This window comes from Nocardia bovistercoris, assembly GCF_015674855.1.
In the GTDB taxonomy this organism is placed as follows: domain Bacteria; phylum Actinomycetota; class Actinomycetes; order Mycobacteriales; family Mycobacteriaceae; genus Nocardia; species Nocardia bovistercoris.
In genome coordinates, this window is the sequence record NZ_JADMLG010000011.1 from 1 (window position 1) to 55,720 (window position 55,720).

General features: G+C 68.5%; 61 protein-coding genes and 1 pseudogene (1 of these 62 cut by a window edge). 24 read left to right on the forward strand and 38 right to left on the reverse strand.

Annotated features, from left to right (window positions below):
• Positions 1–170: 170 nt before the first annotated feature.
• On the reverse strand, positions 171–1,187 hold the full coding sequence (locus tag IT779_RS24325) for an Lrp/AsnC family transcriptional regulator (RefSeq protein ID WP_196151728.1): 1,017 nt from the start codon (positions 1,185–1,187) through the stop codon (positions 171–173).
• A gap of 129 nt (positions 1,188–1,316) precedes the next feature.
• Here IT779_RS24325 and IT779_RS37990 point away from each other — a divergent pair, with 129 nt between their 5' ends.
• Positions 1,317–1,673, forward strand: a complete 357-nt coding sequence (locus IT779_RS37990) for an SDR family oxidoreductase (protein WP_232542061.1) — start codon at positions 1,317–1,319, stop codon at positions 1,671–1,673.
• A 51-nt stretch (positions 1,674–1,724) separates the two neighbouring features.
• On the forward strand, positions 1,725–2,165 hold the full coding sequence (locus tag IT779_RS37995) for a Rossmann-fold NAD(P)-binding domain-containing protein (RefSeq protein WP_232542062.1): 441 nt from the start codon (positions 1,725–1,727) through the stop codon (positions 2,163–2,165).
• A 129-nt stretch (positions 2,166–2,294) separates the two neighbouring features.
• Here IT779_RS37995 and erm read toward each other — a convergent pair whose 3' ends face one another.
• The 3 genes from erm to IT779_RS24345 all read right to left on the reverse strand — a co-directional run bounded on the left by erm (position 2,295) and on the right by IT779_RS24345 (position 5,822).
• Complete coding sequence (gene erm / locus IT779_RS24335) at positions 2,295–3,113, reverse strand: 23S ribosomal RNA methyltransferase Erm (protein ID WP_196151729.1); 819 nt, start codon at positions 3,111–3,113, stop codon at positions 2,295–2,297.
• A 438-nt stretch (positions 3,114–3,551) separates the two neighbouring features.
• Positions 3,552–4,787 (reverse strand): tetratricopeptide repeat protein, encoded by a 1,236-nt coding sequence (locus tag IT779_RS24340; RefSeq protein WP_196151730.1) that lies wholly within the window; start codon positions 4,785–4,787, stop codon positions 3,552–3,554.
• Between the two features lie 477 nt (positions 4,788–5,264).
• Entirely contained in the window at positions 5,265–5,822 is a 558-nt protein-coding gene (locus IT779_RS24345) for a carboxymuconolactone decarboxylase family protein (protein ID WP_196151731.1), read from the reverse strand.
• 430 nt (positions 5,823–6,252) lie between these two features.
• On the opposite strand from IT779_RS24345, the gene IT779_RS24350 reads away from it, so the two are divergent.
• Positions 6,253–6,441 (forward strand): hypothetical protein, encoded by a 189-nt coding sequence (locus IT779_RS24350; protein ID WP_196151732.1) that lies wholly within the window; start codon positions 6,253–6,255, stop codon positions 6,439–6,441.
• On the opposite strand, the gene IT779_RS24355 is transcribed toward IT779_RS24350, so the two are convergent.
• Together IT779_RS24355 and IT779_RS24360 are read right to left on the reverse strand one after the other, a co-directional pair.
• Positions 6,431–7,372 (reverse strand): response regulator transcription factor, encoded by a 942-nt coding sequence (locus IT779_RS24355; RefSeq protein WP_198428894.1) that lies wholly within the window; start codon positions 7,370–7,372, stop codon positions 6,431–6,433. The genes IT779_RS24350 and IT779_RS24355 overlap by 11 nt on opposite strands.
• A gap of 705 nt (positions 7,373–8,077) precedes the next feature.
• Positions 8,078–9,112, reverse strand: coding sequence for a hypothetical protein (locus tag IT779_RS24360; protein ID WP_196151733.1), 1,035 nt, complete (start codon positions 9,110–9,112; stop codon positions 8,078–8,080).
• A 200-nt stretch (positions 9,113–9,312) separates the two neighbouring features.
• Between IT779_RS24360 and IT779_RS24365 the strand changes: the two genes are divergently transcribed.
• The gene (locus IT779_RS24365; protein WP_196151734.1) at positions 9,313–9,705 is read left to right on the forward strand and encodes a MerR family transcriptional regulator; all 393 of its coding nucleotides are present in this window, start codon (positions 9,313–9,315) and stop codon (positions 9,703–9,705) included.
• A 139-nt stretch (positions 9,706–9,844) separates the two neighbouring features.
• Here IT779_RS24365 and IT779_RS24370 read toward each other — a convergent pair whose 3' ends face one another.
• On the reverse strand, positions 9,845–10,270 hold the full coding sequence (locus IT779_RS24370) for a winged helix-turn-helix transcriptional regulator (protein ID WP_196151735.1): 426 nt from the start codon (positions 10,268–10,270) through the stop codon (positions 9,845–9,847).
• 121 nt (positions 10,271–10,391) lie between these two features.
• Between IT779_RS24370 and IT779_RS24375 the strand changes: the two genes are divergently transcribed.
• On the forward strand, positions 10,392–10,775 hold the full coding sequence (locus IT779_RS24375) for a YybH family protein (RefSeq protein WP_196151736.1): 384 nt from the start codon (positions 10,392–10,394) through the stop codon (positions 10,773–10,775).
• A 198-nt stretch (positions 10,776–10,973) separates the two neighbouring features.
• On the opposite strand, the gene IT779_RS24380 is transcribed toward IT779_RS24375, so the two are convergent.
• From IT779_RS24380 to IT779_RS24415, 8 genes are read right to left on the reverse strand one after another with little or no spacing between them, the layout of a single operon-like run.
• Positions 10,974–12,641 (reverse strand): AMP-binding protein, encoded by a 1,668-nt coding sequence (locus IT779_RS24380; RefSeq protein ID WP_196151737.1) that lies wholly within the window; start codon positions 12,639–12,641, stop codon positions 10,974–10,976.
• Positions 12,638–13,747, reverse strand: a complete 1,110-nt coding sequence (locus IT779_RS24385) for a Glu/Leu/Phe/Val dehydrogenase (RefSeq protein WP_196151738.1) — start codon at positions 13,745–13,747, stop codon at positions 12,638–12,640. Before IT779_RS24385 ends, IT779_RS24380 begins: the two co-directional genes overlap by 4 nt.
• A gap of 52 nt (positions 13,748–13,799) precedes the next feature.
• On the reverse strand, positions 13,800–14,363 hold the full coding sequence (locus tag IT779_RS24390; RefSeq protein WP_196151739.1) for a type 1 glutamine amidotransferase: 564 nt from the start codon (positions 14,361–14,363) through the stop codon (positions 13,800–13,802).
• A gap of 13 nt (positions 14,364–14,376) precedes the next feature.
• A complete protein-coding gene (locus IT779_RS24395; protein WP_196151740.1) occupies positions 14,377–15,168 on the reverse strand; it encodes an amino acid kinase family protein in 792 nt (263 codons plus the stop codon).
• Positions 15,165–16,226: an N-acetyl-gamma-glutamyl-phosphate reductase gene (gene argC, locus IT779_RS24400; RefSeq protein WP_196151741.1), complete on the reverse strand. Its 1,062-nt coding sequence runs from the start codon at positions 16,224–16,226 to the stop codon at positions 15,165–15,167. Before argC ends, IT779_RS24395 begins: the two co-directional genes overlap by 4 nt.
• Positions 16,223–17,053, reverse strand: a complete 831-nt coding sequence (locus tag IT779_RS24405; protein ID WP_332838946.1) for an ATP-grasp domain-containing protein — start codon at positions 17,051–17,053, stop codon at positions 16,223–16,225. The genes argC and IT779_RS24405 overlap by 4 nt, the downstream gene beginning before the upstream one ends.
• A 22-nt stretch (positions 17,054–17,075) precedes the next feature.
• On the reverse strand, positions 17,076–17,261 hold the full coding sequence (locus IT779_RS24410) for a lysine biosynthesis protein LysW (RefSeq protein ID WP_196151743.1): 186 nt from the start codon (positions 17,259–17,261) through the stop codon (positions 17,076–17,078).
• Positions 17,258–18,481: an isopropylmalate synthase gene (locus tag IT779_RS24415; protein WP_196151744.1), complete on the reverse strand. Its 1,224-nt coding sequence runs from the start codon at positions 18,479–18,481 to the stop codon at positions 17,258–17,260. Before IT779_RS24415 ends, IT779_RS24410 begins: the two co-directional genes overlap by 4 nt.
• A 326-nt stretch (positions 18,482–18,807) precedes the next feature.
• Here IT779_RS24415 and IT779_RS38570 point away from each other — a divergent pair.
• A pseudogene (locus IT779_RS38570) lies at positions 18,808–19,065 on the forward strand (MarR family winged helix-turn-helix transcriptional regulator); the annotation flags it as partial.
• Positions 19,066–19,323: 258 nt separating this feature from the next.
• Positions 19,324–19,749, forward strand: a complete 426-nt coding sequence (locus tag IT779_RS37245) for a nitroreductase family deazaflavin-dependent oxidoreductase (protein ID WP_232542075.1) — start codon at positions 19,324–19,326, stop codon at positions 19,747–19,749.
• Positions 19,750–19,942: 193 nt separating this feature from the next.
• On the opposite strand, the gene IT779_RS24425 is transcribed toward IT779_RS37245, so the two are convergent.
• Entirely contained in the window at positions 19,943–21,484 is a 1,542-nt protein-coding gene (locus tag IT779_RS24425; protein WP_196151746.1) for a class I adenylate-forming enzyme family protein, read from the reverse strand.
• A 51-nt stretch (positions 21,485–21,535) separates the two neighbouring features.
• On the reverse strand, positions 21,536–22,177 hold the full coding sequence (locus IT779_RS24430) for a nitroreductase family protein (RefSeq protein ID WP_196151747.1): 642 nt from the start codon (positions 22,175–22,177) through the stop codon (positions 21,536–21,538).
• 172 nt (positions 22,178–22,349) lie between these two features.
• Between IT779_RS24430 and IT779_RS24435 the strand changes: the two genes are divergently transcribed.
• The 4 genes from IT779_RS24435 to IT779_RS24450 all read left to right on the forward strand — a co-directional run bounded on the left by IT779_RS24435 (position 22,350) and on the right by IT779_RS24450 (position 24,469).
• On the forward strand, positions 22,350–23,081 hold the full coding sequence (locus tag IT779_RS24435; RefSeq protein WP_196151748.1) for a TetR/AcrR family transcriptional regulator: 732 nt from the start codon (positions 22,350–22,352) through the stop codon (positions 23,079–23,081).
• A gap of 4 nt (positions 23,082–23,085) precedes the next feature.
• Positions 23,086–23,799 (forward strand): TetR/AcrR family transcriptional regulator C-terminal domain-containing protein, encoded by a 714-nt coding sequence (locus IT779_RS24440; protein ID WP_196151749.1) that lies wholly within the window; start codon positions 23,086–23,088, stop codon positions 23,797–23,799.
• A 148-nt stretch (positions 23,800–23,947) separates the two neighbouring features.
• A complete protein-coding gene (locus tag IT779_RS24445; RefSeq protein ID WP_196151750.1) occupies positions 23,948–24,226 on the forward strand; it encodes a hypothetical protein in 279 nt (92 codons plus the stop codon).
• A 36-nt stretch (positions 24,227–24,262) separates the two neighbouring features.
• Entirely contained in the window at positions 24,263–24,469 is a 207-nt protein-coding gene (locus IT779_RS24450) for a hypothetical protein (protein WP_196151751.1), read from the forward strand.
• 190 nt (positions 24,470–24,659) lie between these two features.
• Here the strand turns inward: IT779_RS24450 and IT779_RS24455 are convergent, their stop codons facing one another.
• Complete coding sequence (locus tag IT779_RS24455) at positions 24,660–24,920, reverse strand: hypothetical protein (RefSeq protein ID WP_196151752.1); 261 nt, start codon at positions 24,918–24,920, stop codon at positions 24,660–24,662.
• A 591-nt stretch (positions 24,921–25,511) separates the two neighbouring features.
• On the opposite strand from IT779_RS24455, the gene IT779_RS24460 reads away from it, so the two are divergent.
• Positions 25,512–25,724 (forward strand): hypothetical protein, encoded by a 213-nt coding sequence (locus IT779_RS24460; RefSeq protein WP_196151753.1) that lies wholly within the window; start codon positions 25,512–25,514, stop codon positions 25,722–25,724.
• A 297-nt stretch (positions 25,725–26,021) separates the two neighbouring features.
• On the opposite strand, the gene IT779_RS24465 is transcribed toward IT779_RS24460, so the two are convergent.
• From IT779_RS24465 to IT779_RS24485, 5 genes are all read right to left on the reverse strand, one after another.
• Positions 26,022–26,501, reverse strand: coding sequence for a hypothetical protein (locus IT779_RS24465; RefSeq protein ID WP_196151754.1), 480 nt, complete (start codon positions 26,499–26,501; stop codon positions 26,022–26,024).
• Between the two features lie 53 nt (positions 26,502–26,554).
• A complete protein-coding gene (locus IT779_RS24470; protein WP_196151755.1) occupies positions 26,555–27,355 on the reverse strand; it encodes a hypothetical protein in 801 nt (266 codons plus the stop codon).
• Positions 27,352–27,675, reverse strand: coding sequence for a hypothetical protein (locus IT779_RS24475; protein ID WP_196151756.1), 324 nt, complete (start codon positions 27,673–27,675; stop codon positions 27,352–27,354). Before IT779_RS24475 ends, IT779_RS24470 begins: the two co-directional genes overlap by 4 nt.
• Complete coding sequence (locus IT779_RS24480; protein WP_196151757.1) at positions 27,672–28,310, reverse strand: hypothetical protein; 639 nt, start codon at positions 28,308–28,310, stop codon at positions 27,672–27,674. The genes IT779_RS24475 and IT779_RS24480 overlap by 4 nt, the downstream gene beginning before the upstream one ends.
• A gap of 127 nt (positions 28,311–28,437) precedes the next feature.
• Complete coding sequence (locus IT779_RS24485; RefSeq protein ID WP_196151758.1) at positions 28,438–29,454, reverse strand: LysR family transcriptional regulator; 1,017 nt, start codon at positions 29,452–29,454, stop codon at positions 28,438–28,440.
• 253 nt (positions 29,455–29,707) lie between these two features.
• On the opposite strand from IT779_RS24485, the gene IT779_RS24490 reads away from it, so the two are divergent.
• Entirely contained in the window at positions 29,708–30,964 is a 1,257-nt protein-coding gene (locus IT779_RS24490) for an MFS transporter (protein ID WP_196151759.1), read from the forward strand.
• Positions 30,965–30,968: 4 nt separating this feature from the next.
• Here IT779_RS24490 and IT779_RS24495 read toward each other — a convergent pair whose 3' ends face one another.
• The 8 genes from IT779_RS24495 to IT779_RS38870 form a co-directional block, all read right to left on the reverse strand.
• A complete protein-coding gene (locus IT779_RS24495; protein WP_196151760.1) occupies positions 30,969–31,631 on the reverse strand; it encodes a hypothetical protein in 663 nt (220 codons plus the stop codon).
• 133 nt (positions 31,632–31,764) lie between these two features.
• Positions 31,765–32,787 (reverse strand): fused (3R)-hydroxyacyl-ACP dehydratase subunits HadA/HadB, encoded by a 1,023-nt coding sequence (locus IT779_RS24500; RefSeq protein WP_408637791.1) that lies wholly within the window; start codon positions 32,785–32,787, stop codon positions 31,765–31,767.
• Positions 32,788–32,934: 147 nt separating this feature from the next.
• Positions 32,935–34,158 (reverse strand): cytochrome P450 family protein, encoded by a 1,224-nt coding sequence (locus IT779_RS24505; RefSeq protein WP_332838947.1) that lies wholly within the window; start codon positions 34,156–34,158, stop codon positions 32,935–32,937.
• Positions 34,155–35,426, reverse strand: coding sequence for a cytochrome P450 family protein (locus IT779_RS24510; protein WP_332838948.1), 1,272 nt, complete (start codon positions 35,424–35,426; stop codon positions 34,155–34,157). Before IT779_RS24510 ends, IT779_RS24505 begins: the two co-directional genes overlap by 4 nt.
• On the reverse strand, positions 35,423–36,055 hold the full coding sequence (locus IT779_RS24515; protein WP_232542064.1) for an ATP/GTP-binding protein: 633 nt from the start codon (positions 36,053–36,055) through the stop codon (positions 35,423–35,425). The genes IT779_RS24510 and IT779_RS24515 overlap by 4 nt, the downstream gene beginning before the upstream one ends.
• The gene (locus IT779_RS24520) at positions 36,036–36,410 is read right to left on the reverse strand and encodes a DUF742 domain-containing protein (RefSeq protein ID WP_196151762.1); all 375 of its coding nucleotides are present in this window, start codon (positions 36,408–36,410) and stop codon (positions 36,036–36,038) included. Before IT779_RS24520 ends, IT779_RS24515 begins: the two co-directional genes overlap by 20 nt.
• On the reverse strand, positions 36,407–36,823 hold the full coding sequence (locus tag IT779_RS24525) for a roadblock/LC7 domain-containing protein (RefSeq protein WP_196151763.1): 417 nt from the start codon (positions 36,821–36,823) through the stop codon (positions 36,407–36,409). The genes IT779_RS24520 and IT779_RS24525 overlap by 4 nt, the downstream gene beginning before the upstream one ends.
• Complete coding sequence (locus IT779_RS38870) at positions 36,820–38,094, reverse strand: sensor histidine kinase (RefSeq protein ID WP_332838949.1); 1,275 nt, start codon at positions 38,092–38,094, stop codon at positions 36,820–36,822. Before IT779_RS38870 ends, IT779_RS24525 begins: the two co-directional genes overlap by 4 nt.
• 518 nt (positions 38,095–38,612) lie before the next feature.
• On the opposite strand from IT779_RS38870, the gene IT779_RS24535 reads away from it, so the two are divergent.
• Both IT779_RS24535 and IT779_RS24540 read left to right on the forward strand, forming a co-directional pair.
• Positions 38,613–39,329 (forward strand): metal-dependent hydrolase, encoded by a 717-nt coding sequence (locus IT779_RS24535; protein ID WP_196151764.1) that lies wholly within the window; start codon positions 38,613–38,615, stop codon positions 39,327–39,329.
• Between the two features lie 210 nt (positions 39,330–39,539).
• A complete protein-coding gene (locus IT779_RS24540; protein ID WP_232542065.1) occupies positions 39,540–40,544 on the forward strand; it encodes an SMP-30/gluconolactonase/LRE family protein in 1,005 nt (334 codons plus the stop codon).
• 51 nt (positions 40,545–40,595) lie between these two features.
• Here IT779_RS24540 and IT779_RS24545 read toward each other — a convergent pair whose 3' ends face one another.
• On the reverse strand, positions 40,596–41,501 hold the full coding sequence (locus tag IT779_RS24545; RefSeq protein ID WP_196151765.1) for a cutinase family protein: 906 nt from the start codon (positions 41,499–41,501) through the stop codon (positions 40,596–40,598).
• A gap of 538 nt (positions 41,502–42,039) precedes the next feature.
• Here IT779_RS24545 and IT779_RS24550 point away from each other — a divergent pair.
• Positions 42,040–42,837 (forward strand): HugZ family pyridoxamine 5'-phosphate oxidase, encoded by a 798-nt coding sequence (locus IT779_RS24550; protein WP_196151766.1) that lies wholly within the window; start codon positions 42,040–42,042, stop codon positions 42,835–42,837.
• Positions 42,838–42,940: 103 nt separating this feature from the next.
• On the opposite strand, the gene IT779_RS24555 is transcribed toward IT779_RS24550, so the two are convergent.
• Together IT779_RS24555 and IT779_RS24560 are read right to left on the reverse strand one after the other, a co-directional pair.
• Positions 42,941–43,477, reverse strand: a complete 537-nt coding sequence (locus IT779_RS24555) for a hypothetical protein (RefSeq protein ID WP_196151767.1) — start codon at positions 43,475–43,477, stop codon at positions 42,941–42,943.
• 6 nt (positions 43,478–43,483) lie between these two features.
• The gene (locus tag IT779_RS24560; RefSeq protein ID WP_196151768.1) at positions 43,484–44,821 is read right to left on the reverse strand and encodes a hypothetical protein; all 1,338 of its coding nucleotides are present in this window, start codon (positions 44,819–44,821) and stop codon (positions 43,484–43,486) included.
• 264 nt (positions 44,822–45,085) lie between these two features.
• Between IT779_RS24560 and IT779_RS24565 the strand changes: the two genes are divergently transcribed.
• The 3 genes from IT779_RS24565 to IT779_RS24575 are packed head-to-tail and all read left to right on the forward strand — an operon-like array spanning position 45,086 to position 46,426.
• Positions 45,086–45,538 carry a DUF6325 family protein gene (locus tag IT779_RS24565; protein ID WP_196151769.1) on the forward strand — a complete coding sequence of 151 codons (453 nt, stop codon included), beginning with the start codon at positions 45,086–45,088 and terminating at the stop codon, positions 45,536–45,538.
• A gap of 18 nt (positions 45,539–45,556) precedes the next feature.
• A complete protein-coding gene (locus tag IT779_RS24570) occupies positions 45,557–45,829 on the forward strand; it encodes an SHOCT domain-containing protein (protein WP_196151770.1) in 273 nt (90 codons plus the stop codon).
• A 51-nt stretch (positions 45,830–45,880) separates the two neighbouring features.
• Positions 45,881–46,426: an OmpA family protein gene (locus IT779_RS24575; RefSeq protein ID WP_196151771.1), complete on the forward strand. Its 546-nt coding sequence runs from the start codon at positions 45,881–45,883 to the stop codon at positions 46,424–46,426.
• Positions 46,427–46,483: 57 nt separating this feature from the next.
• On the opposite strand, the gene IT779_RS24580 is transcribed toward IT779_RS24575, so the two are convergent.
• Positions 46,484–46,681, reverse strand: coding sequence for a hypothetical protein (locus IT779_RS24580; RefSeq protein WP_196151772.1), 198 nt, complete (start codon positions 46,679–46,681; stop codon positions 46,484–46,486).
• A 357-nt stretch (positions 46,682–47,038) separates the two neighbouring features.
• Here IT779_RS24580 and IT779_RS24585 point away from each other — a divergent pair, with 357 nt between their 5' ends.
• From IT779_RS24585 to IT779_RS24595, 3 genes are all read left to right on the forward strand, one after another.
• Positions 47,039–47,914 (forward strand): TIGR03619 family F420-dependent LLM class oxidoreductase, encoded by an 876-nt coding sequence (locus IT779_RS24585; RefSeq protein WP_196151773.1) that lies wholly within the window; start codon positions 47,039–47,041, stop codon positions 47,912–47,914.
• Between the two features lie 155 nt (positions 47,915–48,069).
• Positions 48,070–48,918, forward strand: coding sequence for a fructosamine kinase family protein (locus tag IT779_RS24590; protein WP_196151774.1), 849 nt, complete (start codon positions 48,070–48,072; stop codon positions 48,916–48,918).
• Positions 48,919–49,116: 198 nt separating this feature from the next.
• The gene (locus IT779_RS24595; RefSeq protein WP_196151775.1) at positions 49,117–49,917 is read left to right on the forward strand and encodes a thioesterase family protein; all 801 of its coding nucleotides are present in this window, start codon (positions 49,117–49,119) and stop codon (positions 49,915–49,917) included.
• Between the two features lie 207 nt (positions 49,918–50,124).
• Here the strand turns inward: IT779_RS24595 and IT779_RS24600 are convergent, their stop codons facing one another.
• Together IT779_RS24600 and IT779_RS38875 are read right to left on the reverse strand one after the other, a co-directional pair.
• A complete protein-coding gene (locus IT779_RS24600; RefSeq protein WP_196151776.1) occupies positions 50,125–50,922 on the reverse strand; it encodes an alpha/beta fold hydrolase in 798 nt (265 codons plus the stop codon).
• 139 nt (positions 50,923–51,061) lie between these two features.
• On the reverse strand, positions 51,062–52,657 hold the full coding sequence (locus tag IT779_RS38875; protein WP_196151777.1) for an alpha/beta fold hydrolase: 1,596 nt from the start codon (positions 52,655–52,657) through the stop codon (positions 51,062–51,064).
• Positions 52,658–52,766: 109 nt separating this feature from the next.
• Here IT779_RS38875 and IT779_RS24610 point away from each other — a divergent pair, with 109 nt between their 5' ends.
• A complete protein-coding gene (locus IT779_RS24610; RefSeq protein ID WP_196151778.1) occupies positions 52,767–53,360 on the forward strand; it encodes a TetR/AcrR family transcriptional regulator in 594 nt (197 codons plus the stop codon).
• On the opposite strand, the gene IT779_RS24615 is transcribed toward IT779_RS24610, so the two are convergent.
• Positions 53,357–55,306 (reverse strand): S9 family peptidase, encoded by a 1,950-nt coding sequence (locus IT779_RS24615; RefSeq protein WP_196151779.1) that lies wholly within the window; start codon positions 55,304–55,306, stop codon positions 53,357–53,359. The genes IT779_RS24610 and IT779_RS24615 overlap by 4 nt on opposite strands.
• Positions 55,307–55,468: 162 nt before the next feature.
• On the opposite strand from IT779_RS24615, the gene IT779_RS24620 reads away from it, so the two are divergent.
• A protein-coding gene (locus IT779_RS24620; protein WP_196151780.1) for a hypothetical protein crosses the window boundary here: on the forward strand, positions 55,469–55,720 show its start. Its footprint extends 639 nt past the window's final position; only the first 252 of its 891 coding nucleotides appear in the window; its start codon is at positions 55,469–55,471; the stop codon falls past the right edge of the window.

Consider the following 55,720-nt stretch of genomic DNA (forward strand, 5'->3'; position numbering starts at 1 on the left):
GGCGGCCCCCCCCCCCCCCCCCCACGACGCGTTCGCGCGCTCGGACCTCCGTGCGGCGGGCGTATCGCCCGCACCGGCGCGTCGGGATGCCCGGTCGTTCCACTTCCTCGGGTGTGGAACGGATGACAAGCGGGTTCCGCCGTCGGTCGGGTGCCTTCCGAGGGGACGGGCTATCGCGGTTCGACGCGTCGGTGATGTGTGGCGCGAGGAGGTTCGGGAAGTTCGGCGGTGATGCGGCCTGCGGCTTTGATCGTGGCCAGCACGGGTGTGACTTCTGGTGTGCGGATGGCGGCGATGCCGCCGAGGCGGCGGGTCAGGTAGTGGTGCAAGGCGCCGGGGTCCGGGCACATGACCTGCGCCACGAGGTTGTTCGGGCCGGTGGTGGCCAGCACGAAGGCGAGTTCGGGATGTTCGGCCAGTTCCGCGCCGGCCCGGTCGAGTTGGGATGAGGGCACCGACATCCACAGCAGCGCCCGAGTGGTGATTCCGAAGTGGGTGTCGTCGAGTTGGACGTCGAAGAAGATTTCCTCGCGTGCCCGCAGGTCGGCGAGTCGGCGGGCGACCGTCGCCGACGACCAGCCGGTTGCCGTGGCCAGTTCGGTCAATCCGGCCCGTCCGTCGGCCTGAAGTGCCGTCACCAGGGCATTGTCGGCGTTCGACAGCGCGCGACCGGACACGGGTCCGTCGCGGCGTGGTTCGAGCTGTCGTGTCTGGTGCTCGGTCAGTATCGCGACCTGGCCGTGCCACGGGGTCGGGCCGCCGAGATAGGTGTGCAGCACGTAGTGGGCCGACACACTCGTGACGGCGGCGGTGCGCGGGATCTCGTGCAGTAGCAGCGAGTCGGCGGCATCGGCGTGTCGTGGAGTGCGCACGATGAGAAGGATTTCCGTGCCGCCGGACAGCAGTTTGATCCACGAGGTGTCCGGTCGGCGGGCCAGCGACTGGGCCAGCGTGCGAGCCGCTGCCGGGGTGGCGCCGAGACGAACCAGCCTGCGCGTGTGCCCGTCGCGATCGAGGTGACCGGCGCCGATCACCCGCAGGCCCGCCTGCGTGCGCATCCGCCGGTAGCGACGGGCAACTGTCTGTGTGGACACGCCGAGCACCGTGCCGATGCGACTGAACGGCGCCCGGCCGTCGATGTGCAAGGCGTGGACTATGCCCCGATCCAGCTCGTCGATGACGGTCATTTCCCTCAGTATCGCGGCCTGGATGGAAATTATCGACCGATGCGATCCGCCCCATGGAGTCGAAAGCAGTCCGGACCGAATGCTGATCGAGTCGCGGGCCCCGCCCCGACACCACGGAAAGGGACCGTCATGATTCTTGTCACCGGAGCCACCGGCACCGTCGGCCGCTCGCTCGTCGACCAGCTCGCCGTCTCGGGAGCGCCTGTTCGCGCATTGACGCGCCGACCCGCCGACGCCGGCCTTCCCGATGCCGTCGAGGTCGTCGCGGGCGACCTGGGCGATCGCGCGTGCATCGCGGCCGCGATGCACGGCGTGGAACGCGTCTTCCTGCTGTCCACCGGCCCCGACATTCCGGTGCACGACGCCAACGTGCTCCACGACGCCGCGCGCGCCGGAGTCGGGCACGTCGTCAAGTTGTCCTCGGGCCGCACCGGCGACGACACCGCCACCGACCCCATTCCGAGCTGGCACCGCCTCGGCGAATAAGCGCTGCGCGACAGCGGCATCGCGTGGACCGTCCTCGGTCCGCTCGGCTTCATGGCCAATGCGCTGCACTGGGCAGGCTCGATCCGTCACCGGGACAGCGTCTTCGCCGCCTACGGCCACGGCCGTATCGCGGTCATCGATGAACACGACATCGCGGCCGTCGCCGCCGCCGTGCTCACCAGCGAGGGTCACGACGGGCGAACCTACCGGCTCAGCGGGCCGGAGGCCTTGACTCCCGGTGAGATGACCGCCGTTCTCGCCGATGTTCTCGGCAGGCCGCTGCGGTTCGTCGAAGTCGAGCCCGCCGTGGCGGGTCGGGCGATCGTGGACCACGGAGTGTCGCAGGTCATGGCCGACGCGATCATGGCGCTGCGCGCCACCGCACTGGAATCGTTCACCTCCATCGTGCACCCGACCGTGCAGGAGATCACAGGCGCCGCCCCGAACCGGTTCCGCGACTGGGCCGCCAGGCACGCGGCCGACTTCGCGTGACACACGATCCGGTCCAGAACACGGACAAGGACGGTTTCGGACCGATCAGCCGCCGGTCGGGTCGAACCCCGAGCAGCCTCCCATCACGGATGCTGGTCCGCGGCCGGTGAAACGTTTCTCACCGGCGCCCTACCCGCGAGAGTCGCGCGTCGGGCGCAGCGCCGAGAACACCGCTATCCACCCGTCCGGGCCGACCACGCCCACCGGTGCGTGCGGGTCGATGCCCGCGCGCTCGCAGGCCGCTCGCACGCGCGCCGCGCGGTGCGCGCGACTCAGCGACGCCGCGAAGGAGCCGCCCACTCCGGAGAACCCCAGTTCCACCATGTCCCGGTAGGCGCGCTCGTGCCCCGGCGCGATGAGCGGCCGCGCGCGGGCGCGTAAGCGTAGTACCGCGGCGTCGACCTTCGGCACCGGGCGGAATCGGTCGCGATGCACGCTTATGCCGAGTTCGAAGGTGTGGGAGGGCCAGTGGGTGACGGTCAGTTTGGTCCAGCGGCCGTAGTCGCCGCTGTGTTTGCGGGCGAATTCGCGCTGGGTCAGCAGGGTCGCCGAGGTCAGTCGCGGCGCGGTCGCGCACCAGCGCACGATGTCGGTGCTGCCGGTGAACGGGATGTTGGCGACCACCGCGAACGGCTCGTCCGGTGTCGTGACGTCGCGGAAATCGGCTCGGTGGCAATGGAATCGGGGTTCGTCGCGGTAGCGGCGGCGCAGGCGCGCAACATAGCGCGGGTCGATCTCGTAGGCGTGTACGCGCCCGGCGACGGCGAGCAGCCGGTCGGTGAGCATGCCGTCGCCGGGCCCGATCTCCACGACGAGATCTCGTGCTCCGACACCGGAGCCGCGAACCAGCGCCGCCGCGGTGGCGGGGTCGGCGAGGAAGTTCTGCGACAGCCGCCTGCGGTCGCTGACGGGGGAGCCCGCGCGGGCGCGCGAGGGGGTGCGGGACATGGGTGTCCTCCGGGAGTGGTCGAATCAGGACTCTGATTCGCCCGGACCCGGGTCGGGGCACGACCGTCCGCCGCGACAGCGAACGAGGATTCAGCCGATCGGGGCACACGCCGGACAGACTCCGCGCGTACGGGAGCCGGAGGCCCGACGCCGTGGCGTCGAAGCTCAGCCCGTCGAGGCTCGGCCGCGTGGAGACTCAGCGACGGTCGAGGCTCAGCCGAAGCTCAGCGACGTGGAGACGCTATCGACGCTCGGCGATGTCGGGGTTCAGCGGTGCCGTGGGATCGGTCGCGCCGACCGGATCCGGGCCGCCGCGCGCGGACGAACGTAATACGCGTGGACCGCGCACGCTCCCACGAGATTCGGACTACCACCCATGCCCGCGACCGTAGCCCATCGGTCCCCGGTCGGGAAAGCGTTTTTCCGACCGGCGCTTTCTCAGCTCGATCCCGCCGATCGGCCCGCTTCGCGCGCGGCGCGGGTGCGCCACATCTGGGCCTCGGCGTGGTTGCCCTGGCGGTCGAGCAGTTCGGACAGTCCGGCCATGGCACGTGTCTCGCTCAGATCGGCCGCGGTGCGCCACCAGTGCTCGGCTCCGGCCTGATCGCCGCGCCGGTAGCGCACGACGCCCAGATCGTAGGCGGCGGTGGGGTGTCCGGCGGTGGCCGCCTGCTCCCACAGCGTGCACGCCTGTTCCTCGTCGCCGCGCGCGTACATCGCGACGCCCAGATCGTAGAGCGCGCTGCGGAATCCGGGGTCGGCCCCGCCCGCGGTAGGGTGTGCGGCCTCCGACTCCGGACCGGGCGGCCCGGATGCGCGGCGGTCGCGCTCGGACTGCCCCCGTGGCTCGTGCTCGACCTCGCGGCGTGTCTCGCGCTCGATTTCGCGATGTGTCTCGCGGTCCGATGCCGCGCGTGGCTCGTGATCGGGTCCGCGGTGTGTCTCGTGCTCGAGCCGATCACCGAAGTGGTGGGGTCGGGTGATCTCGGTGTCCTCGATCGCGGCCGCGGGCTCCCACACGGCGGGCTCCGGTTCCGGTGGCGGGGGTTCGTCTCGAACCTGTTGTGGTTCATCCGGTTGCGCGACGGGGGTGCGCGGCCGGGCCAGCGGCACTCGGACCGGCAGCGGCGCGGGTTCGGCGGGCTCGCCGTCGACGGGTCGGGCCGGTGCGGGGGTGGTGAGCAGCGCGACCACCAGGTTGGCGAAGTTCGGGGGGCCTTCGCCGATGCTGCACCACAACGCGATTCGCCCGTCGGGGATGTCCTCGACGAGGATCCCGTAGTTGCCCATCCACGATTTCTGGACGCCGAGCGCGTCCACCCAAACCGGTGTCAGGGTGAACAGCGCGCCGGGCCCGGTGGGGGTGAGTTCGAAGGTGACGCCGCTGTAGAGGGCGTCGCTCCAGACGTCGACGCCGCCCAGGTGGCGCCCGTCGAGGTCGATGTAGCCGTCGACCATGGACAGTCCGATGCCGTGTCCGCGCAGTCCAGCGGGCGGGGCCGCCGAGAGCAGGGCCATGGTCAGCAGCTTGGGTGCGGGACCGAGCGGTTCGGTGTACATCGGGTAGATCATGCTGCCGTTCCAGCGGATCGGATCGGCGGAGGTGTAACGGTCGGCGAGGATGGGATTGTCGGCCGAATTCCGGGCATATCTGCGCGAATACGGCTCGTTCATCGGTCGCGTCCCACCTTTCCGCGCTGTTGTCGCCACTGTCGTGCCCTGCTCGGCGGGTTCAACCTACTCGCCGTCGGTGTTCGGGGCGTACCAATGCGGCGCCTAGGCCCAGGGACGGCCAGGACTGTTATGAAAGTGAGTCGTTCGCGGGTTCGGTTCATATCCCGGACGCCGAATCAAGCGCTTGTTACGCTCAACGATCCCGCCCCTCGGTCGGAGCGCGGGCAACATGGGCAGGCCGCGCTGTCGAACGCCCGCTCGGCAGCGGAGCCGAGCGCGGTAGCGGTGCGTGATCGCGCCTACGCCGGCCCAGCCGTCCTGGACCGCGATCCGGGCGTCACCGTGAGCGGCGATATCGCCGCCGAGTCGGGCCGAACGCTACGGGGGCAACCCATCGGTTCGTGTCCGCAGACTCGACCACGTCCTCGGCCCGCACTCGGTGAGCGTACTTCCCGGCCACCGACCGCGCACATCATGTCACTGTGACGATTCGCCGCCGCCGAGTTCGGGCAGCGCGCACACCATGCCCTCCGACATTCCGGTCGGGCGCACGCCGAGTCCCTGGTTGAGTCGCGCCCGCTGGTTCTCCCAGGCGACGGCGGCGGCGAGTTCGGCGAGCTGGGTCTTGCTCAGCCGTTTCGACAGCCGCTCGCGGACCTCGTCGAGGTCGACCGCGGGGGTGCGGGTCATGGCCTCGGCGAAGGCGAGCACATCCTTCTCGAGGTCGTCGTAGGCGTCGCTGGTCCGGTAGCGGGGTAGGTCGAGCAGTTGCCGCTCGGTGAGTCCGCTCGAATGCGCCAGCGCCGAGCCGATGTCGAGGCAGAATTCGCAGTTGACGAGTCCGGCGGTCTTCAGTTCGGCCAGTTCCTTCAGTCGCGGGTCCAGACTGTTGGACAGCAGCAGCATCGTCTCGTACACGCCGGTGCCGACCAGGACCTGCGGTCGCCGCACGAGCCATCGCCCCAGATCCGACCGGTGCCGCTTGGCTTGTCCCATGGCCGACACGTAGTGCCGGATCCGCTCGATCACGCGCATATCCGCTCCCCACCGCCCGGATCGGACGCCCGAGCCGACGCAGCGAATACTACGCCTAGTAGTATTCTGTGCATACCCTTTGCCTCGATGGGGTGCGTGCGATTCGCCACTTCACCCACCGCATGCAAGCAACATCACGGTTAACTATCTCGGAATCGGCTTCACAGATATCCGGACCGGTGATACAACTATCAAGTAGGTGTTGCACGCCAGTCATCGAGATGTTCGTCCGGCGTGACAGCGCCGATACGGAAAGGCGACATCGCTCCCCACCGATCAGGACGATTATCCAACCCGGATGTGATGCCGCACCGCAATCCCACCGCAACCTCGGTGGCGCGAGCAGTCGCCGCACGAGGCGCCGGTGTGGACCGTCGCGGTCGCCCCGCTGTCACCGGCGTGGGGCCGCCCTTGCCGCCGGGAGATTGCCATGGCTGCGAACAACACCCCGTCCCCGCGACCCCGCACGCTCGATTCCGGATCGGCCTGGCTGTCCGGGCTGATCGTCACCGCGCTGACCGGCGGCGTCGCCGTCCTGTCGGCCTCGATCCTCGCGGCGATCGCGGTCGCCGTAGGTATCAGCGCCGCGCTGGCTCTGACCATCGGCCTCATGCACTGAACCGTCCGGGGGCTCGAACCGCCGACCATGGCCGGTCGACCACGTCGTCGGGTGAGGTCCAGGTCGACATGATCGCCTCCACCGTCGTCGACCCCGACAGCTCGGCGCGCGGACGCAGGCGTGCGGCGCCGGGGCCGTGCCCCATGCGGTAGCCGATGCCGCGCACCGTGATGATCCAGGAGTTCGAGCCGAGTTTGGCGCGCACGGCCCGCACGTGGGTGTCGATGGTGCGCGTGGACGCCGACCAGGTCGTGTCCCACACTCGCACCATGAGTTCCTTGCGGGAGATCACCGTGTCTGGGCTCTCGGCCAGGGTGTGCAGCAGTTCGAACTCCTTGGTGGTGAGTTTCACCGCGACGCCGTCGAGGCGGACCTCGTGGCGGCCGCCGTCGATCTCGAGCGCGCCGACGGCCAGGTTGCGCGCGGGTTCGGCGGCCGGGTAGGCGCGCCGCAGCAGCGCCTCGATGCGGGCGAGCATCTCGCGTTCCCCGCAGGAGGACACCACGCAGTCGTCGGCGCCCGCTTGCAGGGCGAGTACCCGGTCCAGTTCGGTGTCCCGCGCGGCGACGGAGATGATCGGCGTGTCGCTGACCTCCCGGATGGACCGGCACACCTCGAGCCCGTCGATATCGGGCAGGTCGAGGTCGAGCACGACCAGGTCCGCGCGCGGGTGGGACTCGATGGCCGCCGCGCCGGTGCCGACGCCGCGCGCGGTGTAGCCGCGGCGTTGCAGTTCGCGCAGCCGCGCCGCGATGGCCTCGGTGTCGTCGGCGACCACGAGTACCCGGACTGCCATCTGCGCGTCACCACCGTCTCCGACGAGGAGTTCGACGGCGGTGTTCGCGCCGAACGCGATCGAGCCCGCGTTCGGGTGAATTCTCGGTCCGCGCCCGGCCCGCCGCCCGATATCCCTTCTCGTCGATATATCCACGGGCCGTACGCCTCCGCCGCTGTTTCGCAGTCGCATGAAACCCCCTTTCCGCTTTCTGCCGAGTGGAAGCGTAACTGCGCGGCCGTCGCGGACGCACCCCGAAAATCGCATCGAGTCGAGGGGTTCACAAGTCACTCCGAATGCACTATCAAGGTGATCGCGATGCTCGAAATTAGCGAGCGCTTCCGTACCGATCGACCCGGCGGAACGCGGTGGGAAGCCCCGTACCCGGACCCCGACTATGCTGCCTGAACTGCGACTACGCACCGCGCTACCTGTGCGGGAGGGCTCTGATGACCGGTTGCCCAGCGCTCTTCGGCCGATAGGGAACTTATTGTCCGCCAGCGTGCGGAGAATGCCTGGATTTCGTCGCCTATTTCTCCACCGCCCGGCCGCGCGGAAATATTCTTCTCTCGATACACCCGATATCGGAAAGACATTCGGATGTCGACCGCGGCGCACGGCATTCATTTGATACATAAGCTACGGCACTGTCCGATCCTCGCCGATCACAATGTATCGCGCGCGATTCTTCTACTTTTCGGAAAGTGATTCAGGGCGATTCATTTCGCGCGGGCACGGTGTTCGCGCGGGTTGCCCACATGTCACCGGCCGCGGGCCGCGCCGGTAGCGCCAGGGACGCGACCGGTGCGATTCATGAGGCGGGCATGTCCGTCGAGGCTTCGGCGCCCGCAGAGGACGCGCTCAGGTGCGCGGTTGCCGTCGCACACCCAGACGCCCCGGCGCCCGCACCGTGTTCGCGCCGCGTCGGGGCGCTCGTCGGCGGGTGAGTCCGGACTCGCCGAGACCGGTTCGCCTCGGCGTGCGGGCGATGTCGGCGGGTTCCCGCGCGCCGGGCGTCTCGCCGTGGTCGAGTGCCGCGCCGGGCCCGCCGTGGCGGGAGGCGGCCCAGCGCGTGGTCTCGGCGGCGAGATGGTGGGCTTCGGCGACCAGCCAGCGCGCGATGGCCGTGGCGCCCTCGATCGCGGCGGCGGTGTCGCGTTCGGCGATTCTCGCGTTCTCGGCGGCGCGGTCGCGTTCGACGGCGGCGAGGTCGGCGGCGTGGGCGTTCTGTTCGGCGGCGGCGTCGGCTTCCTCGAGGCGCACGGTGAGCAGCCGGGCGGCTTCGCGCAGTTCGCGGGCGTCGCGTTCGGCGTCGAGTCGCGCGGCCTCGGCTTCGTTGACACGCCGGTGGGCTTCGACGCGGACCGATTCGATCTCGGCTTCGCGGGTCTCGTTGTCGCCGAGACTGCGGTAGGTCGATTCGAGTGCCGCGACCTCGGCGCTCAGCGCGCCGAACGCTCTGAGCAACTCCTCGATCCGGATCGACACTGTTGCCTTCGCGACTGTGTACGGGCGGTCTTCGCCGCGGGCGGCGTGCGGACCGGCGGGGGCGGAAGGATGCGGGGCGGTGCGGCGTCTGCGGCGGTGCGCGGTGGCGGCGGTGTGCGGCCTGCCTTGTTCGTCGACGCCGTCGGCGCAGTACGCGGGGGGTTTGCCGCCGCCGACGGCGGTGCGGCGTGGTCGGAAGCAGCGGGGGTAGCGGCAGAAGGCGGTGTCCAGGCAGGGGTGGGAGCGGACCAGGTCGTCGAGATCGTCGAGTGTGGCGACCTCGGTGACGCGGCGGCGGATCTCCCCGTGCTCGCGTTCGCCGAGCGAGCCGCGTTCGTGGGCGCGGTCCAGCGATGTCGCGACGGCTCGGATCGGTGCTTCGAGCTCGCCGGACGCAGCAATGGACACATTCGAATCATATCATTTCAAACCATTCGGAATGTATTCGGATGGAGACGGATTCGCGGCGACGGTTTCCGAAGCCGGTGCGGCGCAGTATCGTCGGTGGTGCGCGTGCGGCGCGCGGCCCGTCCCGGAAATCGACATACTGTATCCTTCAACCTTGACATAGGTGTGAAGGTCAAGTCGGCGGGAATGAGGTGGGTCACATGCGGATCGGTGAACTGTCCGAGCGCACCGGAACACCAAGGCGGCTGCTGCGCTACTACGAGGAGCAGGGCCTGCTGGTCGCCGACCGCGCGCCCAACGGCTACCGCGACTATCCCGACGCCTGCGTGCACCGAGTCCTGCAGATCCGCGGCCTGCTGGACTCCGGGCTGCCCACTCGCATCATCAAACAGATCCTGCCGTGCCTGAACAATCCGCGCGGCATCCAGATCGACAACGCCACCCCCGAGACGATCGCCCTGCTGGAATCCGAACGCGAACGCATGACCGACCGCATCGAATGCCTGGTCCGCTCCCGCGACGCCATCGCGGGTTACCTGAAAGCGGTGTGCGACAACGTAACCCCCGACCCCGCCGCGCAGGCCACCGCCTGAGGCGAACGCGCCGCGGCCGGGCCGCCGAACAGCCACAGTCGCACCGCTCACGCGAGACCGCGGCGTAGCCGAGGACGCAGCCGGCCCTGCCATCGCGGTGAGCGCGGGTCGAGCCGGGGCTGGTGTCGGGCCGACCGGGTCACGGTCGTGCGAGGGCGGTCTCGCGTTCGAGTTCGGCGCGGATCTCGGCGATGTAGTCGAGGGGGTCTTCTCGGATGCGGGTGATCACCCGTTGCAGTGGCGCGGCCGCCGGTTCGTGGTCCATGCTCCACAAGGCCATCTCGAACAGCACCGGCAGCGTGTCCACGGCCTTGCCGGTCGGGACGTAGTGGACCTGGTTACGCTCCCCGCTTCCCACACGGCGCACCATCTCGGCGGCCTCGAGCCGTCTGAGCCGATCGGCCAACACGCTGGTCGAGATCGCCTCGGCGGAGTCGAGGAATTCGGCGGGGCGTCGTTTGCCGACCAGCAGCATGTCCCGCAGCACCAGCAGGGTCCACGGGTCGCCGAACAGTTCGAGGAACATGTTCATCGGACACGTCGATTTCCCTGCTGGACGCTTCATAACCCCAGCTTATCTCTAACATTTGCATTACACAATTATTAGGGTTAGATTCTGTCGGCACTCCGGAGCACATCCCTCGGCGAACCCCTTGCGGCGAGCCCGAACCAGACGAGGAATCCTGATGGAACAGAACGTGATCGACACCGTCTCGCGGATGACCGAGGCCCTGCAACGCGGCGATATCGACGCGGTGTTGTCCCACTACGTCGCCGACGCGGTCGTGGCGTTCGAGCCGGGCGCGTCGGTGCGCGGCGAGCAGCACCTGCGGGAGGGCTTCGCCGCGTTCGCCGCGCTGGACCCGCGATTCCGCTACGACCACGGCCACGAGGTCATGATCAGCGGTGACACCGCGGTGCACATCGCGCCGTGGACGATGACCGGCACCGCCCCCGACGGCACGCCGGTCGCTCAGAGCGGCTTGTCGGTGGCCACGCTGCGCCGACAGGCCGACGACAGCTGGAAGATCGCGCTGGACAACCCCTTCGGTGCCCGACTCATCCCCTGAGCAGACCCTCGGTTCCGGTGAGCGGACCCCCGACGAGGCTGCTCGGCGTCCTGCCACGATCAGAGGTCATGCCCACAATGCCCATTCGGTCGGCGCCACGGCCGTGTCGGGTGCAAGGGTCGGGGGTATGTCGAATTCTCTGCGGCAGTAGCCGTTCCGGACCTGTTCAAGGGTATCGCTCGGAGGTGATGATGAAGATCAGTGCGCGGGGGCGGCGACTTCGACGGTTGGAGCCGGTTCCCCGTAACGCTGCCGCAGTTCGACCTTGCGGACCTTGCCGGTGAGCGTCTTGGGCAGCGCCGTCACCGATGCCACCCGGTCGGGTAGGAACCGCGAATCCTGCTCCGCCGCCCGCAGCAGCGCACGCACCTCCTCGACCGCCACCGGCGCGGCGCCGTCGGTGACGACGACCGCGACGACCACTTCGCCGTCGCGCCCCGCGACCCCGACGAGCGCGGCCTCGGCGATCGCGGGATGCCGAGCGATCAACGCCTCGAGTTCGGCCACGGGCGCCACCTGCTCCGCGCGCACGATGGCGTCCTTGGCGCGCCCGAGGATCCGCACCCCGCCGCGCCCGTCCGCGCGCGCCAGGTCCCCGGTGTCGAACCAGCCGTCCGCGGTGGCGGCGGCCTCGAACTCCGCGTCGCGCCGCAGATATCCCAGCGCGCGCGAGGCGCCACGCACCCGCAACCGCCCGACCTCGGCGCGCGTGTCGGGGTCCGCGCGCGCGTCGATGCGCAGGTCGACGGCGTCGATGGCGCGTCCGTGGCTGCGCGCGGCCCATCCGGGGTCGTAGTCGAGTCGGCTGATGGTGATCGGCCCGAATTCCGAGAGCCCCCACAGCGAGTGGGTGCGCGCCCCGAACACGGCGTCCACGTCGCGGACCAGGTGGTCCAGCACCGGCGCGGTGCCGACCACGACCTGGCGCAGCGAGGACACCTCGCGCGGGTGTTCGCGTTGCGCGTCGAGGACCGCGGCGATCGTCGGGGGCGACCCGTAGAGCAGGGTGGCGCCGAATCGTTCGATGAGCGCGGGGAATCCGGCGAGGTCGCGGTGGTCCTGGAACACGATGGTCGCGCCGAGCAGCACCCCGGTGAGGATGCCCTGCCCGAATCCGGAGTAGTGCACCAGCGGCGAGGTCAGCGCCGCGACCAGGCTCGTGTCGAACCCGAGCGCGTCGGCGTATCCGCGCACCGCGGCGTAGATCGTGTTCTGGCTGTGCAGAACACCTTTGGAGGCTCCGGTGGTGCCGGAGGTGAACAGCACCACGAACGCCTCGTCCGGACCCAGCTCACGCCCGGACACCTGGTCGGGCGTGGGATCGGCGCGCGCCACGAACAGTTCGTGGAAGTCGGCGACCTCGGGCCGCGGCGCGCCGCCGCAGACCACGATGTGGCGCAGCGGCAGACCCGCCCGCACCGCCAGCGCCGCCTCTGCCGTTGCCCGGCCGTCCCATTCGTCCACCGTCACCAGCACCGCGGCTTCGGTGAGCGCGAGCCGGTGGCGCAGTTCCTCGGGCGGGGTGTCGGTGGCGATCGGGCAGATCACCGCGCCGACCCGCAGGCACGCGAAGATCAGCGGCGCCACCTCCCACCGGTCGGGCAGTTGGAAGGCGACCACTTCGCCCGCGCGCACGCCGAGTTCGAGCAGCGCCGCCGCGAACCGGTCGCTCGTGCGCGCGAGTTCGGCGAAGGTGAGCAGGTCGGTGCGCGCTTCCCGCACCCGCACCCCCGCGAGCGCGGTGTGGTGCGGGCGCAGCCGTGCCTGCCGGTGCAGGTCGTCGAGGAAGGTTTGCGACCGCCACCAGCCGCGCGCACGGTATTCCTCGGTGTCGCATTCGGCCGCGACCGGCGCCACCCCGGTCATCCGCGTTCCCGGCGACGCGCGTCCAGCAGCACCGTCAGCGGATCACCGGGTTCGGCGGCGGCGATCTCGAGCAGGTCGCGGGTGTTGCGGCGGACCCGGTCGGCGATCCAGTCGAACACCCACGCCTTGCGCGCCGCCGCTTCCAGGTCGAACGGCACCACCCTGGTCACCGCCAGCGCCGCCGACCCGGCGCCGCCGATATTGGCGATCACGCCCGGCACCAGCGTGACACCGGCGGCGCGCGCCTTGTCCCTGGCCTCGTCGCTGGACCCCAGGTTGCTGCCCTCGACGACCAGCCCGACCCGCAACCGGTGCACGTTGCTCGCGTTCAACGCGTATTTCTGCGCGGCCAGCACCAGGATGTCGGCGTCCACGTCCAGCCACGCGTCCGTTTCGGTTCCGGTGCGCACCTCGCCGGGGAGCCGAGTGCGGTCGATGGTGCCGAATTCGTCGGTCACCGCGATCAATTCGCGCACCGGCAACCGGTCGGCGCTGATCGTGCCCGCCACGTCGGCGACCCCGACGATCGTGTGGCCTCGGTCCTCGAGGAACCGCGCCACCGCGCGCCCGACCGCACCGAACCCCTGCACCACGACCCGCCCGGCCCCGGTGCGTCCGCCTGCTTCGAGCGCGGCGAGCGCCGCGACGCCGACGCCGTGTCCGGTGGCGTCGATCAACGGTTCGTAGTAGGTGCGCCAGTCGATCGGCATGTCCGCGACGCCGGGCCGATAGCGGGGGTCGTAGCCCGCTTCGGCGAAGAAGATCGCCCGATCGGCGGGGGTGACGCCCATGTCGATGCCGAGGTGGATACCGCCGTGCAGCAACGGTTTCACGGTGCGGCCGAAGGTGCGGAAGGTCTGTTCACGGTCGCCGCCCTCGGCGACGATGCCGCCTTTGGCGCCGCCGATCGGCAGGCCTGCCATGGTGAACTTGTCGGTCATGTCACGTGCCAGACCGGCGACCTCGGCTTCGGTGACCGTCGGGGTCATGCGCACCCCGCCCATGGCCAGGCCGTCGTAGAGCGAGTCGACCACCACCCAGCCCTTGATGGGTCCGCCGCTGCCGTTCAGATGCACGGCGAACGCGGGATCGTTCGGATTTACCATATCGATTCCTCACGCAGAGAACAGGTTTCGGACAGACGCCGCGCGCGCGGCATTATTTGTAGATGGCGGCGAATCCGCGCAGGATCTCGGTTCCGTCGCGCCGGAATTCCAGATGCGCCTGCGCGCCGAGGATCCGGCCGTCCTCGGAACGCAGGAACTCCACCGGCGCGTGCTCGGACCGCCCGATCGACCGGTAGCCCGGCGGCGCGGCCCGCACATACAGGGTGTGACGGTGGAACACCGTCACCGTCGGCTTCACGTAACCGAACAACGGTTCGGCGGTGTCGACGCTCACCTCGTACCCGCCGACCCGCTGCGGCCCGGCCGACAGCGTCGCCCCCGCCGCCACCGCGAGGATCTGCATGCCGCCGCAGATCCCGAACACCGGCACCGAGGCGCCGGACACCAATTCGACCAGCGGCCGGTAGTAGTCGCGGTCGTAGGCGCGAACCTTGGTCCCGCTCAACACGATCGCCTGGTAGCGGCCTTCGACCGAGGCCGGGACCGAGGCGGCGTCCACCACGTCGGTATCGGACCCCAACGCCTCGAACCGGGCACGCAACTGTTTGAGCGACAGTGTTCCGTTGTCGACCACGAGGACACGTGAGCGCGTCATGGCAACACACCTTTCAGCTTCGGGTGATGACAGTGCCGGTGCGCCCGGCCAGCAGATCCGACACCGGCGCGCTGCCGATGACCACGCGCCGCACACCGCGCTCGAGCGCTTCACCGGCGGCGCGCAACTTCTTGCGCATACCGCCGACCGCGCCCTTGTCACGGAACCGCGCGGCGGCCTCGGCGCTGATCTCACGCACCGGTTCGCCGTCGATGAGCAGATGTGCCACGTCGGTGACCAGCACCAGGTCGGTGGCCGCGAGCGCGCCGCCGATGGCCGCGGCGGCGCGGTCGGCGTCGGTGTTGACCTCGCGGCCCTCGGTGTCGCGGGCCAGCGGCGTGACCAGGCAGGCGTGCCCGGCCCGCAGATCGCGCAGCGGCGCCGGATCGACCCCTTCGATCGGGCCGACCAGATTCTCCAACTCCACCAGCTGTTTGTCGCGCCACCACCAGCGTTCACCGGTCCCGGCCCGGCACAGCCCGTCGCTGCCCAGCAGCCGCCGCGCGGCGATCCCGCGCGCCTCGAGACGCCCGAACACCTCGGCGGCGACCTCGGCGCTGACGACCTTGATGTCGTCGATGACCTCGGTGGTGGTCCAGCGGCTCTGGTTGCCGTAGCGGTCGCGCAGGATCGCCGACGGCTCGCCGTAGTGGGGGCGCAGTCTCCGCAACGGTTTGGACCAGCCGTGCACCAATACCAGCGGGTGGTCGCGGCCGTGGCGGGCCAGATCGTCCCACCACGACCCGGCCAGTTCGTCGAGGCAGCTGCCGCCCAGTTTCACCACCACCGGCACCGACCCGCTCATGCAGGCATCACCGGCTGCATCGTCAGCCCCGTCTCCTCGGGCAGCCCGTAGCGGCGGTTCAACACCTGGATCGCCTGTCCCGCGGCGCCTTTGACCAGATTGTCGAGGGCGGCCAGCACCACGATCCGTGCCCCGTCGGCGTCGTCGAGCACCGTCACATCGCAGAAATTGGAGCCCAGCACCGCCTGCGGATCGGGCACCGGGATCAGGGTCTCGTCGTGGCGGCGCACCCGCACGAACCGTTTACCCTTGTAGAACCGCAGGTAGGCGCGCTGCAAGTCGCGCGCGTCCACCTTCTCGTCGGTGAACACGTACGCGCTGGCGAGCAGCCCACGCACGTGGGACACCCCGTAGGCCGACATCGTCAACGACCCGACACTGCCCGGTTTGCTGCGCTCCAGGAAGTCGCTGACCTCGGCGGCGTGCCGGTGCCCGGTCGGCGCGTACGGGGCGATGGCTCCGTTGCGGAACGGGTGCAGATCGGCCACCCGCAGCTGCAGGCCGCCGCCGCTGGACCCGCTCTTGCCGTCCACCACCACCGTCGACAGATGCAGCCCCAACCCCAGGGTCAACGGCGCCAACCCCAGGGTGATCGCGGTCGCGTAGCAGCCGGGCAGCGAGATCAGCGCCGCGCCGAGGAGTTCGTCGCCCAACAGCTCGGGGACCCCGTAGACGAAACGATCCGCCAGTTCGGCCCCGCGCTCCACCTTCGGATACCACTGCCCGTGCAGACGCTGGTCACGAATGCGGAACGCACCACTCAGGTCGATCACGCAGCCCACCCGGTCGGCGAGCAGCGCGGCCAGCCCGGCCGATACCGGTGCGGGCGTGGCCAGCAGCACCACGTCGCAGCGCCCGGCGATCACCTCAGCGTCGACCGCCTCGATCGTCAATCCCAGATCCAGGCGCAGGCCGGGATGCAGTTGCGAAGGCCGCCGCCCGACGCTGGAATTGCCGCCCAGATAACTCAATTCGAGGTCGGGATGCTGACTCACCAACCGGATGAGCTCACCGCCGGAGATCCCCGACGCGCCGACCACACCGACCCTGATCGTCATGTCAGCGCCTCCCGCACATATCCGGCCACCGCCACCGAGATGTCGGCCTCGGTCGTGGCGGCGACACCGCGCCACGCGGGCGCGTGGTTGACCTCGTTGACCAGATATCCCGACGGCGTGTCGAACAGGTCGATCCCGTAGATGCCCGCGCCGAGCCGGTCCACGACCGCGTCAACGATCTTGTGCACTTCGGGACTGTGCGCGAGCGAACGACTCCGGTTGCCCAGCGCGGCATTGCTGCGCCAATCACCGCCCGCGCTCTCGAATTCCGCGGCCGCCACGATCCGCCGCCCCACCACAAGGCACCGGATCGACCGCCCGCCACCGAGATACGGTTCCACCAGGCACGCCTGCTCGAACGCGTGCCCCAGATCCTCGATGTGGTCGTACACCGAATTCGCCAGATCCAGATCCCGGATCAACGTGACCCGCTTACCCATCCCCCCGTACACCGGCTTGATGACCACGGGCACGCCGAGATCGCGCAACGCGATCTCGAAATCGCTGCGCGAGAGCACCAACCGGAAATCCGGCACCGGAACCCCCACCTCCCGCAGCACCGCCCGCAACACCAGCTTGTTCTCGCACGCGTTGATCGCCGACGCCGAATTCAATACCCGCACACCGGACGCCTCGGCCAGCGCGGCCAGCAGCCCGCCTCGGGTATAGCTACGGCTGCGGATCAGCAGCGCCGCGTAACCTTCGAGCGTCGCGACCTCGGCCGCGCCCAAGCACAGCGATTCGTCGTTGACCCAGTCGATGTCGAGGTCGAGCGCGCGGGCGCTGTCGATGAGTCTTCGCTCCTCCCACCCGATCCGGTCGGCCACGATCGCGACTCTGGCGCCCACGTCACTGGCCCCAATCCCGCAGCGCGACCTCGACCATCCGCAGGGTCAGCGTGCCGTCGGCGACGTCTTCCACCCGCAGGGTCAGGATGCATTCGGGGCAGGTCAGGGTTTCGCCCTTGACGATCGGGGGCACGGTCAGATCGGTTTCGCATTCGGGGCAGACACCGGCGAAGGTAGCGGTGGTCATTTGATCAACTCCAGATTCGTCGTAGGTGCGGTCGACTCGGCGGAACCGAGCTGTGCGGATTGGAAATCGATGGCCGCCTGAAAGTCGATGGCGGCCTTCTGGATGTCGTCGCGGTCGAGCAGCGGACCGCCCTCGCGCCGCTGCCGCGCCACCAGCCACGAAGTGAACGCCGCGGTGTCGACGCCGATCCCCGAGCCCGCCAACGCCCACTCCACCAGCGGGCGGCTGATCCTGGTCCGCACCCGCAACGCGCGCGCGTTGCCGACCACCTCAGCGGGCAGGGTCTCGTAGGCGTCGGGATGAGACAGCTGACCGGGCAGCTCGTAGGCGAAGGAATGCTCGGTGGTCGGACCCGACCCGAACGCCTCGCCCAGACCGGCGGCCGCCAACGTCACCCGCGACAACTCGGTCAGATGCCCCAGGTCGAACCGGGTGTCGCCGTGGATGACCCGCAGCGAGGTCAGCAGCTCGGCCAACGGAGCGTTGCCGCCGCGTTCACCGATGCCCCCGACCGTCGCCGAGATCCAGCGCGCCCCCGCCCGCACCGCGGCCAACGAGTTCGCCACCGCCATGCCGAGCATGTTGTGGGAGTGGATCTCGATCTCGGCGCCGTCGATCTCGACCAGATCCGCGATCTTGGCCTCCATCTGCCACGGCGACAGACTCGCGACGGTCTCGGCCAGGCGGAACCGGTCCGCGCCCGCCGCGAAACCCGCCGTCACATACGGCACCAACCGCTCCCGCGGCGTGCGCGCACCGTCCTCACCGCTGAAGGTGACATGGAAGCCCCGGTCCTTGGCCTGCGAGATCGCCGAGCGCGCCAACGCCTGCAAATACTGGGCGCTGGGGGAGCCCAACTTCAACCGGGCGTGCCATTCGGAGGTGGGTATCGAATACATGATGTGGCGCACCCCGAGCCGCCGCGCCTCGTCGAGCGCGGTCGCGACCTGGCGGCGGTCGCGCACCATCACCAACGTCATACTGCGTTCGGGCCCGATCGCCTCGTGCGCGGCCAGCACCAGCTCGGCGTCCTTGGAGTCGGGCCCCGACACCATCCCGACCTCCACCAGCTCGATCCCGGTCCGCACCAGCAGCGTCGCGATCACCGCGACATCCGCCGGTTTCAGTTCGACACCGGCCATATGCGCGGAATCACGCAGGGTCGCGTCGGACAGGTGAACCGCCCGGAACCGCCGCGCCACACTCTCTGTCTCTGCCATTGCCTTCCCTTCCTCGCCCAAGGGGGCCGGGATTCACCGCTCGGCGAACCGAGATGCTCTGTCTGGCAACAACTTTGCCGACCACGATGTGAGAAGACAATGTCCCGAATGTCAGAGAACGGTGAAAGACTCCGAACTACGGTGATGTCCACCGAACTTCGTCAAGAATTGTCAGACGACGATCGAGGCGAAGAACGCGTTGCCTGCCGCGCCGCTGATGATGTCGATGTGCCGCGTCGGCCCGTGGGCGTGACTCGACCCCGCGTTCCTTGCCCAGGATTAGTTATGCGGATAATATTATCCGCATAACTATCTCAGGAGAATGCATGGACTTCGACCAGGCCGACGCCCTCAATCAGGCCATCCGCCTGCTGAGCCTGCGCCATCGAGCCCGCGCCGCGGCGCTGTTGACCCCGCTCGGCCTGCACCCGGGTCAAGAAGCGCTACTGCTCGAACTCGCCCGCACCGGGCCGATGATCGGCGCCCAACTCAGCGAGGCCCTCGGCTGCGAACCGCCCAGTGTCACGGTCATGGCGCGCAAACTCGAGGCGACCGGCCACCTGCGCCGCGTTCGGGCGCCCACCGACAAGCGCGCGGGCATCCTCGAACTCACCGACAGCGGTAGAGCCCTCACCGACCGGATCAAACGCCTGTGGCGCGACCTCGCGGAGGAAACCGTGGCCGGACTGCCCGCCGACACCGTGGCGGAAATCCCCGAACTCCTGGCGGCCATGACCGCCAACGTCGACACCCGACGCCCCCGACGGCGCCACGATCCGGTCGCACCGTCGCCTCGATCCGTCGGCCCCGACCGGTCGGGCGACGAGTACGCGCCGAGCGCGCTGGACTGGGTGCGCGACCACGTCGAGCAGATCCTGCGCACCGGCACCACCGACGGCGTCACCATGAACGGCCACCCCACCGTGCTGATGAGCTACCGCGGGGTGAAGACCGGAAAAATACGGAAGACACCGGTCATGCGCGTCGAACACGAGGGTCGGTACGCTGCGGTCGCCTCCAACGGCGCCCAGCCGACCAACCCGCAGTGGTACGCGGCCCTGCGCGCCGAACCCGCCGTCGAACTACAGGACGGCCCGATGACCCGCCGCTACCGGGCACGGGAGGTGTTCGGAGCCGAGAAGTCGCGCTGGTGGCGCCGAGCGGTACACGCGTTCCCGGACTACGCCACCTACCAGCGCGACACCGACCGCCGAATCCCGGTCTTCGTACTCGAGCCGACCGACGAGAACGAACCCACCGCGAACTAGACGAGTAATACCTCCTACCACGCCCGCCGCGACGCCCTCGCCGCACGGTGCCTGGTGCCTGCCCCCGACTGCTGCCACTGGCCGGCCCGCGGGACCCCCCATTCGGAACAAGGTGTCCCGGACCCGCAGGGGCGGTAGCCGGTCGGGCCGAGCGGCGAATTCGGCGTCGATGTCGACTCGGCGGCAAAGCCTCTCAGGTGGTTCGCAGGACCCGCTTGAGGATCTTGCCCTGCGGGTCGACCGGGAGCTCGTCCACGATGTGCACCACCTTGGGCACCTTGTACCCCGCCAGACGCCCCTTGCAGTGCGCGAGCAGATCCTGCGCCGTCGTGGACTTCCCGTCCCGCAGGATCACGAACGCGGTGACGGCTTCGGACCAGTACGGGTCGGGCAGCCCGACCACCGCGGCCCGCGACACCGCGGGATGGTCGTGCACCACCCGCTCCACCTCCTGTGAGGACACGTTCATCCCCCCGGACTTGATCATGTCGCTGAGCCGGTCCTGGAAGAACAGATTGCCCGCACCGTCGACGCGCACGATGTCACCGGTGTGCACCCAACCGTCGCGGAACACGTGCGCGGTGCGTTCGGGATCGTCGAGGTAGCCCAGCATCACCGAGGGGGAGCGGCAGATCAGTTCACCGATCTCCGCGTCACGCCCCTCGGCGTCTACCACGCGAACCTCCAAGTGCGTCACGGGTTTACCGATCCAGGACGGATCACCGTCGGGGATATCGTCGAGGGTGCGGAAGAACCCGACGGTGCCGAGCTGGGCCAACTCCGACTGCCCCCAATAGGTGCCCCACCACACCTCCGGCGCCGCCGCCGCCCACGCTTCGATGACGTGACGCGAGATCTGCCCGCCGTAGGTCATGCACCGCCGCACCTGACCGACCGCAGCCGCACCGAACCCGTCCTGGCCGCACAGCGCGAGATAGAAGGTCGGAGTCTGGGCGATCACCGTGATCCGTTCGCGCCCGATGATCTCCAACGCACCCGAGGGCTCCACCGCGGCGAGCAGCACCAGAGTGGCGCCCATGATCGTGAGACTGGTCATCGAACCGATACCGGCGATCGTGTGGAACGGCATCGCGAACAGCCACGTGTCGTTCGGGCCGATGTCGAGTCCCCAACTCCACGCGGGCGCCGTGGAAGCCAGATAGTTGCGGTGCGGGATCAGCACCGCCTTCGGCGTCGCCTCCGTGCCGGAGGTGTAGACGAGCAGCGCGACATCGTTCTCGTCGAGCTCGGCCTCGGGTTCGGTATCGGGCACGGCGTCCAGCGCCGCGTCGAGCTCACGACCGTAGTCGAGACGCACGACCCCCTCGGGCAGCGCCGAGCCGAGCCGATCGTCGAATTCGGTGTCGGCGAACACGATCGCCGCGCCGCTGTGGGTGATCTGATGCGCGACCTCGGGGCCGCGATGGGCGGGGTTGATCCCCGTGAACGCCGCCCCCAGCTTGAGCGCCCCGTAATACGCGGCCACCACCTCGACGCTGTTACGAGCCAGCGATGCCACCCGCGCGCCGCGCTCGACGCCGTACGCGCGCAACAGATGGGCATACCGGTTGGCGCGGGCGTCGAGTTCGGCGTAGGTCGTCTCCCGGCGGGTCCCGTCGGCCGCGTACGAGATGATCGCGACCTTGCCGGGTCGGGTCCGCGCGTGCCGTCGCAGTTGATCCCCGATCGTGGCGCGTCCCAACACATTTCGATGCTGCGGGGCTAGTTCGGGCACCGGATGACCTCCAACATCTCTCGCGGTTCGGCCTCGCGTTCGTCCCTACGTTCAGGCCGGGAAATAGGGCGCGCCGAATGTGTCGGCCGAGACGATCTCGTGGACGGGGGAGCGGGTCAACTTGGTCGGGAACCCTTCGGCCGGATAGCCGATCACCACGTGCGCGGCGGTGAGAAAACCCTCCGGAATGCCGAGCAGCTCCTTCACTTCGAGTTCACGCGCGCACAGCAACGTCGTCAACGCCGACGCCACCCCCTCGGCGCGCAACGCCAAGCACAGGTTCTGCACGGTCGGATAGATCGACCCGCCGCCGACCACCGACAACCGCCCGAGTTCGTGATCGGTGGGATGCAGCCCGGCCACCTCGGCGCACACCACAACGATCGCGGGCGCCGCGGCCAGATTCTCGGCGAAATAGTCGGCCTCGCGCACCGTCTTCGGCAACGCGCCGACATCGATCGTGCCGCCGACGACACCGGAAAGGTACTCCTTCCACAGCGGCAGATACAGATCCTGCAACGCCTGCTTGCGCCCCGCGTCGCGCACCACGATCCAACGCACCGGCTGCCGGTTACCGCCCTGAGGCGCGAACCGGGCGGCGTCGAAAGCCCGGCGCAGCACATCGTCGGGAACCGGGTCGGGCCGGAAGCGCCGACATGTCCCGACGGTACGCATCGCCTCGGTGAGTTCCATCTCCAACCTCTCTTCGCCAACTACCCGACCACACGAGCGACCCGCCGAAACCGTCACCGCCCGCGATCATCGTGCCCATTATCGGCGCGAACACCTCGAGCGTGCCGGCAAGCGATCGAACTCCGCAGAGCCGGAAACGATTTCACACCCAAGGTTACCGACCCACCAAAGCATGACCGAACCGGCCGAGGTTGTCGCCCCGACGCGCGCCCACGACCCCGAACCGGGGAAACTGGGAACCGTGACCGCACACAACGAGGTGAAGCCGCTCGAGCGAGCGACACGAACACGACTGCGCCGCGCCGACATCGTCTCCGCGTCGGCGAAGATCTTCGCCGCCGACGGCTACGCGGGCGTCGGCATGCGCGACATCGCCGAAGCCGTCGGCATCCGCGGCGCCAGCCTCTACCACCACTTCCCCTCCAAAGAGGACATCCTCTACGAGATCTGCCTCGCCGTCACCCGCGAACCCGTCGAGGAGAACCTGCCACTGCTCGACGCCGCTGGCACCCCGTCGCGGCGTCTGGCCGACCTGATCGCCGCCCACATCCGACACCTGCGCCGTCGCCGCCTCGAACACCTCGTCGCCCTGCACGAACGCGCCGCGCTCACCCCCGAACACCTCGCCACCATCGACGACTACCGCCAGTACTACCAACGCCGCGTGCAGGACGTACTCGCCGCGGGCGTGCGCTCGGGCGAATTCCGTTCCCTCGATACGAAACTCGCCGCCCTCGGCATCATGGACATGCTCAACGGAGTCAGCGGCTGGCTGCGCGGCGCCACCGACGACGACGTCCAGGACGTCGTCGACACCTACCGCACGTTGATCTTCGGCGGGCTGCGCGCACACGACGAAGCGGCGGAGTCCGGCGCGGCCGACGGCACGCAACCAATACATTGAGCACGTGAACTCCGACGACTTCGCACCCGCCGACCCCGAACGTCGCCCGCGCGGGCGACCACGGCAACTGAGCCTGGACCGGATCACCGCCGCCGCCCGCAAATTCTCGCCGAGGACGGTCACCATGCAGGCCGTCGCCGACGAACTCGGCGTCGACCCCAAAGCCCTCTACTATCACGTCCGCGACCGCGAGGGCCTACGCGAACTCGTCGCTCTCGACGTCTTCGAATCCGCGATGGCGAAAGTGGCGCTGCCACTGGACCGAAGCTGGCAGGACGTCGCGCGCAGCTACGCGCGCGCCCTGCGCGACGCTTTCGCCGAAGTCGGCTGGCAGGCGATCTCGGTACGCCGCCTCATGCCCGCCGTCCAAGGCCCCGCCACCCTGGTCGCCGTGGAACGGGTCCTGGAGGCACTCGTCGGCGCCGGATTCGACATCCCACGAGCCCGCGAAGCCCTCACCCTCATAGCCGACACCGGTTCCGCCGCGGGCCTGGCCGCGGTCATGCTCGCCGAATACGAAACCCACCCGAAAGTCCCCAGCCTCATCCGCGCCCTCGACGCCGCCCCCGACCGAGAACTCCCACTCCTGCGCGAAGTGGTGGCGGGCCGCGACGACAGCGACCAACTCGAATTCCAACTCGACGTGATCCTCGCCGGACTCGAACAACTCCTACCTTCCTCCGGCGAGGAATCCGCCCGCAATCCGCCGGAGTCCTGAAGACGGTCGCCGCAGCTCCGTAGACCCACAGCAACGTGTCAGGAAATCGAGTAGCAGCCTACTCACGCCGTCGCGTTCACCTTCGATGACGATGTATTCCGGTCGAATCGACCGCGGTCACATCGACCGATCGAGAAAGGTGACGATCATGGCAGCACGCTCAATCGGATGGGACACCGTTGCCGCGAACGGCAGCACCAGCTGGTTCATCCACGGGTTCACCAACAACGAGGCGGTGTCCTTCAGTATCGCGGTGTTCCCCGGCACCGGGGCAGGCGTTCCGAATCCGGTCGGCCACGCGGTATTGACCCAGGGCGAATCCTTCCAACACGTCGACGGCACGAAGGCCTACAAGATCTACATCCAGAACAAGGCGCCGTTCAATACGTGCAACGTCCACATCCTGGCTCAGGTCGAATCGATCTGACGACCCCGTTTCGAAATTGTCTGAAAGGTAATGGAGATGGCGAAACAACGAGCATTTGTCGTGTACGACGAGGTCGGCCGGATCGTCTCGATCGGCAGACCTTCCGAGGGCGTGGCCGCCGTCAAACTCGGCGGTGAAGGACAGTCGGTCCTGGAGACCGAAATCGACGAAGACGAAGTGAACGCCCTGATGAACGGATACGTCGACATCCAGCGCCGAGCGATTGTCCCGGAATCGTCCTGACCGGTGGGAGCCACGGGTGTCGGGGAACATCGGTTCACGAGGCGAACCTTTCCTTCGCACGCCCTGATACCCGGACTCACGCGGTGGGACGCAGTCGCGGGCGAGCCCGCAGAAGTCGATGTTCTCCGAGCGCGCCGGAGAACCGTGGGCGAACACCTCGTTCCATTTCTCGGCGATTACCACCGCAACCCTATCTGCCGTGCCTGGCGTCGAGATCGATGCGGATGCCGTCGGTTCGGGGAATCACGAGGACGCGTTCGCGTCCGGGTTTCCACTGCGTGGGAATCAAGTAATAGGCGTCCGCAGTTTGATGGAACAGCCGAATTCCGCTGTAGTAGAACCGATATTTCTCGCCGGGCACATCGATCTCCCTGGTTGCTCCATGGCCGTACATCACCGCCCGACGCCTGCGCTCGAAGTGGTCGGTGTCGACTCCGTTGTAGACGGCCACCGCGTTGTAGGCGGGTTGGTCGGCACGACGCTGGACGACGGGTTGGTCGGCATGGTGGTCGGGACAGTAGACGGCCCCGAGGTCGGATCCGGCTGGGACGTTGTGGGTAATAGCAACGTCGGTTTAGGGGGCGGTCCCGACACCGTTTGTGTGGGTGGGGACGACGTTTCCGAAGGCGCGGGCTCGGTGGAACCGACAAGGACAGATGTCGGCGACGAGGCCGCGTCGCCACGAACCCCAGCCTCCACCAACGCCGACCAACAACATCACCGGCAGCCAAGCACCAACCAGCCGACAGCGCATGTCGAACCGAAAACTGGTGCCTACTAGTCGGCTACGCCATATCCGCCCGATTTCGGCGAATGCTACGGCTTCCACTTCTCGATAGAGAGCCGAGATTTGTCACCGTGACGAATCGAACCAGAGGCTCGGGGGAGGCGGAGGGGAGTGGGTGGCATTCGAGATAGGCCCCAAAGAATGTGGGCCGTGAAACCCGGGTCTATATCACCGAGGCACCTCCGCATAGCGTTGTGGCCGCCACCCGAACAACGTTTCGATATCTCGGAAAAGTCATACCGGAAGGGAATCCCGATGAAACGATCGCTCGCCGCGGTCACCTTGACAGGCGCGCTGGCGCTGGCTCCGACAGTCACAGCGCACGCCGCCCCCGAACCGACCGCCACCGCGCCGATCGTCGAACCATGCGCCTCGGGAGACTGGTCACCCTTCTGCCGCCCCCTCACTCTGCTCGAGCAGCTCTCCAGCCTGCTGCAGTCCGGATCCTCCAGCCTTTCAGCGAATTGACGTCGCGCGCGCCCGATTCGATCGGCGACCTGCTCGAGCGCAGCCTGTCGATCGGCGCGCGGGGCTGTCATATACGTCACAGTGACATCAGTCGCGCTGAATGGATATGCGCATAAACCCGAATGAATCATCCACCTCGTAGCGTTCTCCGGAATCGACGCGACATGCGGAGGCTCGCAACTCGTTCCGGACCATCCTCGCCTTTCATCGGAACGAACAACGGTGCGGCAATCGGCGAACTCGCCACCGCCGCATCCGCGCCGATAATCAACATTATGTCAAGTTATCGTGGCGCACTTATTCGACGACGACTTCCCATGCCCCCACTTCCTCGGACGGGGCGCCGCTCCAGGGACGAGTTCGGAACGTCGCATCCCTGATCTTTGCCTGCTCCTCGATCTGCGGTCCTACGTCGGCGACATAGAGCGCGGCCGTTCGCGCACCGAGCGGGCTCGGCTTCAAGGCGCGTGCGATGTAGGTGGCGACCGGAACGAGCCCGGCCACATCGGCCGAGTCCGGTATGCAAATGTCCAGTGCAAGAACGACTTCGCCGGGATTGTGTTCGGCGGTGTTCATCCGTCCTGTGATCACCCGCGCTCGACTCGGTAGCCGCAAACCTTCCGCGAACATCGCGAACTCGGGATCGGCGATCGTCGCGGAACCCACGTGCGCGGCCTGATAGCAGGAAGGGTCGGCGGCTTCGGTCGGAATGGTAGGCACAGACTCGGTCCCGCTGTCACATCCTGTGATCGCCCCCGCCGCCACCACCGAAAGCATGAATACCGCTGTCGATCCCCGGCACCGAGTGGCCGATCGTGAACCGGGCGTCATCACCTCGCGACCTCCCATGCTTCGTCGCCTCGGTCGGTGACGCCGTCGTAGCTGTCGGCCTCGGATTGCGGCCAACGATTGTGCGGCACACCCCAGGGGTTATCGGAAAGATTGTCGAACTCGTTCGCGGCGATCATCTGCGAAGCCACACTCTTGACCATGGCGGAAATCAGGTCAGCGACGGTCTTGATGGTGTCGTTGAGCACCGCGACCAACTCCGGGGCACCCATATAGGTGAAGACGATACTTCCGGTTTGTTCGACCGCCGTAACCAACTTCGCCAACAGCCCAGTGATCTTATCGAACACCGTGATGTAGAGGTCAAGACCGGATTTCGCCAGGTCGAGCAGGTTGGTGTGCACCTTGTCGGTCAGCGACTCCATACCTGTCATGGCCTTCATCTGGTTGGCTCGCGCCGCGGCGAACTTGTTCTTCGCGGCACCCTTCCAGTAGCCTTCGATACTGACGGACTGATCGTCCTGTTCGCCGTACGCCTTTCGAATCGACGCTCCAACGGACTGCCAATCCGCGGCGTAGTCGATGAAGGAGAACGGGGCGGCGATACCATCAATGATCTGCTGAAACAGCTCGAAGAGATCCTGCAGTAGATCCTGGGCCTTATCTCGATATCCGGTGGCGAACTGGTACGCGGCCAACGCTCCAGCATTGAATATACCGGCGTTCCTGAGTCCGTCCACGGTATCGTTCAGTTTATCGGGCACCTGCTTCCACTCGTCGATCTTTGTTTCCAAATTATCGATTGCAGTGCGCAAGCTTTCCACCGAAACGAGATCGGTCATATCGAGAAGTCCATATCGACCGAGAGGTTCTGCGTCGATTTCGCGCGCTCGAGATCCTGCTCGTCGTAGCGTCCCGAAGCTATATGCAAAGATTTTCCTATCTCGGTCGCTTCCTGAGCGCCTTCACGCAGTCGATCCTGTATGTATTTCGCTGTTTCCGTGTACTTGCTCCACGGAATCTGGAAAAGTCCCATTTGCACGCGCGACACTTTCAGATCTTCGATCTGATCGGCAGCGCCGTTCAGATTTATTCGCACACCACTCGACCAAGCCCGCGACAGCTTGCTCAGACGTTCCACTTCCACACTGAAATCGGTCATGCCGTGTAGTCCTTGACCAATCGGTTGACGTGTTCGATCAGCCGCGCCCGGAGCTGATCATCGGACTCCCCCTCGAGAGCGGAGTCGACGTACAGGCGCGGTCTCTGCATACGGATCTGATCCGAACACGCGACAATATCGTGGGCAATGGTAAAAGCGTCGGCCGCTGCCGCCCACCGTGCATCGATCACTATCGATGTCAAGCCTGCGTTGTCGGCGCGCACAATCATCGCAGGCTGGTCGAACTCGTCCAACCCCAGGCCGTATGCCAGATACGAGCCTGCGCCGCACATGCCCAGATAGAGTTCGCGGTACTCCGCGTAATCTCGGGTACGCAATAACGTCGGAACCATGTCACGCAACCCGATTCCCGGATCCGGCGTGCGGCCGGAGGTGATCCGCCGGGTATTCTGCTCGAGCACAGCATAGAGGTAGGCGGTCATGATGGATTCGCCGTATTCGGTCGGGCCGAAGGCATCTTTCCAGCTCGGCTTGATGGTCATCGCCACCGGCAAGTTGTCCTCGCCTACCTCGACACCAACGAAAGACGATCTCTCCGGCAGCGTAGGATGACGGACTTCGCTGTCCGTTTCGTGACGGTTCACGCCACCAACCGACAACAGGTATCCCAGCACGAATACGATGAATACAAGCAGTCCCCCTCGGTTCAGAGATGCCGACCCGAATCCCCAGGCGTACCGGGGAATCCCCGTCCTCAGCCATACATGAGATCGGCATATCGAGATCCATCCAGAGGTGACCCTACTTCGGATACTCGGTCGCGGCAAGGCCACGATGAGGCGCCCCACGAACGCTTTCCGTGTACAGCACGTGGAAGAGTGAGCGATCTGCCATTGGAATCCAGCAGTCGGACGCGGTATCTCGGTTGTAGGTGTCGCGGAAGTAGGTGATCAGATGCGGTAGGGACGGGTGGGGGTTGGCGGTGCTCCAGAGTAGGGCGTGTGGATATGCGGGGGTCGGGTCGGTGATCGGGACTCTGCGGATGTGGGGATGCCAGGGAGTGAGGAAGCCTTCGCCGTGGAAGGTGGCGATGGTGGTGGAGGTGGCGATGTGGTCGAGTACGGCTTCGATGCCTTCGGGTTTCGGGGTGACGGGATCGGCGGTGACCGTGATGCCGGTGAATTCGCTCCATTCGCGGTAATAGTCGGTCCATTCCGATGGCACCGCCGAGCCGGGCACCCAGACCGGGTACGGGGTGATGTCGGTGGCACGCACCGAGACTCGGCCCGCCAGCGGATGGTCTTTGCCGACGAGCAGGTGCAGGGGTTCCACATACGCGGGGATGGCGGCGATCGCGGGCGGTAGCGGGTGTGGTCCCCCGGTGGGGCGGGCGAAGGCGGCGTCCGCGCGGCCCGCGAGCAGGGCGTCTCGGGAAGTGGCGAAGGCGGTGGAGATCACGATCTCGATGTCGGATTCGGGATGTCTCTGCAGGTAGTAATGCAGGGATTGGGAGGTCGACTGTCGTTCGCCGAGTACCGCTACGCGCAGTGGGCGCTGTTCGGTGCGTACCGAGGCGACCGTTTCCTCGGCGGCCGCCAGCAGCAGGCGGGCGTGGGGCAGCATCTTGGCGCCCGCCGCAGTGGGCTTTCCCGCTCGACCTCGGTCGAAGAGTTTCACCCCGAGCAGGTTCTCGAGTTTCGCGATCCGTTTGGAGACCGCTTGCTGGGTGATCCTCAGTTCCGTTGCCGCGTGGCTGAACTGTCCTTCGTCGACGGCGATCACGAAAGCTCGCACAGCCGCCAGATCGAGATCTGTCACCCCACACCTCCCGACTACACCGGTCGGTTGGGCATCATAGCGTCTCGATCGGCATGACTTCGAGGTGAACATACTTCTCCCCCAGGCTGTATGGGTCGGACGGTCGACGACCTCCGCACACAACGCCTGGTTGTGTCGAGGCGCGAATCGGTTGTTTGACTCCGACAGAGCGGGTCGGCTTCGATGCCGACGGCGCCGAGGAACGAAAACCTGCGGTCCAGGACCACACGGCGAGCAGCGGAACGGAGTCGGGATGCGGGACGGGCGGGCGTTGGGGTCGGGGTTCGAATGGTTGTGGGCCTCGTACGCGGTGAGCGCGTTCGGCACACGGCTGGCGTTCGACGCGTTCCCGTTGATCGCGATCCAAGTGCTGCACGTGGGGGCGGGTGCGGTGTCGGGGATGGCGGCCGCGGGGCTCGCGGTCGCGGCGGTGGTTGCGGTGCCGCTCGGGCCGTGGGTGGAGTTCCGACGGAAACGGTCGGTGATGATCGGGATGGATCTGGTGCGGTTCGCGGTGCTGGCGAGTGTTCCGGTGGCCTACTGGCTGGATCTGCTCGTGTTCGGGCATCTGGTGGTGGTCGCGGTCGTGGTCGGCGCCGCCGATATCGCGTTCACCGCGGCGAGCGGGGCGACGGTGAAAGCGTTGGTGCGCATGGAGGATCTGTTGCGCGCCAACGCACGGCTGGAGTCGACGAGTTGGACCGCGACCATGCTCGGGCCGCCGTTGGGTGGCGCGGCGGTGGGATTGTTCGGCCCGGTGACGACGGTGGTGGCCGATGCGGTGAGCTTCCTGCTGTCCGCGGCGGGCATCCGTGCGATCGGCGGGCGAGAACCTCGCCCGACCCGCTCCGCGGGCCAACGGCTGCGCGCCGCCGACCTGTTCGAGGGGTGGCGTCTCATCCTCGCTCACCCCGTGCTGCGGCCACTGTTCGCCAACGTGATCCTGGTCAACGGACTGATCATGGCGACCGCGCCACTACTGGCGGTCCTCATGCTCGGGCAGCTCGGATTCGCGCCGTGGCAGTACGGTCTCGCGTTCGCCGCGCCCTGCGTCGGCGGCCTGCTCGGCGCACGACTGGCTCGCCCGCTCACCGCTCTATTCGGTCTGCACCGGGTGATGGTCGTCGCGGGAGCTGCCCGCGCGTGCTGGCTGCTCGGCCTGGTGTTCGTCGGTCCCGGCGCGGCGGGCCTGATCCTGGTCATGGTGGTCGAACTGGGGCTGATCACCTGCAGCGCGGTGTTCAGCACGGTGTCGGTGACCTACCGTCTCGAGCAGGTCCCCGCCGATCGCGTCGCCCGCACCCTCGCCGCGTGGTCGATCTCGACGAAAGCGGGCATCGCGGCCATGACCGCCCTGTGGGGTGTGTTGGCCGCCCTCACCGGCCCGAGGCCCGCGATCGCTGTCGCAGGCGCGCTCATGCTCGCGACACCGCTGCTGCTCCCCCGCGACGAAAACCCGCTGGCACCGCGAAACCCGGAGCCGCTCACCGTGACTCACGACCGCACCTGACGGTTCAGGCGATCTCGAAGACCAACGCTTCCGGATCGGCGCCCGACTCCTGCACCACGGCCGCATTGCGAAACAGTCGCCGATCGCGATCGTCGCGCGCGGCATCGGAGGCGGACGTGATCCGGCACAGTTCGGCCGCGGCGGTCCAGTCCCGGCGCGCCGCCGCGGCCTCGAACTCCGGCAGCGAGAACTTCGGCCCCATCGCCCACCCCATGCTCAACAGACCGAGCTGGGCGTCGGCGGGCCAGGAATCGAACTCGGCGAACGGGGCCCGACCGCGCAGCACGTGTTCGAGTTCGGCGAGTCTGCCGATCAACAGTTCATCGATGACGTCTTCGCTCAACCGCAGCTTCGTGAACGTCTCGAACTGTTCGCAGCCGCGCGGCACCAGATCCAGCCGCGCCTTCACCAGATCCCATTCGGCGTCGATATCGACCTCAGAAGCGGGCGGCCCGTCGACGCCCAGACGCCAGTCCAGGGCACGCGCGATCTCGTGTGACCGCGCGCGCTCCCCCGCGCTCGGCTCCGACCTCGGCGCGCGACAGGCGTCGAGCAGATAGCCGATTCCGGTGCGGACCGCACCGGAATCGTCGAGGTACATCCACGGGACCCGGCCCGCCAACGGCACGGTGAACGCTTCCCATGCGATACGGACCTCGTCCTTCACTACCGATCTCCTCTGCGTCGTGCCTGTGGCCTGCGTCGATGTCGCGCCTCACACTAGCGAGTGGATACCGACAGACAACGGACCCGACGGCGGCCAGTCACGAACGAACGAGAGTTGCCGCGGCGCCGGACGGTCAGCGGAACCCGAGAGTGGCGGTCGCCAAACCGAAGATCTTGCGGCCGCCGGACTTCGCCACGATCGCCACGACCGCGCTGCGCGTGTCGGCATCCAGCGACTTGACACGGCCGCTGTATTCGACGAGGCCGCCTTGCCGCGCGTCCACCAGCGTGTAGTTCGACAACCGCACTCCGTAGCGGGTGAGCGCGCCGGGATCGCCGGACCACGACGACACGAAACCCACCCCCAAACCCATGGTCAGCATTCCGTGGGCGATCACGCCGGGCAGGCCCGCGAGTTCGGCGATGTGGTCGTTCCAGTGGATCGGGTTGCCGTCGCCGGAGACACCGGCGTAGTTGACCAGATCGCCTCGGGAGATGCGCGTGTCACGCAACGGCAGTTCCAGTCCCACGCTCAGATCCTCGAACCGCAGGTCCGTGGCGAACGTCCGGTCGGCGCCCCCCACCCGGATCTCGCCATCGGGACGCGGCGTCCGTTCGTGCCGCGACTCCTCCCCGCCGCGCCCGAGGATGTTCACCCCGTGCACCATGACGTTGTTCACCGCCTCGGTGATGGCGGGATCGACTTCCTCGCCGGTCACCCCGACGACCGTCGTGTGCATGGTGTGCACGACCTCACCGGCCTCGTCGGTGAAGGTGTTGGTGACGGTGATCAGGTCCTTGCCCCCGATCCGGCGCACCGAGGACAGCTCGACGTCGGTGACCAGCCGGTCCCCCGCCACGATCGGCCGATGCTGTTCGAACACCTGCTCGGTCTGCACGAACATGTCGTAGCCGACCACCACCGTTTCGAACAGCGTGTGGTTGGCCGCCATCGCCGGGATCGACGTGAACGTCAGGGGCGCCAGGAGCCCCGAATAGCCCAGCGCGGCGGCCTCGTCCTCGTCCCAGTGCGCCGGATGCCGGTCCTGCACGGCGCGCGCGTACTCGCGGATCTTCTCCCGGCCGACGTCGAAGGTTCCGTCCACCTTGTAGTAATGACCCACGTACGACGCGACATCGGGTGCTGCGTCGACCACCGAACTCACCGTGAAACTACCTCTCGTGTGCGGGATATGCGACCGGGGCAGGATATCGGAAACCCTGTCGCGGTGAACCCGTCACGTGTCGGCCCTGGCGGGTCCACGACGCATCGCGGGTGTCGGTTGTGAGATCACACCGACCGGTCAGCCGTGCAACCGAATCGGGAACCCCGCCAGATCGTTCTGGGTCAGCACCGGCAGATTCCGGATCTCCGCCACCGGGACCGCCAGGCTCAGCTTCGGGAACCGCTCGAACAACGCGGGCAGCGCGATACCGGCCTCCAGGCGGGCCAGCGCCGCGCCGGGGCAGATGTGCGGGCCGTGCCCGAAGGTGATGTGCCGGTTCGCGGTGGGGCGGGTGATGTCGAACTCGCCCGCGTCGGCGCCGTGCACCGCGCAGTCCCGGCCGATCGCGCGATAGGACATGACCACGCCTTCGCCCTTGCCGATGGTGACACCGTCGACGGTGATGTCCTCGGTGGCGAAACGCATCAGCAGATGCGTCACCGGCCCGTCCCAGCGCAGCGTTTCCTCCACCGCCGCTTCCCAGCTCACATTCCCCGACCGGATCTCGGCCAGCTGATCGGTGTTGGTGAGCAGGGCGCGCACCGCGCTCAGGATCAAGCCGATCGTCGTCTCGTGCCCGGCCGCGACCAACGCTTTCAGGTTGCCGATGACCTCCTCCTCGGTCAACGGCTCACCACCGTCGGTGGCCTGGATGAGCGCGGTGGTGAGGTCGTCGGACGGCGCGGCGGTCTTGCGGCGCACCAGATCGGTGAAATACGCGTCGAGATCATCGATGATCCGCAGCCGCTCGTCCTGCGGGGTCAGCAGCGAGAAGAACGCCTTGTACCAGGTCAGCAGCATCTCGTGGTCGGCGCGGTCCACACCCATCAGCTGACTGACCACCCGCATCGGCAGCGGATAGGCGAAGATCGCCTTCAGGTCGACGACCTCGCCGTCCGCACCCGCCCGCTCCAGATCGTCGAGCAGTTCCTCGGTCATCCGCTCGATATCCGGACGCAACGCGTCAAGTCTGCGCTTCGTCAACGCCTGGGTGGTCTTGATCCGCAACCGACGATGCTCGGCGCCGTCCACAGTGAACATCGACCGGCCCGCGTCGATCATCCCGATCAACGGCCACTGCCTGGTCACCGTGCCGTCCTGCCACAGCGACCACGCGTCGATGCCCTTCACCAGCCGCGGGTCGACCAACAGTTGGCGGGCCAGCCCGTGCCTGGTCACCGTCCACGCGGGCACCCCGAGCAGTTCGATGCGGGTCAGCGGGTCGGCCGCGACCAGATGCGCGGTCTCCCCCGCCAGATCGGCGACCATCGGGTCGATGACGAGGGGTTGGGCGTGCGTCACGGGGTACCTCCAACAGCTCGAACCGGGGTGAATCGGACGGGAAGCGATGTCATGCCGCGCAGGAACGCCGAAGGTCGCCGCACCAGCGTCTGCGCGGGCACCGCGAGGTCGATATCGGGCAGGCGGTCCAGCAAGATCTCGATCCCCGTGCGCGCGATGATCTCCGCGATCTGCTGCGCCGGGAACGGACACCGATATTCACCGTGCGAGAACGCGAAATGCGCGCAGTTACCACTGTAGGCCGGTTCCACCGAATCCGAAGCATGTTGGCGCACATGCGGATCCGCGTTGGCGGCGGCGAGACCCAACAGCAGCATGTCGCCGCGGCGAATCACCTTCTCGCCCAAACGGGTGTCCCTGGCCGCCCAGCGGCCCGCCAGGATCTGGGTCGGCGTGTCCTCCCACAACACCTCGTTCATCGCCTGCCCGACACTGTGGCGGCCGCCGCCGAGCGCGGCAGCGAACCGGTCGTCGGTCAACATCAGGCGCACCGAATTGCCGATCCAGTCCGAGGTCGGTAGATGTCCGGCCGCGGTCACCGCCATCAGATCCAGCACGTATTCCTCGTCGCTGAACCCGCCGTGCGCCAACATCCGCGACACCAGATTGTCCGCGGGCGGACGCGCCTTCGTGTTGGCCACCAGGCTCTGCATGTGCCCGTAGAACTGGGCGTACCCCAGCTGCGCGTCGGCGCCGCCGTCGGCGAGGGTCTTCATGGTCCACGCCAGCTGCGCGCCGTCCTCGTCCGGGAAACCCAGAATCCGGGCCAACGCCAACACCGGCAGCGGCACCGCGTACTCGGAGACGAGTTCGACCTCGCCCTTCCCGCAGAACCCGTCGATCAGCCGGTCCGCCAGATCCTCACAGAAACGCCGCAATTCGAACGGATCCACCGCATCCAACGCCGGTTCGACCATCGCCACGTGCCGACGGTGCTCGGCGCCCGCGGTGAAATAGATCGACGGCATCGGCTGCCCGACCATCGGCCGCAACGGCCAGTCCTCCGGCACGTTCGGCCACTGATTCCACATGCTGACATCGCGCGGGAACAACTCGGGATCGCTGGTCACCTGATGCATCTCGCGGTAACCGATGACCAGCCACGCCGGGAAGCCGCCCGGCAGCTCCACCGCAACCACGGGGCCGTGCTCGCGTCGCATGTCCTGGTAGAGCCGCTGCGGATCGATATGGAAACCGGGCCCGCTCAATGGAACCGGCGTGCCATCGGGAGTGATGTCCCCGAAATGGGTGGTCTGCGACCGGGTCACGACAGCACCGCCGCTCCGCCGACCGTCCACGAGCGCGCGCCGCGCGAGAACAGATGCTCCACCAACGTGATCAACACATCCCGACTCGACCCCCGCGAACGCGCGTCGCACTCCATCAACGGCACATGCGCGTCCAGATCCAACGCGTCCCGGATCCGATCCGGATGGAAAGCGCCGCCGAAATTGTTGCACGCCACCACGAACGGCACCCGCTGATGTTCGAGCCGGTCGATCGCGTACCAGGAATCGGATATCCGCAGCGGATCCAGCAACACGATCGCACCCAGCGCGCCGCTGAACAGCCGATCCCACAGGAACCAGAACCGTTCCTGCCCCGGCGCGCCGAACAGATACAGCACATGCTCGGCGTCGATGCTGATCCGGCCGAAATCGAAAGCGACCGTGGTCGTCGTCTTCCCGGTCACGCCGGTCAGGTCGTCGACGCGCAGACCCTCCTGGGTCATGGTGGCCTCGGTGTCGAGCGGGCGGATCTCGCTCACCGAACGGACCATCGTGGTCTTGCCGACCCCGAATCCGCCGACGATGACGATCTTCAACGCCCGCCGCGTTTCGGCGTGCAGCGGCGCGTCGGCGCGCTCCGGGCGTGGGTCAGAGGCTGCGAAGTCCAACAAGCACCTTCTCGAGGGTGGTGGTGTCCGGCATCGCGGTCCAGGGCGCACCGGGCTCGCCGGGATCGGCCACGGTCGGATGACGCACGGTGATCTTGCCCGCGTGCAACAGATCCGAGAGCAGGATCGTGGTGATGCCGACGGGGATTCGTAATTCGGCGGCGATCTCGACCACCGCGGTCGGAGCACGGCACATGGTGAGGATGGCCGCCTGCTCCGAACTCATGCCCGACGTCGGCTCGGACTCGCTGACGACGAGGGTGACCAGGTCGAACCGATCGAAATCGGGTCGGCTGCGGCCACCGGTGAGGGTGTAGAGCCTGTCGGGATCGTCGTCGCGGCCGGGTCTGCTCACGACACTCTCGCCTCGCCGACCCGCGGCGAAGTGGCCAAATGGTCGGAGAGCTGCTCGACCAGCTCCCGCATGTTGTGCCCGACCAAGCCCGCGTCGGCGTCCTCGCTCGCGACCACCGCGATATGCGCGCCCATACCCGCGTCCACGATGAACAGGATGCCGCCGTAGAACTCGGTCATCGACTGCCGCACACCGGAACGTCCGTCGCCGAACTCGATGGACGCGCCGTGCGCCAGGCTCTGGATGCCCGCCGAGATCGCGGCGAGCTGATCGGCGTTGTCCTCGGTGAGCCGCTCGGTGTGGCACATCTTCAGACCGTCGCTGGACAGCAGCAGCGCGTGGCGGGTGCCCGGGGTGCGGGCAAGCAGTTGTTCGAGCAGCCAACTGAGCTCGGCGGTCGCGTAAGTTGTCATCGATCGGTCTCCAGAGCGGCGGACGGGGTGGGAACGGCGGACTCGCCGCCCTTGATCGCACGCTGGAACGCGCCGAGCGCGGCGGAGTTCGCGGGTGCGGACGACGCGTCGACGTCTTTGCCGACGCCGAGGCCTTCGGGATGGACGGCCGCGAAGGTGCTGCCGCGGCGACGTTTCGGCAGTTCGGCGCCGGTCGACGCGGTGGCGGCGACGGGCACGGGCTGCGCCGCCCGTGCGGCGGCCAGCGCCTTCGGCGCGGGCGGGGTGATCGGCGGCTCGATCACGGAGTTGTCGACACGGGTGGTCAGATCACGCGGGATCACCACGACCACGGCCGTGCCGCCGATCGCCGACGGACGATACGAGACGGTCAGACCGTGTTTGCGGGCCAGATAGCCCACCACGGCCAACCCGAGTCGGGTGCCGGACAGCGTCGACAGGTCCGGCGCGGTGGTGACCCGCTCCCCCGCTGGACTCGCGCTCACCGCGGTCTCCGCGCGCCGCAGCGCCGACTCGCTCATGACCAGGCCGCTGTCCTCGATGGTGATCACCACGCCCGCGGGCACCTCGGCCGCGTACAGGTGCACCTCGGTGGTGGGCGGCGAGAAGTTGCAGGCGTTGTCGATCAACTCCGCGAGCGCGTGCATGACGGCCTCGGCGGCGTGGCCGGCGATCGCGATATTGGCCACCGCGCGCAACCGCACCCGCTGATAGCCCGCGACCCGACCCATCGCGCCGCGCAGAATCGATTGCATGGCAATGGGTTTGGCCCACCGCCTACCCGAGCGCGCGCCGCTGAGCACCGCGATGCTGTCGGCGAGCCTGCCCGCCTGGGCGGTGCGGTGGTCCAATTGGAGCAGATCGGCCAGCACGTCGGGGTCCGAATGCCGGTTCTCCATCTCGCGCAGTTCGGCGAGCATGCTCGTGGTCATGGCCTGCATGCGGCCCGCCGCGCCCGCGAACGCGGCCATCGCGGCGACGCGACGGCTCTCGCTCGAACTCGCCTGCGACCGCTGCTGCGTGGAGGTCTCCTGCATCGCGGCGAGCTGCCCGCGCAGGTCGAAGGTGGTGGCGTCGACGTATTCCTGTGCCGCGACGCGAATATGCTGTTCCTGGGCGCCCGCGTCGATCGCGGCGCGCCGGAAGTACACGGCGGCCGATACCGCGACGCTGAGCACCACCGACGTCGTGCCCGCTCCGATACTCAACGGAATTCGGAAGTCGTCGGGCGCGTAGAACACCGCGGCCGCCGAACCGCCGGAGGTCGCCACCAGGGTCGTCCACCACGTTATGTGCGGAAACCGCGGCTTGGTGCGCCGCGGCGATTCCGAATTACCGTCATCCGAGCGTTTCGATGACTGCGACAAATCCGTACTACCATCCTCGCGTGTTCGTCAGCAGGGAAAATGCAGAGTTTTCCCTGAATCTCCCGACACACTGTTCACCCACGTCAAATGCACGGACCGGCAAGCGGTTTCGACCCAAGGTCGGGTTATCGGGTCATGAGCATAGCGCTAGCGGGCCGCACCCGCGAGTCCGACTTCGTTTCAATGTCTCACCTGGCATTTCACGATCGGTCGACCCGCGGGTGCGCGCCGCGAGTTCGGCGACGGCCTCCGATATCGGAGGCCGACCGCTCGGCGGTGGCGCGAAACGTCGCCCTTCGCAATACAACAGCGCACAGCCGTTCGCTGGTGATCTTGATTACACCGCGAGTACTACAGTGTGCCAACGCTATTCGAATATCCCGCGGATAGGTTCCGAGCTTTCCTCGAGCTAACGTGGATCGGTGCTCGGACATTCGCATGCGACCAGCGGCGCGCTGGCCTGGTCGGCGGCAGCGGTGGCGCTGCCCGTCACCGTATTGACCTATCCCGCCGTACAAGCGGGCGTCGCGCACCTGGGGCCGGTCGACCTCGTCCTCGGCGCTCTGCTCACGGCGGGCGCCGCGCTCCTGCCCGACGCCGACCACCCCAACAGCTCGATCGCGCACGTCCTCGGCCCCGTCTCCTACCTGGCGTGCACCATCATCTCCAAAGCCGCGGGTGGACACCGCAAAGCGACCCACTCGCTCGCCTTCGTCGCCGCCGTCACCTACGGCACCTGGGCCGGTGTGCACTGGCTCGGCAAACCGTTCACCCTCGCGTTGGTCTTCTTCCTCCTCGCCCTCGCCGTGCGCGCCCTGCACCTGTGCCCCGGCGGCGACGGCGCCCGGTCCTGGGGCACCGTCGTCGTTCTCGCCGCGTCGGGCACCTTCGTCATGGACCACTGGCTCGCCGACAAACCGTCCTGGCTACCGTTCGCCGTCGGGCTCGGATCACTGGCGCACATCCTCGGCGACTGCCTCACCGACCGAGGGTGCCGACTCTTCTGGCCGCTCGATACCCGCGTGCGACTCCCGATCATCGAACGGACCGGGAATTTCGTCGAGACCTGGGTCATTTCCCCGCTGTTCGTGGTGGGCACGCTCGCGGTGCTCTGGTACGCGATTACCCGTCAACCCTGAGACGACCGCAGCGCGCATAAGTGCTAGAGCCCCGCAGAGCCGCAGGGGCTTCCGTACGTCTATAGCTTCTTTTGAAGTGTGAGCTGCATGTTTGTGTTTACAACAGTGGTGATGAGAAGACATAGTTAGATGCGCATATCTACGTATCGAGATGTGTAATCAGGAGGATTCCCGCCCGTTGCCGATGAACCCGGCGCTAGTCTGAGCCACATGCGCTCCGGATCCTCGATGCAACCGCAACGCTGGTCTCCCCCGACCGCCACCGCGCGGGTCCACGCCGAGAGCAGCACACCTCCCCTGCCCCCGATCCGCCGACTCGAGCTGCCCGGCGCGGGCCCGGAGGACGTTGTCCGCTCCCCCGACGGCACGCTCATCGCCGGCATCAAGGATGGTTCGATACTGCGGATCGACCCGGACGGCGGGTCCGTGACCACGCTGGCGAACACCGGCGGACGCCCGCTCGGACTGCACGCCGACGCCGACGGGCGCGTCCTGATCTGCGATTTCGAACGCGGACTGCTGGAACTGCGCCCCGACGGCACGCTCGAAGTGCTCGTCGACGAAGTGGACGGCGAACGTCTCACCTTCGCCAGCAATGTGGTGCGCGATTCCGACGGCACGATCTACTTCTCGACCTCGACTCGCCGCTATTCGCTGGACGAATACATGGGCGATCTGCTGGAACATTCGGCCACGGGACGACTGCTGCGGCGCTCGCCCGACGGCGAGGTCGAGACATTGCTCGACGGGCTGTCCTTCGCCAACGGCGTGGTCCTCGCGCCGGACCGTAGTTGTGTGCTGGTAGCCGAGACCGGCGCCTATCGAGTGACCCGATACCGGCTCACCGGACCGCGGGCGGGCGCGACCGATGTACTCGTCGACAACCTGCCCGGCTTTCCCGACAATATGGCCCTCGGCAGCGACGGCCTGGTGTGGATCGCCGTGCCCGCGCCGCGCGATCCGCTGTTGGATCGACTGCTGCCGCTGCCCGGAGTGTTGCGCCGGGCGGTGTGGGCGCTGCCCGAGTGGGCGCGGCCGAAGCCGAAGCGGACCGTATGGGTTGTCGCGGTGGACTTCGACGGCGCCGTCGTGCACGACCTGCAACGGCCCGGCGCCGATTTCGCGATGGCGACCGGCGTGGTCGAGCACGACGGAACGCTGTATCTCGGCAGTCTCACCGAGCAGGCCGTCGCCGTGACGAACGTGCCGTCCTGAGTCCGCGAACGCGATTGCGGCCGACGGCTGTCGTCCGTCGGCCCGCACCGGTCAGCGTGTCACGTCGACGAGGCGCTGGCGCAGCCAGGTGATCGGGGTGGCTCCGCCGCCGACCGCGTAGTTCGGATAGCTCTGGTGGATGCCGGATTTGACGAAGTCGTCGATCTGACGCCTGCGCTGTTCGTAGGCGGTGTTGTTCAGCTGGTCGGAGAGCAGTCCGATGCCGCCCGCGGCGAGCACGTCGCCGAGCAGGGCGCCCGCCTGCTGCTGGTAGTCGCCGATCTTGGTGGGGTCGGGATTCGACAATTGGGCGGCCAGGCCCGCGATCCGTCCGGCGAAGTCGCCGCTCGGCATCGAGCAGTACAGGTCGCCGACGGCGCAGAAGGTGTAGGTCTGCGGACTGACCCAGCCGAAAGCGCCGATGCGCGGGCCGCCCGCGCCCGCGCCGACGACGGCCGGGCCGACGAGGTTGTCGGTGGGTGAGCGTTTGGGGTCGGAGATCAGGCCGACGAGTGCGACCTGCGCGGGCGCGGCGGGTCCGAGTCCGGTGCCGATCTCGGCGGCGACGTCGCCCGCGGCGTCGGCGCCCTGGCTGTAGCCGAGCAGCACGATCCTGGTGCCCGCGCATTCGCGCGCCATGGCGGCGACGAGTCCGCGGGTGCGGTCGGTGGCTTCGGCCTTGGAACGGCCGTACACTTCGCCCTCCCAGGGGAAGGCCGTGGCCGCGTAGTGGACGTAGTCGGTGCGCACGTCGCCGCGCAGGTTGTCGGTGATCATGGCGAGCATGCCCTGCTCCGGCTCGGAGTTGGACGTCTCCCAGGTGCCAGGCACCGCGACGACATAGGTGCCAGGACATTGCGGCGCCGCGTTCGCGACCGCCGCGCCGTCGAAGTGTGCCACCGCGGCCGCCATCGCGGCGGCGCAGGCGACCGTGCCGATCTTGCGTCGTGTGAACATGGGTTCTCCGTGTCTTCGCCGCCGGGAGGCGCCTGACGGCGATCCACGGTCGGTACGGGCGGATGGGGCGCCTCACACCGGGCTCAACGACTTTGCTGCGCCAGAATTCTTAGTAACATACAGGAAATGAGGCGAGTTCGCGGACGTTCTTCGATACGACAATAGTGCCCAACACCTGCCGTACTCAAAACTCGACGCACGGTGACAACCCCCGTTGACCTGCCGTTGTTTCGCTTTCAGTGAGGGAAACACGGTACGGGCTGTCGGCACGCCCTCCGCCCGCTCCTCGAGCGGAGGGCCGCACCTCCGTGCCGACGGCGAACCTTCGGCCACATCGAAATTCTCGATAACTTATGTGCGCGTTCGCCTCATCACGCCGCCGGTTGCGGCACGGGCACACAAGAGTGACAGGAAACTTCGGCCCTGACGTGACGAGCTTCGACCACGTGTCGGGACACCGAAATCGCGGTGTCGTGCCCCGGTGCGACAATCGACGGCAGCCGCCGGGCGCGCGCCCGGCCGAACCTAGGATTGACAGATGACTCTCGATCATGGGGACCCCGGCGACGCGCCGTCCATCCCGGCTCCGACCGCCGAGGTGCTGAATCCGGCCCGCCCGTCGGCCGCCGAGGAGGCCAGAACCGTTGCGGCGTCGACGAATACCGCGACCTTGGCGAGCCTGAGCGAGGACGGCACGCCGTGGGCCTCCTTCGTCACCTTCGGCCTGTTGGACGGGCAGCCGGTGCTGTGCGTGTCGCGGATGGCCGAACACGGCCGCAACCTCGACGCCGACCCGCGCGCGAGTATCGCGGTGGTCGAACCGAATCCGCCCGCCGACCCGTTGGCGGGCACCAGGATCACCCTCGCCGGCGTGGCGGAACGTCCGGAGGGCGCGGAGGCCGAGGCGGCGCGCGCGGCGCATCTCGCGGCGGTCCCGGCGGCGAAGTACTACATCGACTACAGCGATTTCTCGCTGTGGGTGCTGCGCGTGCGGCGCATCAGGTGGGTCGGCGGATACGGCCGGATGGATTCGGCCACCGCCGAACAGTACGCGGCGGCCGCGCCCGACCCGGTGTCGCCGCACGCGGCGGGCGCGATCGAGCACTTGAACGCCGACCACGCGGACTCGCTGGCCGCCATGGCGCGCGTACTCGGCGGCTACCCCGACGCCACCGCCGCGCAGTGCGAACGCGCCGACCGCTACGGACTCGACCTGCGCGTCACCACACCGCGCGGGGTCGCGCGCACCAGGGTCGGCTACGCGGAGCGCATCGACGCGATCGACGAACTCCGCGCGGCGACGGTGACATTGGCGCGCCGCGCTCGCGAGAGCTGACTCCGGTCCGGGCGCGGCGCCGCGTCGATGGCCGACACGGCCGCCCCGCGCTGATCGAGGTGCGGAGTTCCGGCGACATCCGCCGCCTACTTCCGCGACGTCGTCAGTGTGTCAGCGCGACCTTCACCGCGACCACCGTCGCGGCGGCGACGGTGAGCAGGACCGCCGCCACCACCGTCGCGCGGGACAGCCGCTCGCCGCGCAGCCTGCGTATCACGAAGACGATCCCGCCGATGCGGACCAGGATCACCGCTTCGGCGAGCAGTTGCGCGGTGCGCGGTGCGACCCAGTCGCCCAAGGTGGTCGCGAGCACGGCGCAGGGCAGCAGGGCCGAGGTGAGGATCGGGACGGAGTTGCGCAGTTCGCGCACGCGTTCCGCGCGGGTCGGCGCGGCGTCGTCCTGCACGGTGCGACCGACGGTCTCGGCGAAGACGTGGGCGATGAAGGTCGACAGCGCGGTGCCGAGCACGATGAATATGCCCACGTAGGTGTCGGTGGTGACGATCGGCACGAGCGCGGCGAGCACCAGGACGTTGCCGTAGATGTAGGCGCTGATCCTGGCCGCGGCGTTGGCGCGGTCGAGGGGCGCGCCTCCGGCGTAGAGCGGTCCGTGCAGGAAGGTTTCGGCGTCGGTGTCCATCGGCGCTCACTCCGATCCGGTTCGAGCCCTGGCCGGTCGGGCGATCAGTTCGACCAGCAGCAGCGCGGCCAGCGCGATCAGAACGGTGACCGCGACGACCACACCTGAGGGGTATCGCCAGAAGACGAGGGTGGCGGCTGCCGCGACGACCACGGCGATCCGCAGTGAGGTCCGGTGCGCGGCGACCGCGGATTCCAGACGGTACGGCGCCCGGTCGGGGGTGCGGACGGCGTCGAGTCCGGTGGCGAGTCCGCGCCGCAGGGCCGTCGCAGGCCGTGATGGGCCGGTGAGGTATCCGACGGCGGCCAGGACCACGGCGAGCACGAAGACCGCGCGCACTGCGGTGCGCAGCGGGAGCGCGAGGGTGTCGAAGAGGACGCCCGCCGCTTCGGGGGACAGTGCGTCGGCGGGGATCTCGCGCAGGTAGACGGCACGGCCGACGGCGATCGCGATGGCCAGCGCGAGCATGGACACGGCGAGCGCCACGCCGACCAGCGCGACGGTGCGGCGGCGTTTCCCTCGGACCGTGAGCGCGACGGCCCCGAGGGCGGCCAGCACCGCGGCCGCCGGGAGCACGGTGGCCGCGGTGTCGAGTGCGGAGGTGGCGCGCTGCGCCTTCGCCAGTCGCGGTGAGTCGATCAGGACGAGGTTCGTGTCAACGTCGGGGATGGCGGCGGCGAAGGTGAAGCCGCGCTCGGTGAGCCGGGCGCGGACGGCGTCGATGATCGGGCCGAGGTCGATGGCCACGGTGCCGTTCTCGACGCGCACCCCGTCGCGGGTCTCGCCGGTGAGGGCGCCGACCAGGATGCGGTGTGCGCGCTGGTTGGCCTCGATCCAGCGCGCCCGGAAGCGGTCGGAGGCGAGGTAGTCGGCGACGGTGTCGCGGATGAAGGATTCGCCTTCCTTCGCCAGCACCGGCGCCAGGCCGGTGACTGCGTCGGGCAGGCGCGGCAGTTCGCGGGTCAGTGCCGTGAGCGCGTCGGCGGTGGTCCGCTCCAGGTCGAGGCGTTCGGTGATGCGGTCGGTGACGGCGTCGGTGAGGTCGGCGCGGATCACCGGGTCGTCGGCGAGCGGGCCCACCGTGGCCAGATATCGCTCGGTGTCGAGCAGTTCGCCGTGCAGGTAGCGGGCGGGCACCGCGGCGAAGGCGAGTACGGCGGTGAGTACGAGCAGGGCGACCACCGCCGCCCCGCGGGCGAGCCGCCCGCGGGATCGGGTGCGTCGCGGTGCGGCGGCGCGCAGTTCGGCGACCTCGCGGCGCAGCCGCAGCAGTTCCCGGCGTTCGTCCTCGGACAGCGCGGGGCCGGAGGGCGCGGGGTCGGAGGGCGCGGGGTCGGAATTCATCGAATTCGTCCCGAATGCGCGCGGAATGCGCGAGAGCCCGCGGACTCGATTTCTTTTCGCGTCGTTGTCGCCGAAGTGATCATTTTGTGCCCTGTCCCGATGTTCGCGCACATGGAATACTCGGAGCCACCGCGACCGACCCGGCATCGGATGGTCGCTCCGATGCTACGCCTTGTCCGCCGATTTTCCGACAATGTTCCGATCCGGGTCGGCGGTGGTTCTCGACAGTGAAATCGTCACCCCGATATACCGAAACGAGGATTCATGTCGAACGAGCAGGACATCGAGGAACTGGGGCCGATCGACTATCTGGTGGTGGAATTCCCGCCGGACCGGCAACCGGACGGTTCGGCGTTGCCGTTGCTGCGGGATCTGGTCGAACGCGACATCATCCGCGTCCTCGATCTCGGCTTCGTGCGCAAGGAGGCCGACGGCAGCCTGGTCGGCGTCGCGATCGACGCGATGGGACTCGACGGCGAGTTCGATGTCACCCTGTTCGCGCAGGCGTCATCGGGTCTGCTGGATCGCGGAGATATCGACGCCGCAGGTGAGGCGCTGCGGCCGGGGGCGTCGGGCGCCGTGATCGTGTACGAAAACCGTTGGGCCGCACCGTTCGCCGTCGCCCTCCGGCGTGGCGGCGCGCAACTCGTCGCCTCCGGCCGCATTCCAACCCAGGCGCTGCTCGGCGCGCTCGACGCGCTGGAAGCCACCGTCTGACATCCGAAGGAGTTCACCATGCCAGGTCTCTTGCGCGGGGTCGTGCGGACCGCCGCCATCGCGGGCACCGCCACCGCGGTGTCCAATCGCGTGTCGCGACGCCAAGGTGAACGGTGGGCCGCCGAGCGCAGCGCGCCGCCGCAACCGGCTCCCGAGGCGTTCGCGGCCGTGCCGAGCGCGCCGGTCGCCGATCCGGTGGCGGCGATGCGGCAACTCGGGGAGATGAAATCACAGGGACTGCTGACCGATGACGAATTCGCCGCCATGAAGGCGAAGATCCTGGCGTCCTGATCTCGCATCGCACCATCTCGTAGGATTCCGCCCGAATTCAGGAGTTGATCGATGACAACCCGGAAATACGTTTTCGCAGTCGCTTTTTCGGCCGCCGCGCTACTGCTGACGACGGCCTGCGATTCCGGCAATGATTCGGATTCCTCGGCCGCGAGCACCGCCAATACCACGACCGCGGCGGCATCGACGACGCATGCCGGGCACACCAGCCTCGGCGCCACCGCGTCCTCGGTGGTGAGTTCGGCGCTCGACACCGCGCGCCAAGGCATCCAGAACGCGATCAACGCGGCGCTGGCCGCCGCGCCGATCTCTTTCGACAGCGGCAGTTCGGATCTGGGCACCGTCGACGAGGTGACATTGAAGGCGGTGGCGATTCCCTTACAGGGCAACGACACCCGTATCCGGGTGAGCACCTATGCCGCGGACGCCGATGTGGCGAAGGCCAAGTCGCTCGCGGAGGCGCGCGGCAACAATATCGCGGCGGCGCTGGAGGCCGACGGCGTCGATCGGGCGCGGATCACGGTGCGCGCGGAGGCGAATCCGAGCGATTCGGGTATCGAGGTCGACGAGGCGCGGATCGAGGTCGTGGCCGGCTAGGTTCGGCGAACCCGCCGATCCACGGATCGGCGGGTTCGCGGCGTCGCCCCCTGCGGGTCAGCGGGGCGCGACGGCGTCCGGGAAACGGTGTTGCAGTCGATCTATGTAGCGTCGAACGTCCTGTAGTTCGGTTTCCAGTCTCCGGGTCGCGGAACTCCCGGTGCCGGTCAATGCGATCTCGCGGCTGAGTGTCCTTGCCTGCATGCTCAACAGTTGCAGGAAGACTCGGGCTTGGGCGCGGTCGGCGTCGTCCATCGATCAGGGCCGATCTGTCTCGGTGTCGTGTCGGATTGCCCTGGTTTCCGCTCGCCGCGGTCCTCGACTTCCGGAAACCTGGTCGGACGCTACCTGTTTCGGAGCCTGTCATGGGCGGTTCCCGGAGAATCGAGATGACATCGAGTTCTTCGAGTGCCGAATAGTCGCTCGACCACCCGGAACCGGAGTCGCGCGGGCTGCGGGTTCGCCGGGCGAACCGCGGGCAGGCGACGGGCGCCTGCCTTGACGGGCTCGGGCCGGGATGATTAATTGGGGGTGACAGAATTAGAACACGTTCCAGTTCGGGTGCGCGGGCGGGTGCGCTGGGCCGGAACCCAGCGACGAAAGGCGAGCGATATGCGATTCACCTATGCCGAGGCGATGACCGACCCGTCCTACTACGTGCCGCTGGCACAGGCCGCCGAAGCCGCCGGGTACTCCTCGATCACGGTCGCCGACAGCATCGCCTACCCCGAGGAATCCGACTCGACCTACCCGTACACCCCCGACGGCAATCGGGAATTCCTCGAGGACAAACCGTTCGTCGAGGCGTTCGTGCTGTCCGCGGCGATCCTCGCGGCCACCACCACGCTGCGCGTCACCCCGTTCGTGGTGAAACTGCCCATCCGGCCGCCGGTGCTGGTCGCCAAACAGGCCGCGTCGCTGGCGGCGTTGAGCGGCAACCGGTTCGGCTTCGGCGTCGGGATCAGCCCGTGGCCCGACGACTTCGAGATCATGGGCGTGCCGTTCGCCGGACGCGGCGCGCGCATGGACGAATGCGTCGACATCGTGCGCGGGCTGTGCGCGGGCGGCTACTTCGAATTCCACGGCGAGTACTACGATCTCCCGCCGATCAAGATCACCCCGGTGCCCACCGAGCCGCTGCCGATCCTGATCGGCGGTCACAGCGAACCCGCGCTGCGCCGGGCCGCGCGCCGCGGCGACGGGTGGATGCACGCGGGCGGCGACCCGGCCGAACTGGACCGGCTGCTGGCCCGACTCGACACCCTGCGCACCGAATACGACACCCGCAAGGATTTCGAAATCCACGTGATCTCGCTGGACGGCTTCACCGTGGACGGGGTCAAACGCCTCGAGGACAAGGGCGTCACCGATGTCATCGTCGGATTCCGCAACCCCTACACCACCGAGCACGACACCGAGAGCCTGGACACCAAGATCAGCAATCTGAGCCGTTTCGCCGAACGCGTCATCGCCGCGACCAACGGCTGAACCCCCGCGCGCCCCGCGCACACTCCGGACAACCACCCCATACCCCGCGCACGCGGCGCGTGCGGTGCGTACGCTCGCATCGGTGCGACGGCGCACGCGCGCATACGCGCCGCGAACGCGCCGTGGAAGGCGTCGGTGCGGGTGACGGAGGTGTCATGAGTTTGGCGGTGCGGCTGGGTGAACTCCTGGACGGAACCGTGCGCGGAATCGCCGATCTCGGCACGAGTCACAGCTGGACACTGCACCGCGCGATCCTGTCCGACGGACGCGACGTCTTCGTCAAATCCACCGCTGCGCACGCCGGGGCGCTCGCCGCGGAAGCCGACGGGCTGCGCTGGCTCGGCGCGGCCGCGCCGAACGCCGTCGCGAGCGTACTCGCGGTGAACGAGACCCTGTTGGTGCTGCCGTGGCTGCCCGAGAGCGCGCCGACGCCGGAGGCGGCCGAACAACTCGGCCGCGACCTGGCCGCGCTACACGCCCACACCCCCGCCGCCTTCGGCGCGCCGTGGCCCGGCTGGATCGCCAGGCTGCCGCTGGACAACACCGAGACCGCCGAGATGTCGTGGGCGCGCTGGTACGCCGAACGCAGGCTGGCGCCGTACCTGCCCGCGGCGGCGCGCCACCTCGGACCCGACGGCGTGCGACTGGTGGAGCGGGTCATCGACCGTGTCGAAGCGCTGGCCGGGCCGCCGGAACCGCCCGCGCGCATCCACGGCGACCTCTGGTCGGGCAATATCCGCTGGTGCCGCGACCGCGCCCGGCTCATCGACCCCGCCGCCCACGGCGGGCACCGCGAAACCGATCTGGCGATGCTCGCCCTGTTCGGCGCACCGCAGTTGGACCGCCTGATGGGCGCGTACCAGGAAGCTCGTCCGCTGGCCGACGGGTGGCGCGAGCGTTCGCCGCTGCATCAACTGCATCCGCTGCTCGTGCACGTGGTGCTGTTCGGCCGCTCCTATCGCGAGAAGGTCGTCGCCGCGGCCGAAGCCGCGCTCGCGGTGTGAGTCACCGGCCGGTCGGCGCCGCCGTGGACGCCTCGTCGACCGGGAAGCACGATTCGACGGCCAGTTCGCGACGGTCACGTTCACCGAGGTGCCGAACATCGAGGAAGCGAGTCCGGCTGTCGGCGCGGGACCTCCCCGGCAATCGACGGGAGCGCGTGACGGGCATGATCATTCGCGGGAACGAAAGGAACGCCACCGATGACCACGACGACGCGCTACGCCTTCGACACCGACACCGCGAGCACCGCGCTCGGCGAACACGAGTACGCGATCGACCTGTCGCCGCGCTGGATCACCGGCGCGGGCACCGCCAACGGCGGCTACCTGCTCGCCTGCTGCCTGCGGGCGCTGAGCCGACAGATCCCGCAACCCGATCTGCTGTCGGCGTCGGCGCACTATCTGCGTCCCGGCGGCACCGGCCCGGCCCGTATCCGCACCGAGACCGCGCGGGTCGGCAGGCGCACCGGGACCGGCGCGGCGACCCTGCTGCGCGAGGACAAGGAGATCGTGCGCGTCCTTGCGACCTTCACCGATCTGGCGAGCGCGCAGGGCCGCACCCACGAGTCCGGCGAGCCGCCGCGACTGCCGCCGCCGGACCGCTGCGTCGACCCGCTCGCCGGGATCTCCGCCGCGAGCGCCACCATCGCCGCCCGCGTCGAATTCCGGATGGCGGAGGTGCCGGGATTCTTCCGCGGCGCCCCGGGCGGCACCACCGCTCTCGATTTCTGGTTGCGGTTCGCCGACGGCCGCGAACCCGACCCGATCGCGTTGGCGCTGCTGGTCGACTCCGCCGCACCCGCGGTGTTCGACCTCGGCGTCGCGGGCAGTTCCACCGTGGAACTCACCGTGCACATCCGGCGCCGTCCCGCTCCCGGCTGGCTGGCCTGCCGGGTGCGCACCGCGCATCTGGTCAACGGGTTCCACGAGGAGGATTTCGACATCTGGGACAGCACCGGCGCGCTCGTCGCGCAATCGCGCCAGCTCGCGATCCTCCTGTAGCGCGATTCAGGTCACCTCGTGGCAGCGCAGTCGCCGCTCCGGGGGTTCGAGGCCCTGCCTGAACGCTGTTCCAGGGCCTCGATCATGGCGTGCTGGTCACCGACGCCGCGCACCTGACCATAGACGGTTTCCCCGCCGCGCACCGACCAGTCGGCGCACCCGGTCCAGCGCGGCTGTGGGTCGGCAGGATCCGAGACGCGCCGCAGCTCAGGGACGGGCGAGGAAGTTCTCGAGCGCGCTCAGGACGTTGTGCGGACGTTCGAGGTGCAGGAGATGTCCCGCGTCGGAGATATCGATGCGGTCCAGGTCTGGGATGGCGGCTGCGACGATGTCCGCGATGAGCCGGAAGTCGGGGAGGTCCTCGGTTCCGCTCAGCAGCAGGGTCGGCATCGCCAGCTCGTGCAGGTGTTCGATAGGGGGGCGCGCGGGTGGGCGCTCGCGGTCGCCGTGCAGCCAGACATGGCAGGTGTCGGCGGCGATCTGAGCGCGCAGGCGGGCGGCGAGGGCGGGATCGCGGCGCGCGGTGGCGAACAGGGGGTGGCGGAACCACATATCGCGAACGCGGTCCAGTTGTCCGGCTCGGGTGGTGGTCACGAGGTCGTCCCAGAGCTGTCGCCACCGCGGCGTCCAGTCCCAGTCGGCGATTCCGGGGCTGATCAGCACGAGTCGCTCGACCCGGTCGGGGTGTTCGAGGGCGAAATCGACGGCGATGCGCGCGCCCATCGACACTCCGATGATCGCCGCGCGCGGCGCCGCGACGGTGTCGAGAACCGCGCGGAGGTCGTCGGCGTGCCGGAAAGAAGCGTCGGCGACGGACTCCGAGGCGCCGCAGCCACGCAGGTCGTAACGCACACACCGGTTCGAGGCCGTCAACGACTGCCACAACGGATCCCAGCCGTCACGGCGCCCGCCCGCGCCCGGCACCAGAACCAACGGTGCGCCCGCGCCCGCGATTTCCAGCGCGATCCGCGCCCGCTCCGCGCGAGCGACCATGTGCTCGACCATGTGTCGTCCTCACCCCCGCGGAACCTCGGTGTCCGGAGTCCTCCCACGATACGTCGAACGCTCGGCGCTTCCCCCGCCCGCCGGCGTCGCGGTGGACGGCGCGACACTCGACTCGACGGCGTTCGATCCCGCCGGGACTTCAGTTGTCGAGTGTCGCACCGCCGCGACCGCGTCGCTCGTCCATCCAGGCGATGATCCGCGCGGCGGTCTTGTCCCAGCCGGGTTCGCCGACGAGGGCGTAGTGACCCGCGTCGGGGATCTCGAGGTGGTCGCCGCGGTAGCGGTCGGCGATGGCCGCGCCGATGCGTGGGTACACGAGTCGGTCGTGCGCGGCGCTGACCGACAGGGTGGGGCAGGTGACGGCCGCGGGGTCGACTTCGATGGCGCCGTAGGCGATTTCGACGCCCGCGCGGCTGCTCTCAGGGACTTGGCGGTGGAAGAACGCGGGGCGGTCGGCGGCGGGGATACGGTTGAAGATCAGGTCGTCGAGTTCGGCGCGGTTGGGGGTCAGGGGGCGGCGCAGGAGTCCGGCGGGGATGTGCGCGGGCATCGTGCGGGGGTTCCGCGCGCCCTCCCATCTGATTCCGGCCGGTGGCAGCGAGCATTGGAAGACCGCCGCCGCGACCGCGCCGCGCGCGGCGAGCACCTGGGCGAGGAGTCCGCCCATGGACTGGCCGACCACGATCGGCGCCGCGCCCAGGTATTCGCGGGCTACCAGCGCGTCTCGCACGTAGTCGGCGACCCGCACCCGTCCCAGCGCCGGGACGGGGCGACTGTCGTGGTGGCCGCGGTAGTTGATCGCCAGGCTGCGGTATCCGGCCTCGGTCAGCGCCTTCTGGAACCAGGAGAACTGCCAGGCGCCGCCCATCATGCCGTGCAGCAGCAGGACCGGGGTCGCGTCGGGCGGACCCGCTTCGACGCCGGTGAGCCCGTCGGGCAGGGTGAGCGGGGCGCCGATCGGCTCGTCCGGGCGCGCGACCGCCTCGAGCTTGTTCAGCGGGTTGCGTTTCAGGGGGATGGCCATGCCCGCGCGCCATGCGAGTCCGGCCCTGGTGTGCGGGGCGGCCGCGGCCTGGGCACGCATGTGACCACCGAATTCGGTGACGAATCCGGTGCGCGGGTGGTCGGCCAGCACCGCGCGCAAGGCGGTGGTCGGCAGTGCGGTGTATCGGGTGCCCGCGACGTCGAGGTGGGCTCCGGCGTGCAGCAAGTGGGCCTCGGGGCCGAGTTCGAGGGGGACGTCGATGTTCATGTGCGCGGCGATGGCTTCGGCGACCCGCGTCGCGGTGGCCTCGTCCGCGCCGTCGGCGAGCAGTCGGGTCTTCGCGTCGATGCCGCCGGTGACGGCGAAGCAGTGGCCCTCGACCGGATTCGGTAGCGCGAGATCGTGGAGCAGGCAGGCGAGATAGAGGATTTCGGGGTCGAAGCGGACGCGGTCGCGCCGTGCGAACAATTCGGCCCATCGCCAGCTGCGCAGGCAGTGGTGCAGCAGCGGCGCGGAGTAGGTGTCGGCGGCGAGGCTGTAGGCGGTGCGGGTGAGGGCGCTGTCGGGCGGTGCGGTGTCCGCGCGCGGGGATGTGCCCTCGACGGGGGCGAGGGCGGTCAGCGCTCTGGCGCGGATTTCGGCAAGTTGCGCGCGCAGGGCAGCGCGGCGGAAGGTCGCGCGTTCGGCGAACGAGAGTGCGCCGTTGTCGGCGCGCGCCCATTCGAGGGTGCCGAGCGGTGATTCGGCCACGACGACTCCTCGGCGATGTCGGTTGTCGGTGCGTTCCGCGCCGGTCGCCACCGACACTTCACATACACGTTGTATATCAGCTACAGGCTGTATCTGCTATACCGTTCGTATGAGCTCAGGGCCGTCGCTGCGCCGGATGTATGCCGAGAACACCCGCCGAGTCCTGGTCGACACCGGCTTGCGGGCGTTCGTCGAACAGGGCTTCGCGGCGGTGTCGGCCGAGGAACTCGTGCGCGCGGCCGGACTCAGCCGTGGCGCGCTGTACCACCACTTCGGCGGCAAGCGCGGACTGTTCGAAGCGGTCTTCGAAGACCAGCAGCGACACGCACGGGACCGCGTCGAGGCCCGTGTACGAGCCGACCACGACCTGCTCGAGCAACTGCTGGCCGGAATGGACACCTTCCTCGACATCTGCGGTGAACGGGACTACCGCGAGATCGTGCTCGTCCAGGGGCCCGTCGCGCTGGGCTGGCAGCGGTGGCGGGAGTTGGACCGACAGCAATTCCACGGCCTGCTGCTCGCGAGCGCCACCCGCATGATCGACGCCGGTCTGCTGCCCGGTGACATTCGTCCCGACCTGCACGCGGCGGGCCTCTACGGCATGCTCACCGAGATGTCGTTCACGATCGCCGACGCCGACGACCCGGTCCGCGCCAGGCAGGAAGCGGGCCGGTGCCTGCGCCGCGCGGTGTCGGCGGGCTAGTTCAGGTTCTCGACGACGACCGGCTCGATGCCCTCGGACTCCGGCAGCGCGAACCCGAACACCTGGGCGTAGAAGCTGGATTCGGCGTCGAGTGCGCGACGGATGTTGGCGGCGCGGCGGAAACCGTGCTGCTCGCCCTCGAACAACAGATAGGCCACCGGAATCCGCCGTTCGCGCAGCGCCGCCACGATCATCTCCGACTGGTTCGGCGGCACCACCGCGTCCTCGCTGCCCTGCAACACGATCAGCGGCTTGCGGAATCGGTCGACGTGATGGATCGGCGACCGGTCGCGGTAGATGTCGCGCCCGGACGGATACGGCGCGACCAGCCGGTCGAGGTAGCGGCTCTCGAACTTGTGGGTGTCGGCCGCGAGCGCCTCGAGGTCGGCGATGCCGAAATGGTCCGCGCCCGCGCTGAACGGGGTGTCGGGCAGGGTGAGCGCGGCCAGCGTCGTGTACCCGCCCGCCGAGCCGCCGCGAATGGCCAGCCGTCGCGAGTCGACGCGGCCGCGTTCGCCGAGCCAGCGGGCCGCGGCGACGCAATCGGCGACGTCGACGATCCCCCAAGCGCCGGCGAGCAGTTCACGGTAGGCGCGGCCGTAACCGGTCGAGCCGCCGTAGTTGACGTCGACGACGGCGAAACCGCGGCCGGTCCAGTACTGGGTGGACAGCGACAGCACCGGTTGCGCCTGCGCGGTCGGGCCGCCGTGGATCAACACGAGCAGCGGCGGAAGTTCCCCGCGCGGACCGGTGTAGCGGGCGTTGGCGGGCGGGTAGAACAGGCCGTGGGCGGTGCGCGGTGCGCCGGTCGGGTCCTGCGAAGGGAACGAGATGGGTTCCGGCACCGACACTTCCGAGGGGTCGAGGCCGAGATCGCGCGGTGCGCGCAGGGTCTCGACCGCCACGGCGCCGACATCGACGCGGTAGACGCCGAATTCGGCGGTGGGACTGCCCGCGACGACGACCACCGAGTCCGCGCCCGCGCGCACGACGGCCGAGAACGCCGAGAACGGCAGGTCGAGTTCCCGGACCGAGCCGTCCGGGCGACGCCATGCGAGGCCGTCGTAGCCGTCGCGCCACCGCGCGAACACGATGCCGCCGTCGTCGAGCACCGCGTAGCGCGCCGACCCCAACTGCCATGCCGGCACGCCGATCTCGGCATCGACCTCGACCACCGCGACGACACCGCCGCCCGCGGTCCAGCGGTAGAGGTTCCACCAGCCGGTGCGGTCGGACAGGAACAGCAGCGACCCGTCGGCCTGCCACCGCGGTTCCCCCACCGACTCCCCCGGCCCGCCCGCGACGACGGTGTCCGCGCCGGTCGCGAGGTCGCGCACCCGCAGCACGGTGTCGTCCCACGGCATGGACGGGTGATCCCACGCCACGAAGGCCAGCCGGGCGCCGTCCGCGCTCGGCCGCGGCGCGACCACGAAATCCGGGCCGCTCACCACCACCTCGGGCGTATCCGACAGCCGCACGATCTCGTTGCGCACCGCGACCGCGCCACCGCCGTCGCTCGGATGGCGCTCCCGCACCGCGAACACCTCGCCGCCGGGACCGATCTCGCCGTCACCGAACCGGTCACCACGCGCGACATCGGGAACCGGGGTGATCGGCACCGGAACCCCTCCGGGTTCGAGCCGATACAGCCGCTGGTCGGCCCAGTTCGCGAACCACAGCACACCGTCGCGGACCCACCACGCCGCACCGCCGTACTCGTGCACCGCGGTGCGCGCGTCCATGTCCCCCGGCAGTAGATCCGTGACGACGCCGTCCGCGCCGCGCCGCACGATCTGGGTGCGGCCGTTCTCGGCGGGACGCCCCTCCGACCAGTACACATCGTCGCCGTCGACCCGTACCTCCCCCAGTCGCACCGCGGCGGCGACAACGGATTCGGAGGTGATGGCGGTCGGCCAGGAACCGAAGGGCAACTCGGTGAACGTCACCGGCCAAGGCTAGCCGCCCCCGCCCCGGCGACCGCTCCGCGACGCACCCGAGGCTCCGCACGGGCCGGGATCGCCGGGTGTGAGGGGTGCGAAGTGTGGTCGAAGCTCGGGTTTTCCGCGATATTGGGCCTATTCTGTGGAAGGGACAGGGGAGGGCTGTTCATGATTCGGTTGTTGGCTTGGCTGCGCGGCAATATCGACGGTGTCGTCGCCTTGGTGCTGGCCATGGTCGTCGGCGTGCTCGCGGTGCTCGACCTCATCGACGTCGACCAGGTGAACGCGGTCGTACTGCTTGTGCTCGGCCTGCTCGCCACCACCCTGCTGCGCGACCGGCAGTTGTCGGCGCAGGCGGTGCGCGACGCGTCGGCGGTGCAACTGCTGTACGGGCCGGACATCGGGCACGCGCACACGCTG

Coding starts and splice junctions, on each gene's coding strand:
- IT779_RS24460 (WP_196151753.1), top strand. CDS start 25,512: ATGAAACGATCGCTCGCCGCGGTCACCTTGACAGGCGCGCTGGCGCTG.
- IT779_RS24490 (WP_196151759.1), top strand. CDS start 29,708: ATGCGGGACGGGCGGGCGTTGGGGTCGGGGTTCGAATGGTTGTGGGCC.
- IT779_RS24450 (WP_196151751.1), top strand. CDS start 24,263: ATGGCGAAACAACGAGCATTTGTCGTGTACGACGAGGTCGGCCGGATC.
- IT779_RS24575 (WP_196151771.1), top strand. CDS start 45,881: ATGACAACCCGGAAATACGTTTTCGCAGTCGCTTTTTCGGCCGCCGCG.
- IT779_RS24340 (WP_196151730.1), bottom strand. CDS start 4,787: ATGAACGAGCCGTATTCGCGCAGATATGCCCGGAATTCGGCCGACAAT.
- IT779_RS24585 (WP_196151773.1), top strand. CDS start 47,039: ATGCGATTCACCTATGCCGAGGCGATGACCGACCCGTCCTACTACGTG.
- IT779_RS24365 (WP_196151734.1), top strand. CDS start 9,313: ATGCGGATCGGTGAACTGTCCGAGCGCACCGGAACACCAAGGCGGCTG.
- IT779_RS24390 (WP_196151739.1), bottom strand. CDS start 14,363: ATGACGCGCTCACGTGTCCTCGTGGTCGACAACGGAACACTGTCGCTC.
- IT779_RS24430 (WP_196151747.1), bottom strand. CDS start 22,177: ATGGAACTCACCGAGGCGATGCGTACCGTCGGGACATGTCGGCGCTTC.
- IT779_RS37995 (WP_232542062.1), top strand. CDS start 1,725: ATGGCCAATGCGCTGCACTGGGCAGGCTCGATCCGTCACCGGGACAGC.
- IT779_RS24465 (WP_196151754.1), bottom strand. CDS start 26,501: ATGCTTTCGGTGGTGGCGGCGGGGGCGATCACAGGATGTGACAGCGGG.
- IT779_RS24435 (WP_196151748.1), top strand. CDS start 22,350: ATGACCGAACCGGCCGAGGTTGTCGCCCCGACGCGCGCCCACGACCCC.
- IT779_RS24560 (WP_196151768.1), bottom strand. CDS start 44,821: ATGAATTCCGACCCCGCGCCCTCCGACCCCGCGCCCTCCGGCCCCGCG.
- erm (WP_196151729.1), bottom strand. CDS start 3,113: ATGTCCCGCACCCCCTCGCGCGCCCGCGCGGGCTCCCCCGTCAGCGAC.
- IT779_RS24540 (WP_232542065.1), top strand. CDS start 39,540: ATGCGCTCCGGATCCTCGATGCAACCGCAACGCTGGTCTCCCCCGACC.
- IT779_RS24610 (WP_196151778.1), top strand. CDS start 52,767: ATGAGCTCAGGGCCGTCGCTGCGCCGGATGTATGCCGAGAACACCCGC.
- IT779_RS24345 (WP_196151731.1), bottom strand. CDS start 5,822: ATGCGCGTGATCGAGCGGATCCGGCACTACGTGTCGGCCATGGGACAA.
- IT779_RS24415 (WP_196151744.1), bottom strand. CDS start 18,481: ATGGCAGAGACAGAGAGTGTGGCGCGGCGGTTCCGGGCGGTTCACCTG.
- IT779_RS24580 (WP_196151772.1), bottom strand. CDS start 46,681: ATGGACGACGCCGACCGCGCCCAAGCCCGAGTCTTCCTGCAACTGTTG.
- IT779_RS24370 (WP_196151735.1), bottom strand. CDS start 10,270: ATGAAGCGTCCAGCAGGGAAATCGACGTGTCCGATGAACATGTTCCTC.
- IT779_RS24445 (WP_196151750.1), top strand. CDS start 23,948: ATGGCAGCACGCTCAATCGGATGGGACACCGTTGCCGCGAACGGCAGC.
- IT779_RS24375 (WP_196151736.1), top strand. CDS start 10,392: ATGGAACAGAACGTGATCGACACCGTCTCGCGGATGACCGAGGCCCTG.
- IT779_RS24590 (WP_196151774.1), top strand. CDS start 48,070: ATGAGTTTGGCGGTGCGGCTGGGTGAACTCCTGGACGGAACCGTGCGC.
- IT779_RS24325 (WP_196151728.1), bottom strand. CDS start 1,187: ATGACCGTCATCGACGAGCTGGATCGGGGCATAGTCCACGCCTTGCAC.
- IT779_RS24545 (WP_196151765.1), bottom strand. CDS start 41,501: ATGTTCACACGACGCAAGATCGGCACGGTCGCCTGCGCCGCCGCGATG.
- IT779_RS24565 (WP_196151769.1), top strand. CDS start 45,086: ATGTCGAACGAGCAGGACATCGAGGAACTGGGGCCGATCGACTATCTG.
- IT779_RS24395 (WP_196151740.1), bottom strand. CDS start 15,168: ATGAGCGGGTCGGTGCCGGTGGTGGTGAAACTGGGCGGCAGCTGCCTC.
- IT779_RS24570 (WP_196151770.1), top strand. CDS start 45,557: ATGCCAGGTCTCTTGCGCGGGGTCGTGCGGACCGCCGCCATCGCGGGC.
- IT779_RS37990 (WP_232542061.1), top strand. CDS start 1,317: ATGATTCTTGTCACCGGAGCCACCGGCACCGTCGGCCGCTCGCTCGTC.
- IT779_RS24470 (WP_196151755.1), bottom strand. CDS start 27,355: ATGACCGATCTCGTTTCGGTGGAAAGCTTGCGCACTGCAATCGATAAT.
- IT779_RS24595 (WP_196151775.1), top strand. CDS start 49,117: ATGACCACGACGACGCGCTACGCCTTCGACACCGACACCGCGAGCACC.
- IT779_RS24385 (WP_196151738.1), bottom strand. CDS start 13,747: ATGGTAAATCCGAACGATCCCGCGTTCGCCGTGCATCTGAACGGCAGC.
- IT779_RS24550 (WP_196151766.1), top strand. CDS start 42,040: ATGACTCTCGATCATGGGGACCCCGGCGACGCGCCGTCCATCCCGGCT.
- IT779_RS24350 (WP_196151732.1), top strand. CDS start 6,253: ATGGCTGCGAACAACACCCCGTCCCCGCGACCCCGCACGCTCGATTCC.
- IT779_RS24410 (WP_196151743.1), bottom strand. CDS start 17,261: ATGACCACCGCTACCTTCGCCGGTGTCTGCCCCGAATGCGAAACCGAT.
- argC (WP_196151741.1), bottom strand. CDS start 16,226: ATGACGATCAGGGTCGGTGTGGTCGGCGCGTCGGGGATCTCCGGCGGT.
- IT779_RS24600 (WP_196151776.1), bottom strand. CDS start 50,922: ATGGTCGAGCACATGGTCGCTCGCGCGGAGCGGGCGCGGATCGCGCTG.
- IT779_RS24380 (WP_196151737.1), bottom strand. CDS start 12,641: ATGACCGGGGTGGCGCCGGTCGCGGCCGAATGCGACACCGAGGAATAC.
- IT779_RS24525 (WP_196151763.1), bottom strand. CDS start 36,823: ATGACAACTTACGCGACCGCCGAGCTCAGTTGGCTGCTCGAACAACTG.
- IT779_RS24555 (WP_196151767.1), bottom strand. CDS start 43,477: ATGGACACCGACGCCGAAACCTTCCTGCACGGACCGCTCTACGCCGGA.
- IT779_RS24475 (WP_196151756.1), bottom strand. CDS start 27,675: ATGACCGATTTCAGTGTGGAAGTGGAACGTCTGAGCAAGCTGTCGCGG.